48 protein-coding genes and 2 pseudogenes (2 of these 50 cut by a window edge) are annotated in these 57,671 nt (G+C 57.3%); 20 read left to right on the forward strand and 30 right to left on the reverse strand.

Annotated elements, in window-relative coordinates; genetic code table 11:
* The 5 genes from HKD40_RS00270 to HKD40_RS00290 form a co-directional block, all read right to left on the reverse strand.
* Nucleotides 1–595, reverse strand: partial view of an AAA family ATPase gene (locus HKD40_RS00270; protein WP_169193725.1) — the 5' portion only. 464 nt of this gene lie to the left of the window's left edge; the window shows 595 of its 1,059 coding nt (coding positions 1–595); the start codon lies at nt 593–595; its stop codon lies beyond the left edge, outside the window.
* 1,686 nt (nt 596–2,281) lie between these two features.
* Complete coding sequence (locus tag HKD40_RS00275) at nt 2,282–2,962, reverse strand: DUF1236 domain-containing protein (protein ID WP_169193726.1); 681 nt, start codon at nt 2,960–2,962, stop codon at nt 2,282–2,284.
* 261 nt (nt 2,963–3,223) lie between these two features.
* The gene (locus HKD40_RS00280; protein ID WP_169193727.1) at nt 3,224–3,925 is read right to left on the reverse strand and encodes a VIT family protein; all 702 of its coding nucleotides are present in this window, start codon (nt 3,923–3,925) and stop codon (nt 3,224–3,226) included.
* 9 nt (nt 3,926–3,934) lie between these two features.
* The gene (locus HKD40_RS00285) at nt 3,935–5,809 is read right to left on the reverse strand and encodes a heavy metal translocating P-type ATPase (protein WP_169193728.1); all 1,875 of its coding nucleotides are present in this window, start codon (nt 5,807–5,809) and stop codon (nt 3,935–3,937) included.
* A gap of 181 nt (nt 5,810–5,990) precedes the next feature.
* Nucleotides 5,991–6,743 (reverse strand): glucose 1-dehydrogenase, encoded by a 753-nt coding sequence (locus HKD40_RS00290; protein WP_169193729.1) that lies wholly within the window; start codon nt 6,741–6,743, stop codon nt 5,991–5,993.
* Nucleotides 6,744–8,070: 1,327 nt separating this feature from the next.
* On the opposite strand from HKD40_RS00290, the gene HKD40_RS00295 reads away from it, so the two are divergent.
* From HKD40_RS00295 to proX, 3 genes are all read left to right on the forward strand, one after another.
* Nucleotides 8,071–9,327 (forward strand): glycine betaine/L-proline ABC transporter ATP-binding protein, encoded by a 1,257-nt coding sequence (locus tag HKD40_RS00295; protein WP_169193730.1) that lies wholly within the window; start codon nt 8,071–8,073, stop codon nt 9,325–9,327.
* Nucleotides 9,324–10,253, forward strand: coding sequence for a proline/glycine betaine ABC transporter permease (locus HKD40_RS00300; RefSeq protein ID WP_169193731.1), 930 nt, complete (start codon nt 9,324–9,326; stop codon nt 10,251–10,253). Before HKD40_RS00295 ends, HKD40_RS00300 begins: the two co-directional genes overlap by 4 nt.
* Nucleotides 10,254–10,346: 93 nt before the next feature.
* Complete coding sequence (gene proX, locus HKD40_RS00305) at nt 10,347–11,375, forward strand: glycine betaine/L-proline ABC transporter substrate-binding protein ProX (RefSeq protein WP_169193732.1); 1,029 nt, start codon at nt 10,347–10,349, stop codon at nt 11,373–11,375.
* Between the two features lie 1,067 nt (nt 11,376–12,442).
* On the opposite strand, the gene HKD40_RS00310 is transcribed toward proX, so the two are convergent.
* Nucleotides 12,443–14,080 carry a penicillin-binding protein 2 gene (locus HKD40_RS00310; protein ID WP_248305845.1) on the reverse strand — a complete coding sequence of 546 codons (1,638 nt, stop codon included), beginning with the start codon at nt 14,078–14,080 and terminating at the stop codon, nt 12,443–12,445.
* Nucleotides 14,081–14,287: 207 nt separating this feature from the next.
* Between HKD40_RS00310 and HKD40_RS00315 the strand changes: the two genes are divergently transcribed.
* A complete protein-coding gene (locus tag HKD40_RS00315; protein WP_248305846.1) occupies nt 14,288–14,725 on the forward strand; it encodes a MarR family transcriptional regulator in 438 nt (145 codons plus the stop codon).
* 31 nt (nt 14,726–14,756) lie between these two features.
* Here the strand turns inward: HKD40_RS00315 and HKD40_RS00320 are convergent, their stop codons facing one another.
* A complete protein-coding gene (locus tag HKD40_RS00320) occupies nt 14,757–15,719 on the reverse strand; it encodes a sensor histidine kinase (protein ID WP_169193734.1) in 963 nt (320 codons plus the stop codon).
* Nucleotides 15,720–16,012: 293 nt separating this feature from the next.
* Nucleotides 16,013–19,360, reverse strand: a complete 3,348-nt coding sequence (locus tag HKD40_RS00325; RefSeq protein WP_169194163.1) for a response regulator — start codon at nt 19,358–19,360, stop codon at nt 16,013–16,015.
* Between the two features lie 548 nt (nt 19,361–19,908).
* Between HKD40_RS00325 and HKD40_RS00330 the strand changes: the two genes are divergently transcribed.
* Entirely contained in the window at nt 19,909–20,271 is a 363-nt protein-coding gene (locus HKD40_RS00330) for a response regulator (protein WP_169193735.1), read from the forward strand.
* A 624-nt stretch (nt 20,272–20,895) separates the two neighbouring features.
* Here the strand turns inward: HKD40_RS00330 and ugpC are convergent.
* From ugpC to HKD40_RS00360, 7 genes and pseudogenes are all read right to left on the reverse strand, one after another.
* Nucleotides 20,896–21,972: a sn-glycerol-3-phosphate ABC transporter ATP-binding protein UgpC gene (ugpC, locus tag HKD40_RS00335; RefSeq protein ID WP_169193736.1), complete on the reverse strand. Its 1,077-nt coding sequence runs from the start codon at nt 21,970–21,972 to the stop codon at nt 20,896–20,898.
* 12 nt (nt 21,973–21,984) lie between these two features.
* Nucleotides 21,985–22,809, reverse strand: a complete 825-nt coding sequence (locus HKD40_RS00340; RefSeq protein WP_169193737.1) for a carbohydrate ABC transporter permease — start codon at nt 22,807–22,809, stop codon at nt 21,985–21,987.
* A complete protein-coding gene (locus HKD40_RS00345) occupies nt 22,806–23,729 on the reverse strand; it encodes a sugar ABC transporter permease (RefSeq protein ID WP_169193738.1) in 924 nt (307 codons plus the stop codon). Before HKD40_RS00345 ends, HKD40_RS00340 begins: the two co-directional genes overlap by 4 nt.
* Nucleotides 23,730–23,782: 53 nt before the next feature.
* Entirely contained in the window at nt 23,783–25,087 is a 1,305-nt protein-coding gene (locus HKD40_RS00350) for an ABC transporter substrate-binding protein (protein ID WP_210256981.1), read from the reverse strand.
* Nucleotides 25,088–25,193: 106 nt separating this feature from the next.
* A complete protein-coding gene (locus HKD40_RS00355) occupies nt 25,194–26,147 on the reverse strand; it encodes a serine hydrolase domain-containing protein (protein ID WP_248305847.1) in 954 nt (317 codons plus the stop codon).
* Nucleotides 26,045–26,353, reverse strand: a pseudogene (locus tag HKD40_RS18015) (serine hydrolase domain-containing protein); the annotation flags it as partial. The gene HKD40_RS00355 and the pseudogene HKD40_RS18015, both read right to left, overlap by 103 nt.
* A 2-nt stretch (nt 26,354–26,355) precedes the next feature.
* Nucleotides 26,356–27,309: a glycosyl hydrolase family 32 gene (locus HKD40_RS00360; RefSeq protein WP_169193740.1), complete on the reverse strand. Its 954-nt coding sequence runs from the start codon at nt 27,307–27,309 to the stop codon at nt 26,356–26,358.
* 116 nt (nt 27,310–27,425) lie between these two features.
* Here HKD40_RS00360 and HKD40_RS00365 point away from each other — a divergent pair, with 116 nt between their 5' ends.
* Nucleotides 27,426–28,433, forward strand: a complete 1,008-nt coding sequence (locus tag HKD40_RS00365) for a LacI family DNA-binding transcriptional regulator (RefSeq protein WP_169193741.1) — start codon at nt 27,426–27,428, stop codon at nt 28,431–28,433.
* A 540-nt stretch (nt 28,434–28,973) separates the two neighbouring features.
* Here the strand turns inward: HKD40_RS00365 and HKD40_RS00370 are convergent.
* The 7 genes from HKD40_RS00370 to HKD40_RS00400 form a co-directional block, all read right to left on the reverse strand.
* Complete coding sequence (locus HKD40_RS00370; RefSeq protein WP_169193742.1) at nt 28,974–29,513, reverse strand: hypothetical protein; 540 nt, start codon at nt 29,511–29,513, stop codon at nt 28,974–28,976.
* 73 nt (nt 29,514–29,586) lie between these two features.
* Entirely contained in the window at nt 29,587–30,012 is a 426-nt protein-coding gene (locus HKD40_RS00375) for a hypothetical protein (protein ID WP_169193743.1), read from the reverse strand.
* A 797-nt stretch (nt 30,013–30,809) separates the two neighbouring features.
* Nucleotides 30,810–33,242, reverse strand: coding sequence for an AAA family ATPase (locus tag HKD40_RS00380; RefSeq protein WP_169193744.1), 2,433 nt, complete (start codon nt 33,240–33,242; stop codon nt 30,810–30,812).
* Entirely contained in the window at nt 33,239–33,856 is a 618-nt protein-coding gene (locus HKD40_RS00385) for a hypothetical protein (protein WP_169193745.1), read from the reverse strand. The genes HKD40_RS00380 and HKD40_RS00385 overlap by 4 nt, the downstream gene beginning before the upstream one ends.
* On the reverse strand, nt 33,853–34,485 hold the full coding sequence (locus HKD40_RS00390) for a hypothetical protein (RefSeq protein WP_169193746.1): 633 nt from the start codon (nt 34,483–34,485) through the stop codon (nt 33,853–33,855). Before HKD40_RS00390 ends, HKD40_RS00385 begins: the two co-directional genes overlap by 4 nt.
* 203 nt (nt 34,486–34,688) lie before the next feature.
* A complete protein-coding gene (locus tag HKD40_RS00395; protein WP_169193747.1) occupies nt 34,689–35,600 on the reverse strand; it encodes a hypothetical protein in 912 nt (303 codons plus the stop codon).
* A gap of 97 nt (nt 35,601–35,697) precedes the next feature.
* Complete coding sequence (locus tag HKD40_RS00400) at nt 35,698–36,108, reverse strand: hypothetical protein (RefSeq protein ID WP_169193748.1); 411 nt, start codon at nt 36,106–36,108, stop codon at nt 35,698–35,700.
* Nucleotides 36,109–37,156: 1,048 nt separating this feature from the next.
* Between HKD40_RS00400 and HKD40_RS00405 the strand changes: the two are divergent.
* A pseudogene (locus tag HKD40_RS00405) lies at nt 37,157–37,296 on the forward strand (integrase core domain-containing protein); the annotation flags it as partial.
* Nucleotides 37,297–37,416: 120 nt separating this feature from the next.
* On the opposite strand, the gene HKD40_RS00410 reads toward HKD40_RS00405, so the two are convergent.
* The 3 genes from HKD40_RS00410 to HKD40_RS00420 form a co-directional block, all read right to left on the reverse strand.
* Nucleotides 37,417–37,755, reverse strand: a complete 339-nt coding sequence (locus tag HKD40_RS00410; protein ID WP_169193749.1) for an immunity 8 family protein — start codon at nt 37,753–37,755, stop codon at nt 37,417–37,419.
* Nucleotides 37,756–37,763: 8 nt separating this feature from the next.
* Nucleotides 37,764–38,057, reverse strand: a complete 294-nt coding sequence (locus HKD40_RS00415; protein ID WP_169193750.1) for a hypothetical protein — start codon at nt 38,055–38,057, stop codon at nt 37,764–37,766.
* Nucleotides 38,058–38,531: 474 nt separating this feature from the next.
* Nucleotides 38,532–39,428 (reverse strand): LysR substrate-binding domain-containing protein, encoded by an 897-nt coding sequence (locus tag HKD40_RS00420; protein WP_169193751.1) that lies wholly within the window; start codon nt 39,426–39,428, stop codon nt 38,532–38,534.
* A gap of 122 nt (nt 39,429–39,550) precedes the next feature.
* Here HKD40_RS00420 and HKD40_RS00425 point away from each other — a divergent pair, with 122 nt between their 5' ends.
* From HKD40_RS00425 to HKD40_RS00450, 6 genes are all read left to right on the forward strand, one after another.
* Nucleotides 39,551–40,438 carry a hypothetical protein gene (locus tag HKD40_RS00425; protein WP_169193752.1) on the forward strand — a complete coding sequence of 296 codons (888 nt, stop codon included), beginning with the start codon at nt 39,551–39,553 and terminating at the stop codon, nt 40,436–40,438.
* Nucleotides 40,439–40,487: 49 nt separating this feature from the next.
* Nucleotides 40,488–41,450 carry a tripartite tricarboxylate transporter substrate binding protein gene (locus HKD40_RS00430; RefSeq protein WP_169193753.1) on the forward strand — a complete coding sequence of 321 codons (963 nt, stop codon included), beginning with the start codon at nt 40,488–40,490 and terminating at the stop codon, nt 41,448–41,450.
* 64 nt (nt 41,451–41,514) lie between these two features.
* The gene (locus HKD40_RS00435) at nt 41,515–41,979 is read left to right on the forward strand and encodes a tripartite tricarboxylate transporter TctB family protein (RefSeq protein WP_169193754.1); all 465 of its coding nucleotides are present in this window, start codon (nt 41,515–41,517) and stop codon (nt 41,977–41,979) included.
* 12 nt (nt 41,980–41,991) lie between these two features.
* Nucleotides 41,992–43,494 carry a tripartite tricarboxylate transporter permease gene (locus HKD40_RS00440; RefSeq protein WP_169193755.1) on the forward strand — a complete coding sequence of 501 codons (1,503 nt, stop codon included), beginning with the start codon at nt 41,992–41,994 and terminating at the stop codon, nt 43,492–43,494.
* 71 nt (nt 43,495–43,565) lie between these two features.
* The gene (locus HKD40_RS00445) at nt 43,566–44,297 is read left to right on the forward strand and encodes a PIG-L deacetylase family protein (RefSeq protein WP_169193756.1); all 732 of its coding nucleotides are present in this window, start codon (nt 43,566–43,568) and stop codon (nt 44,295–44,297) included.
* Nucleotides 44,297–44,968 (forward strand): 4-carboxy-4-hydroxy-2-oxoadipate aldolase/oxaloacetate decarboxylase, encoded by a 672-nt coding sequence (locus HKD40_RS00450; RefSeq protein WP_169193757.1) that lies wholly within the window; start codon nt 44,297–44,299, stop codon nt 44,966–44,968. The genes HKD40_RS00445 and HKD40_RS00450 overlap by 1 nt, the downstream gene beginning before the upstream one ends.
* Nucleotides 44,969–45,063: 95 nt before the next feature.
* Here the strand turns inward: HKD40_RS00450 and HKD40_RS00455 are convergent, their stop codons facing one another.
* The 3 genes from HKD40_RS00455 to HKD40_RS00465 are packed head-to-tail and all read right to left on the reverse strand — an operon-like array spanning nt 45,064 to nt 47,872.
* Nucleotides 45,064–45,942, reverse strand: coding sequence for a sucrase ferredoxin (locus HKD40_RS00455; protein WP_169193758.1), 879 nt, complete (start codon nt 45,940–45,942; stop codon nt 45,064–45,066).
* A 23-nt stretch (nt 45,943–45,965) separates the two neighbouring features.
* Nucleotides 45,966–46,889, reverse strand: coding sequence for an iron-siderophore ABC transporter substrate-binding protein (locus tag HKD40_RS00460; RefSeq protein ID WP_169193759.1), 924 nt, complete (start codon nt 46,887–46,889; stop codon nt 45,966–45,968).
* A gap of 59 nt (nt 46,890–46,948) precedes the next feature.
* A complete protein-coding gene (locus tag HKD40_RS00465) occupies nt 46,949–47,872 on the reverse strand; it encodes an iron-siderophore ABC transporter substrate-binding protein (RefSeq protein WP_169193760.1) in 924 nt (307 codons plus the stop codon).
* 126 nt (nt 47,873–47,998) lie between these two features.
* On the opposite strand from HKD40_RS00465, the gene HKD40_RS00470 reads away from it, so the two are divergent.
* From HKD40_RS00470 to HKD40_RS00485, 4 genes are all read left to right on the forward strand, one after another.
* Nucleotides 47,999–48,970 (forward strand): iron ABC transporter permease, encoded by a 972-nt coding sequence (locus HKD40_RS00470; protein ID WP_210256983.1) that lies wholly within the window; start codon nt 47,999–48,001, stop codon nt 48,968–48,970.
* A complete protein-coding gene (locus HKD40_RS00475; protein ID WP_169193761.1) occupies nt 48,967–50,001 on the forward strand; it encodes an iron ABC transporter permease in 1,035 nt (344 codons plus the stop codon). The genes HKD40_RS00470 and HKD40_RS00475 overlap by 4 nt, the downstream gene beginning before the upstream one ends.
* The gene (locus tag HKD40_RS00480) at nt 49,991–50,800 is read left to right on the forward strand and encodes an ABC transporter ATP-binding protein (protein ID WP_169193762.1); all 810 of its coding nucleotides are present in this window, start codon (nt 49,991–49,993) and stop codon (nt 50,798–50,800) included. Before HKD40_RS00475 ends, HKD40_RS00480 begins: the two co-directional genes overlap by 11 nt.
* A 113-nt stretch (nt 50,801–50,913) precedes the next feature.
* A complete protein-coding gene (locus tag HKD40_RS00485) occupies nt 50,914–51,201 on the forward strand; it encodes a GIY-YIG nuclease family protein (RefSeq protein WP_169193763.1) in 288 nt (95 codons plus the stop codon).
* Between the two features lie 159 nt (nt 51,202–51,360).
* Here the strand turns inward: HKD40_RS00485 and HKD40_RS18135 are convergent, their stop codons facing one another.
* Nucleotides 51,361–52,215, reverse strand: coding sequence for a DUF2971 domain-containing protein (locus HKD40_RS18135; protein WP_169193764.1), 855 nt, complete (start codon nt 52,213–52,215; stop codon nt 51,361–51,363).
* 77 nt (nt 52,216–52,292) lie between these two features.
* On the reverse strand, nt 52,293–55,979 hold the full coding sequence (locus HKD40_RS00495) for a vitamin B12-dependent ribonucleotide reductase (RefSeq protein ID WP_169193765.1): 3,687 nt from the start codon (nt 55,977–55,979) through the stop codon (nt 52,293–52,295).
* 478 nt (nt 55,980–56,457) lie between these two features.
* On the opposite strand from HKD40_RS00495, the gene HKD40_RS00500 reads away from it, so the two are divergent.
* The 3 genes from HKD40_RS00500 to HKD40_RS00510 form a co-directional block, all read left to right on the forward strand.
* Nucleotides 56,458–56,844, forward strand: coding sequence for an NADH:ubiquinone oxidoreductase subunit NDUFA12 (locus HKD40_RS00500; RefSeq protein WP_169194166.1), 387 nt, complete (start codon nt 56,458–56,460; stop codon nt 56,842–56,844).
* A 44-nt stretch (nt 56,845–56,888) separates the two neighbouring features.
* Entirely contained in the window at nt 56,889–57,272 is a 384-nt protein-coding gene (locus tag HKD40_RS00505; protein ID WP_248305862.1) for a DUF2155 domain-containing protein, read from the forward strand.
* 62 nt (nt 57,273–57,334) lie between these two features.
* Nucleotides 57,335–57,671, forward strand: partial view of a GyrI-like domain-containing protein gene (locus HKD40_RS00510; RefSeq protein ID WP_169193766.1) — the 5' portion only. 161 nt of this gene lie beyond the right edge of the window; 337 of the gene's 498 nt are visible here — the first part of the coding sequence; its start codon is at nt 57,335–57,337; the stop codon falls past the right edge of the window.

Consider the following 57,671-nt stretch of genomic DNA (forward strand, 5'->3'; position numbering starts at 1 on the left):
GGGCATGGCTCCAGACGCTGTCTGCACTGACGATCGGCGTGCCGGTGGTCATGGCGGTGGCGTCGAGATAAAGCGCCGGCAGCCCACTGGCCGCAGCCAGGCGCATCGCCATCGTAGTCTTGCCACACCCAGGTGGTGCTTCGATCAGGATCGGCTTGAACTGGAAGTGGGGTGCGCCCCGGCGCACCATGGACTGCGCACTCTGCCGGATCGCTTCGAGCGGCCGGGCAAAATTTGGAGCCGCCTCGAAGACGGTTGCGACCAGCTCGTCGATGGCGTGAGCCTTTGCCGGGCCTTTGAGAGCCAGAGGGTCACTCAGCGCGCGGGCGATCTCGTTGGCGCGAAAATCGGGCCCGCGATCGCTGCGCTTTCCGCTATATGCGGACGGGTCCGGTTCAGGACTGAGACGGACAAAAGCCGTATCCGATCCCCAAAGCATGCGAGGACGCCCCACTGCTGTGCGGTTGAGCGTGTCGAGCTCTGCGTCATTGAGCAGGCGTTCCACGGGATTGGGGCCATCGCCAAGATCGGCAGGATCGTCAAACTCAAGAGGTGGCGTTGCCGGTGGCAGCGCATTTTTTGCAGATTTGGACATTTTCGACAGACTCCAGCGCAAGCCGGTCCGAGGGTGCGGACGGCAAGCAGGCAGAGTTTTGGGACGGACCACGCAGCCGGGTTCATGCGAGCGCAGGGCTCGCGAGGGTCAGCAGCATGATCGACGGAAGCGGGGGCTAGCGCTTAGCGCGCGCCGAGTTGCTGCGAGGAGCAAGCCAGCTGTTACCGTCATCGAAAATATCAGGGAGGGAGTTGCAGCGAATCCAATCGCCGCGATAGATGAGCATAGCCATTCGGCCACTCCTGTTTGCGCAGGTAAGGTCGTCTGGTCAGGCCGCTGGAGTTGTTGACGCAACTCTGGCGGCTGCCTTGATGACAACCGGGAATCCGGGCGGAGTCCTGAAAGCAGGATGCATCAAGCGATCCCGGCCGTCATCGCAAACCGTTAAGAATGGTTAACGGCACCTGGGCGATAAAACGGAAAAAGCGTCGAAGGATTTCGAATCGACCGATGACGAAGCCCTAAAAGTCCTTACGGCGCTTGGCGATTCTACACGCTTCGATATTTTTCGAAAGGTTCAGCAGGCGGTCGGATTATCGTCTTCTGACCTGAAAAAGCGAAAAATCGGCATCGACTATGTCGCATCACTTCAAGCTGCTAGTCGATGCAGGGGTGCTCGAAACCACGCGTGACGGCAAGCACGTGCGATACCATGTTCACAGGGGGACCATGACCAATTTTGCGAAGTGGGCGTCAGAGCAGGCCGAGTTGGCAGCTTTGAACGACCTCGGGAGATACATTGTGCGCAACCCGGTTTAGCAAGTAGCAGGCCGGCTCGGAGGGACACCGATATCTTGGCTGTTCGGGATTTTGTACCTTCAAATTCCCGGCCTTGAAGTGGGGAGAGGAGACGCATCAATCGGTAGAAGAGGTCTATTGCGGTGAGGGACATTTTCAGTTGTCGGTGATGCCTCATTCGGAGAGCGACATTCCGGTGAGGGGCATATGCCTACTCCAGGCGCGTACCGGATATGTCTATTCGCCGTTGTGCCAGCCATCTGGGCGAAGCATCAAGCTAACCGACAGAACAGAGTGGGAGCGGCATGAGGTCGAAATGTATGCCGTCCTTCGTCAGGCCATGGACGAGGAGGTCAAGAACTTAAGCCGGGCGTTTCCGGGCCAGTTTATAGTTGCTTGAAAGGCGGACACCGGTTGCGACCTGCGTTTGGTTTCAGGTCGCTGCGCGGAAAGGTTCCGCCAAAGTCCCCGCTCGGTATGGTGGAGTCAGGGATGCAAGTGACGGCGACATCCACAATGCTGCTGTAGCGTGCGGCGTCGACGAAGTCATAGAGCGGCTGCCTAGTTGGTATCGCCGTCCAAAAGCGGCCAGTCCGCAACCCACCCCACTAGAGACATTTGGTGATATTTAAAGAACTGCAGCTTCTAGAAGAGCTGTAGAACGTGCTGAGCGGCCGAAATCAGGCGCTTACCTGACAAACAGGGGGGATCAGTTAATGACCGCATTCGCGACGCTCAAGATGTGGATGTGGCCACTAAAACAGACACATCAAGCAAGTGCGCTATTTTGACTAAACGCCACGTTTTCGGCGGCTGAGGATGTCGGCAACGGCCAGTAATGAAATAACTGAGCTGCGCCCTTTTCTTGTAGCTCGGGCTAGCTGGGCTAAAAGCGATTGGCCGGCCCGAAGGCCGACCTAGACCGGTTTAGCGCACCACGTAAACGATGCGGCGGGAGCCTGGGTCGACCAGCGCTGCCTGACCATTGATATAAACATACTGGTAGTTGTAGTCGGGAATTGCCTGAAGCGTCACCGTGTCCGGAAGGCCGGCACCAACCACCACTTCGCCGTCGAGATAGACCGGATCGAGCGGATTGGATGTGACGTAGGTGCGGGCCACTTCCGGCGGATCAATAACAGTACCGGCGGTCGCGCCGCCTGTGGCACCAATCACTCCGCCAATCGCGGCGCCGACGGGACCCCCGATCAGAGCGCCGGCCACGGCGCCGCCGACGGTTCCGGCAACTGCGCCGCCTGCTGCAGCGTCGCTGGCTTCGTAGGTGACCGTCGCCACGCCGACATCCGGATAGCGATCAGTGAGCACAATGGCCTGACCGGAAAGGTCGGCGCTCAAATAATCCGAATAGGACCAGCCCACAACCCCGTCATAATTAACGCGGCACCATTTGCTCCCCTGCAGGCACCCCTCAACCATAGTTGAACCGCCGGCCACAATGAAGCCGACCGAAGGGAAATGGGGTCCCGGGCCCGAGCGGATGTTGAGTTCGGTGGTCGCAGTGGCCGTGGTGCTCTGAGCTAGGGCGGTACCGGAGAAGCCGGCGGAAGCCACCGCGGCAAAGGCGATAAGAACAATCTGTTTTTTCATGGAAAGTCTCCTTGGACTGGCCACTCAATGAGTGCCACGGCGGAACGATCCGAATATAGACTAAGGTTATGCTTCAGCGGTGTAGGCTCTGAGACAACACTTCCCGCCCTATGTTGGGCCTATTGATATGGCGACTCTTATTACGAAGTTTGGAGGACACCCTTGAGAGTGTCCCAAAATATTCATGCCGCATGAGCTTGTATCTCGCACAACAGAACGCTGTTTCGACAGAGACGGTTGATTGCGCTTCCATCCAGCCCGTTAGGCAGCGCTAACCCCGAAAATTAACCCCACGCCGGCGGTAACGGCCATAGCCAATGCGCCCCAGAATGTGACGCGTATGGCAGGCTTCACGATCCCGGCGCCGCCTGCCGATGCGCCCATTGCACCGAGGGTCATCAGGGCTACGATGGTGCTGGCCGCCACTGTGAGCGGGATTTGGGTGGCGGGGGAAAGCCAAACCACGATGAGCGGAATGACTGCGCCGACTGCGAAGGTGAGCGCCGAGACAAGCGCGGCCTGCACTGGGTGGGCAGTGACTGTTTCGGAAATACCCAGTTCGTCGCGGGCATGTGCCGCAAGCGCATCACGCTCGGTCAGCTGAACAGCCACTTTGCGGGCGAGCTCCTCGTCGAGACCGCGACTGACATAGATCTGCGTCAGCTCGTCGAGTTCGTGGTTGGGCATGGATGCCAATTCAGTCCTCTCGCGGGCGAGGTCGGCCTGTTCGGCATCGGTTTGGGAACTGACCGACACATATTCTCCTGCCGCCATGGACATGGCGCCTGCAGCCAGACCGGCAAGGCCGGCAATGAGGATTTCCGGACGACCGGACCCGGCGGCTGCCACGCCGACGACCAAGCTGGCGGTGGAGACGAGTCCATCATTGGCGCCCAGAACGGCAGCGCGGAGCCAGCCGATACGGTGCACCATGTGGACCTCGGAATGCGAAAGGCGGCTCATCAGGTGCTCCTAGGATGTGGCGGCTGTGTTGGTAGCAGAAGGCATGAGAGGCTTAATGCGCAAAGCGCGTAAGGCATTGAGTATGACTGCCACGTCTATCGCCTCTTGCAACAGAGCACCTTGTACCGGCGTAAGGTAGCCGAATGCTGCGGCCACCATGCCGAGGACCGAGAGGCTGATGCCCGCCGCGACGCTCTGAAGAGCTATCCGCCGGGCACCCTGCGCAATCTCGATGCCGGGGAGCAGACGGTCAAGATGATCAACAAGGAGGACCACATCGGCCGCTTCGGAAGAAGCAGCTGCGCCGCGCGCACCCATGGCGACACCGACATCGGAGGCAGCCAGCGCGGGCGCATCGTTGACGCCATCGCCCACCATCATCACTGGTGGATGCCTTTCCCGTTCGACTTGGACCAGCCGCACTTTCATGTTCGGTGTCAGATCGGCGTGGACGGCGTCTAGGTCGAGTCCAGCGGTAATTTGCTGGGCCACTGCATGCCGGTCTCCGGTGGCGAGCATAATCCGGTTGATACCGAGACTCCGTAACCCTGCAAGTAGATGTGGAGTGCCGGAGCGCAAGGCGTCTGCCATTACAAGGCGACCGGCTAGCTTGCCATCGATTGCCACCGAAACGAGGGCCGCGCCGACGCCGAGGATGCTCTCTTCAGGGGCAACGGCGCCGATCCGCGCTGCGACGAAGCTCACCCCGCCTGCCACTACCGTGCGACCGCCTACGGTGCCGGAAAGCCCCTCTCCGGGGACTTCAACGACTTGGTCTGGAACCGTCAACTCAACCCCGCGTTCGCGGGCCGAAGTCACGATGGCTCTGGCCATAGGATGCTTGGAGGCCTGCTCGAGTGAGGCTGCTAGGAACAAGAGTTCCCCCTGAGTAAAGTCTCCATGAGTTTCGAGCGAAACTATCTGCGGACGGCCATCGGTGAGGGTCCCGGTCTTATCGAGCACCAATGTCCGAATGCTGGCAAGGGCCTCTAGCGGCCGTGCGCCCTTGATCAACACGCCAAACTGCGCGGCGCGCGACAGCCCGGCGACCAGAGCAACTGGGACAGCTAAAATAAGAGGGCAGGGGGTGGCGACGACAAGCACGGCCACTGCACGGATGGGGTCGCCAGTGAACCACCACGCAGATGTGGCCAGAACAACTGTGATCAAAAGGAAAAGCAGCGAGTAGCGGTCTGCAAGTCGCGCCATAGGCGCCTTTGAAGTATGTGCGGCCTCTACCAGCCGCACTATGCCGGCATAGGTACTGTCCGAAGCGCGCCGCGAGACAAGAAGATTAAAAGCCTCGCCGGCATTGGTCGATCCGCTCATCACATCCTGGCCGCGGCTGAGCCGCACCGGCATGGATTCACCGGTCAGGGCCGACTGGTCCAGCACGGCGCCATCACTTGCAATGGCGCCGTCGGCGGGTGCAACGTCGCCCTGGCGGATCAGTAGGAGGTCCCCCGGCTCGATAGCATCGAGCGGCACATCTTCAAGTCTGCCATTCGCGTGCCTTGTAGCAGTGCGTGGCACGCGCGAGAGCAATTGGCTCATCTCGCGACGGGCACGGCCTTCAGCAAAACTTTCGAGGAAGGTCCCGCCCGAATACATCAGCGCTACCACGGCAGCCGCCAGCGTCTCGCCAAAGAACAGGGCGGCGGACATAGAGAGGGCGGCGACGATATCGAGACCCACCTCACCCTTGAGAAGGCTGCGGGAGATCTCCACCAAAAGGGCGGCAAGCACGGGAACGACGCCCGCGGTCCAGACTATCCTCGCGAGTTCGTTATTGCCAGCCAGCATCAGAACCACGCCCGCAGCAAGCCCGACCAATGCCACTGTCAGAAGCGCTACATTCAATCGGCTTTGCAGTGATAATTGCATTGGACGTCTTGTCCCCGGCCTGACTTCCGCGGAGTGACGGCAGCCTTTGGAATTTTATCTAACCCTGAACCGGCTTACGAAATCAATATCGCTGAAGGTCGACGCTGGCGTTGCCGGGATTCTGTCGTCTTTGGAGGGGGCAGCCCGAAACACATAGCATGCGGGCTGCAGGTATTGATGGCTAGACAGTGGTGTAGCCGCCGTCGACCAAGTAGTAGCCGCCGGTCATGAAGGAGGCGTCATCCGAGAGCAGGAAGCGGACGAGCTTGGCGACCTCGTCGGGCCTGCCCAACCGACCGAGCGGATGGCGGGCGATCAGCGCGCTGCGGAACTCGTCCGGCAGGTTGGCGAGCAGCGGCGTGTTGATATAGGCGGGGCCAACGCTGTTGATGCGCAGGCCCTGCGGACCATACTCAGCAGCTGCGTTCTTGGTTAGCCCCACGACGCCATGCTTGGCGGCGGTATAGGCAGAGTTGTTGATAGCCGCGACCGCGCCATGGATCGACGCCATGTTGACGATGGCGCTTTCGGTCGCGCCGGCCTGCAGCATGGCCGGAATCTGATAGCGCATGCCGTAGAGGACGCCATTGAGGTTGATGTCGATAACGCGCTGCCAGTCGGTAATGTCGATTTCCCCCGAGGGTGCGGCCTTACCGCCAATGCCGGCATTGTTCACGGCATAGTTCAGCTTGCCGTAGGTTTTGACGGCGAAGGCGACAGCAGCTTCGTTCTGTTCAGGTGAAGCACTATCCATGATAAAGGACGCGGCCTCGTTTCCGCTGGCTTTGATCTCGCCTACAACGCGTTCCGCCGAACCCTTATTGATGTCGGTGACGACAATCCGCGCGCCGAGCGAGGCGAGTTCCTTTGCTATCGCTTCGCCGATGCCCGAACCAGCCCCGGTAACCAAGGCAACTTTACGCTCAAAAGACATATCCCGCTCCTTGATGGCGTGCCATGTCACCGAATATGGGCAAGGAAAGGGGGGCTAGCAAGGCCAGCTAGGTAAACGCTTTCAGCGGTATATCGAACGACAAAAGGTTTAATTCCTGCGTCGACAATCTTGGACGGGCGTCGATCAGGTCAGAATTACGCACATCGGTGATCTCGCGATTAAGGACATGATTAATAGAAAATCGGCACGTACGACCTGGAAGGTTTGGGGCACCGCGATACGACTTTTCTTTCTATTGGGTGTATCCTGTTGGTTTGCGTGGTCGAGTGTCCAGCGGTCTAGGGGGAAGTGGCCAAAGGCGAACTGGCCATCATTGCTGCCCCGCTACAGGTGAACGAAGGGCTGCCTAGATCCCATCAAAATTTCGACGCCGAACAGCTGCCTCGCTAAATGGCCATAGATGATCGAACGACCGAATTGGGGCCTGCTTCAGTTAGTCGTGGCCTTCGACCAGGCAGAGCCTCAGGTGTCCGCTTTTGGGATGGTAACGCGTGCGTCTCGACGGCGGAAACGAGGGCGCATAGCTGTCGCCCAACCTAATGACAGCTTTCAGCAAGTCTTTGACTGAAGGTCCGAAATGGTGGCTTGAGTTGTCAACGCCATTGACGACATCAGAACTGGGTCAACACATCATCGATGCCGCGATGTGATGCCAATTTGCGCGCGCCATGAGGACGGCTGTTCCATCGGGCTATCGGCCCTGAGAGCTGATTTTCTCGAGCATCGTAGACCCAGAACGAACTCTTTGTGGCTACGAATGCCCTTCGCCACGACCGTAGCTACGGTTTCGATGTGAGGCGTTTGCTTGGCAGGATGGTCGCCAGCGCCCCGAGGGTTGCTTCGAGGCGAATATTGAGCGGTTCCACCCCGTGCTTTCTGCTTCGTAATGGGATCTTCGACTTCGGGGGCGTGCGCACCTGATTATGAGGTGGCTGCTGCCATGTCCGGCGGTGGTCTGGTTCAAATTCACTCCGGCGACGAACTTTTTTTGACCAGAACTGCCTGTCTTTGGTGATGGGAGGGGGGGCGTGAAGTCTCAGTATAACTAGCGGTTTCCTTGTATTTTGTCAGAAGTTTTGGCGTGGTTGTGGTTTCTTGGAACGGTGTCAAGGATAAATTTTGGCAGTTTTATGGTTGATGTGACAACTGTGCTGGCCTACCATGTGCACAAACAAGCGACAGAGTTTAGAACTTCTCTCTGAAAGGACCATCCTTTCGGGGTGAATATATTTTGTATTTGAGAAGTTCGTAAGAATATTGGGGTAGTGCTTATCTGTATTCTTGCTGTGTTAGAATACGAGGTCTTATGAATATCAAGTTGAGGGTCGAAAAGGTCTTCAAAATCTTCGGTAGCCGACCGAATGAAGCGCTCAATCTTTTGAAGCGTGGTGAAAGCAAAGAAGCCATCTTTCAGGCGACGGGGCAGACGATTGGCGTTCAGGACGCCAGCTTCGACGTCCTAGAGGGCCAGATCTTCGTGATCATGGGGCTCTCAGGTTCGGGTAAGTCGACGATGGTGCGGATGCTCAATGGGCTAATCCGGCCAACGAGCGGCAAGATACTCATTGACGGTGATGATGTTGCATCGTGTTCAGCCGCTAAGCTGCGCGACATCAGACGCAACAAGATTACCATGGTGTTCCAGCACTTCGCGCTGTTTCCGCACCGCACAATTCTTGAAAACGCAGCGTTTGGCCTGAAGGTGAAGGGTGTGCCTCAGAGTGAACGGCAGGCGCAGGCGATGGCGGCGCTGGAGCAAGTTGGGTTAGCGTCGTGGGCCAACAGCAAGCCGGCTGATTTGTCTGGCGGCATGCAGCAGCGCGTCGGGCTGGCACGCGGACTTGCGACCAACCCCGAAATATTGCTCATGGACGAACCGTTCGGCGCACTCGATCCGCTGATCCGCCGAGAAATGCAGGACGAGTTGTTGGCGCTGCAGAGCGCGCTGAAAAAGACAATCATCTTCATTACCCACGATCTCAACGAAGCGCTGCTGCTGGGCGACAAAATTGCGATCATGAAAGATGGTCGGGTCGTTCAGATCGGTACGGCGCAGGACATCGTCTCCAACCCAGCTGATGACTACGTCGCTGCGTTTGTTGCCGATATTGATCGCGGCAGGGTATTCACCGCCGAGACGGTGGCGAGCGTCCCCTCGGTTATGCAGCTCGACACAGATACGGCGGGAGACGCTGTTAGGCGTATGGAAGATGAGAACCTCAATGCGGTTTACGTTATGGACGGGGAGGACCTTGCCGGGCTCGTTACCTATCAGCTGGCGGCAGTCGCAGACCGAGACAGTGGCGATGACGACGTAAAACTCGCCGATGTGATGGTCACGGACTACCCAACGACAGATCGCGACACGCAGCTCTCGGCGCTCTATGGCGCGGCCAGTGCTGGCCTGCCGATTGCAATTACCGACGACGACAATCGCTTGCTTGGCGTAGTCGAGCCTGAGGCCGTGTTCGCACAGATCTCTGCTGATCAGGTTGAGGCAGAAACGCCCGAAGCGGCCCAGGCCGAAGCGCAGATGGGCACCCAAGAAGGAGGCGCTCGATGAGCCCATCCGATTTTATGATTATACCGTTCGATGAATGGGTGAACGGCTTTGTTCGCGGCTGGCTGGTTCCAAATTTCCGTCCGTTTTTCCGCGCCCTACAGGTGCCGATCTCACAAGTGCTGAATGCACTCGACGCCTTTTTGGCCTTTGTGCCGATGCTCGCGACGACGCTGGTTTTTGCCGTTCTGGCGCTCAAATTCGCAGGGCGTGGCATGGCTATATTCACGGTGCTGGGATTCGTCTTTATCGACATGATCGGGCTGTGGGGGCAGACTATGACGACGCTCGCGATGATTATCACATCGGTGCTGTTCTGCGCTCTAATCGGTATTCCGCTGGGTATTCTGGCCGCGCGCAACGATATGACGTGGAAGGTCTTACGACCTTCGCTGGATGTCATGCAAACCATCCCGAGTTTCGTCTATCTGGTGCCCATCGTTATGCTGTTTGGGGTGGGCATGGCGCCTGGGATTATCGCCACCGTGATCTTCGCGCTGCCGCCAATCGTGCGTTTGACCAATCTGGGCATCCGCAACGTGCGCGGCGACCTGATCGAAGCCTCTGATGCGTTTGGGGCAACTTCGCTGCAGACATTGGTCGAAGTGCAGTTGCCTCTGGCAATGCGCACCATCATGGCCGGTCTCAACCAGACGCTGATGCTCGCCTTGTCGATGGTCGTCATCGCTGCACTGATCGGTGCGGGCGGGCTTGGCCTGGTGGTGAACACCGGCCTGGGACGTCTTGATGTTGGGCAGGCGACAGCGGGTGGCGTTGGTATTGTCATTCTCGCCATCGTGCTCGACCGGATCACTCAAGGGTTCGGCGCGCAGAGCAATGTGCCAGCCATCTCTCTTCGCCAAACTCTGTTTTCTATGTTCCGGCCACGCGCAATAGCGCCGACGCCCACGGACAGAAAAGCGGCCTAAGACCAACGGCCGCCCCCTGGGGACCATAACCCCTTTCGCCTCCGCTCGATCGGCGGATCCACGAAAAGCAAAACAAAGGAGACAAAAACAGTGATGTTCCGTCTCAAGACAATTCCTTCCCTAGCCATGCTCATGCTTGTAACCACCAGCCTCAGCGCTCCCGCGCTGTCTCAAGAGCAGCAGCCGGGGAAAGACACAGAAGTCATTATGGCTCAGCCGACCTGGGACACGGGCTGGTTCTATACCGAGATCTACCGCCAACTTCTGAGCGAGCTTGGATATTCTGTCAGCTCTGTTTTGACCCTCGATAACCCCGCGTTCTACCAGTCCGTTGGCTATGGCGACGTTACGCTTTGGGTCGACGGGTGGTTCCCCATCCACAACCCATACAAGGACGCAATTGAGGGTACAGCCGAGATCATCGGGTCGGTCGTTAGCGGAGGCGCTATCGAAGGCTATCTTGTCGACAAGGCTAGTGCCGAATCCCTGAGCATCACCTCACTTGACGATTTCAAGCGCGACGATGTGAAAGCTGCATTTGACCGTGACGGGGATGGCAAGGCTGATCTGGTCGCGTGTCCACCCGGTTGGGGATGCGAGCTGGTTATTGAGCACCACATGAATTCTTATGAGCTCAATGACCACGTCAATCTGATCAAGGCAGGCTATCCTGCGGCAATGGCCGACGCTGTTGCTTCGTATGAATCCGGCAGCCCAATCCTGTTCTACACTTGGACCCCGAACTGGACCGTCAACGAGCTCGTTCCTGGTGAAGACGTTGTGTGGATCAACGTTCCGGAAGTGAACCTTCCTGACAATTTGGCTGAGCTCACCGACGCGGCGATCCGCGACGGCGTTGAGGGATGTGTCAGTGATCCCTGCGTGCTTGGCTTCCCGGCCAACAGCATTGATGCTGTCGTCAATAAGGCGTTCCTTGATGACAACCCAGCGGTACGCTCTCTGCTCGAAAACGGCGAGATTCCTATCGCTGACGTCTATGCACAAAATGCGGCGATGAACGCTGGTGACGACGACGTCGTAGGGCAGGCGGCCGCGTGGATTTCTGAAAACCGCGAATTGGTCGATACTTGGCTGACTGCCGCGCGCGCAGCTGCACAATAAGCGATCCGCCGGAGCCGGGCTTTAAGTTCGGCTCCGGCGTACTAGCTTGAGGTTTGTGGGCACCCGGCCCCTAGGGAATGACGGCACACCGCACGGCATAGTATGCGGGCCAGCGAACATCATGACGCCGTTCAACTTGAGATTGATGAATGCTGCTGGAAATAGCGCGGTGAACTCTGCTGTCTCGGGACATGGCGGATGCCTCATTCTCAATACGGCACGCATTAACCAGATACCCAGCAGACTTTGGTCAGTTTTTGGGGAAGTGCAGATCGAGAGAGTTAAGTCATTTTCCGCATGCAGGGGAAAGTTGCTCCGTGGGTGACATCGGAGGCGGAAAATATTGCTCTAGACTGTCACATGGGTCAAATGTTTGTGAGATGTTCTTCGTTGATCGTGGTTTTACCACGGGTCTGCTGAGTGCTGGAAGGAAAGCCTTGGCGACGACGGAACTGCCTTATCCGCCCTGTATTTTCGCAATCACATTGGAAGGGTCCTGCCGGGGCTGAAGTGCTGCAGGTACTCTACAGAGCTTGCGCAGTTAATACTGGATTGGAGGGCGTTGACGTCATTGCACGCAATCCGCTCGACAACCAGGCGCTCACGCGCAGTCTCGCAGTGAAGGTCTTGAGACGGTCATTCCACCGAGGGGAGAAAGCCATGGTGATGGCGTGTTGCAGGCGCAGTGGTGCGTTCTTGTCGGGTGTCGACCGCAGGTCGCACGGATATCCGCGAGATGTAGCGGTACTGCCGTGAAGTCGCTAAAAATACTCTGGCTTACTCAGCAATTTGGAAGGCAGAGTCGAATTCGATATTCAGGACCTGCCTACTTGGTTCAGGGGTAAGAAAGACTACCGCCTTAACGCATTGACGGAAAAGAATATTGTGATACCGGCGTATTCCAAGATGGCCGCGCCGGTGCAACGGTCGTTATGGGACGAACAAGGTGTTCCGTCCGGATTGAGGGGACACTAAGGCGCGACATCTGCCACGACTAATACTTAGTCCTGTGAAGAGCCTTCGCGCCTTCTAAATGTCCAAACAATGTTGGAAAGCAGATAAGCCGCTTATCGCTCTAAGAGGGCCGCGGGCACATTTGTCCACTCGGATGGGACTATGCCTAACATGGGAGCAATCCTTTGAAGGACTCGGCCAGTGACATCGCCGGCATTGTAGGCGGCTGTGCGACCACTTCCGGGCTGCTCGCGCTTTGGTTCGTCGATCATGATGAGCATGGCATATCGAGGCGCATCAAGGGGAAAGGCAGATGAGAAAAACGTGGTAACTTTCTCGCTTGAATATCGGCCAGCTACTACTTTTTCGGCGGTGCCTGTTTTACCGCCCAAGCGATACCCTTCGGCAAGATTGTTTGCCCGACGCGCTGAGCCATCAAGTGCATTCAGGCGCAGCAAGTAGCGCATTTGAAGGCTCGTATGAGCTTTGATGACGCGCTTCATCTCGCTCGTGTTATCGCCCGCATTAGCGATCAATGTTGGCGTTGGCAGGTGGCCCCCGTTCACTAAAGCTGCTGTTGCCGTGAGCATTTGAAGTGGCGTGACGCTCAAGCCGTGACCGAAGGAGACGGTTGCCGCTGTAACGGCCGAAAATGCCTTAGGCACGACCGGGGCGGTGACTTCTGGCAGTTCGATGACAGGGGGGACATCCATGCCGATGCGGGTCAGGAACTCCCGAAAATTCTCCGCTCCTAGGCGCTCTGCAATCCGTACCGTGCCGATGTTGGATGAATGCACTAACACTTCCGGCACCGTCAGGTGGCGGTATTTTCCATAGTAGTCGGAAATGGAATGTCGGCCGAACCGCACGGGGGTTCGAGCATCAACTTGGTCGTGCAAGGTAACGGCACCGGCATCGAGAGCCGCAGCGATCGTGAGGGGCTTGAAAATGGAGGCGGGTTCGAATTTGGCCGCAGTGATCCGGTTAAATCGCCCTGATTCAAGCATTTGCGAGGGATGGTTAGGGTCGAAGTCGGGGAGTGACACGAGGGCGATTATCTCACCGCTTTGGACATCTATGAGTGCCCCCGCACCGGCGATCGCTTGATACCGGATCAGGGCGTCCGCGAGCTGATTGTGCAGAATGTTCTGAACCCGCATGTCTAGCGATAACGATACGGGCTCTAGGGTCGCCGCACGAGCCAGCCCAAGCTCTTGCAGGAGGACGACGTCTCGAGATCGGTCGATATAGTGCTCGATGCCCGCAATGCCGATGTTGTCTATGTTCGCCGCGCCCATCACGTGAGCCGCTTGTCGGTACGCGGGGTAAAAGCGTTTGGTCTCGGTGACAAAATCGAGGCCAGGTATTCCAAGACGCATTAAGTCGGTCTGGATTTTTGGCGTAAGTTCACGGGCGATCCATGCAAACCCGCTATCGCCGCTCAATCGTTTTCGCAACCACGCTAACTCGAGCTGGGGGAGCACTGTGTGGACCGCTTGTGCGGCTTCTTCGACATCCACAATACGGCGCGGTTCTGCAAACAAGGAGGGGACGAGAATATCAATGGCCATGATGATGCCATTGCGATCGTAGACGACCGGCCGCGACGCCAGAGCGGCGTTCAGTGCGCTGCCCCGCGCCTGACTATTCACCTCAGCCGCGCCCAGTGACCACAGCCGGAGCGCGATCACGAGAAAACCGAGGACTATTGCCAAGACGAGCAGTTGGATACGCCAGCGTGTAACAGCCAAAGTTTGTGCTCGTTGACCGACGATAGAAACGGGGTCAGCCGTTTCATGGGCCGGGATTTGGGCAGGTTTTACTCTTGGCGGCAATTGCATGGGAGGTCCAATGCGATCAAGATGATAAAGGCGAACGTCTCGGCCATAGAGGCTACGCTCTTGCGCTATTAGTAAGCGTACTGATTATCAGTATGCGTGTCAATTTTGGAGAGGTTTTTGTCGGTCACGAGTTACCCGGGGCAGCTGGCCCGTCGCTTCAACCAAATCTCCACCGCGTTGATCGACGCGGAATTTCGGCGTGTGGGATTGGATATGACGCCGGTTCAATATTCCGCGCTGGGTGCCATTGGTGATCAGCCAACAATTGACCAAGCGACATTGGCCGTACTTATCTCTTACGACCGAACGACAATTGGCGGCGTCGTTGATCGCTTGGTCGATAAGGGCTTCGTGTCACGACAAACCAACGCGCAGGACCGGCGGGCCAAAGTGTTGACTTTGACCGAGCAGGGCGAGGCTGCTTTGTCGGTTGCGCATCGCGCAGTAGCCAACGCGCAGGACCAGCTCGTACGCGGGCTCGACGCTCAGGAGCGCGACGAACTCAAACGCCTACTAGAGAAAGCCGTGCTCGCCGCCACTGAGCAGCGTAAGTAGCCGCATAGAAGCGAGTTCAGTCCGCACCTTTTTAACTGGTGCTGGGACGGGCAGGGGCGCTTAGAGAGAAAATCACCCCGTCTGGTGCAAATTCCAAATGAGACGTGCCATCGAAATTGGCTCCGACGATCTCGATCAGCCGCGATCCGAACCCTTGGGAGGACGGGGGCACGACGAGCGGGCCGCCGATTTCACGCCAAAAAATATCGATGCGGTTGTCGTCGAAACTCCAGTTTAAGTTGACCTGTCCGACCTCGTTGGATAGGGCCCCGTACTTGATGGAGTTGGTCGCAAGCTCGTGTAGGGCAAGCGATAGGGCCAGGGCGCGCCTGGCGCTGAGAGCAAAGGCTTCACCCGAGATTTTAATGCGTCGATCATGCGTCTGGTGCGGTGATATGGACGAGAGAACCACCGGCAAGATGTCAGCGCCGTTGAGGATTTCGTCGCCCAGAAGATCCTGCGCGCGCGCAAAGGCGAGCAGACGGCCGTCAATTGCCTTTTCCGCTTCTTGCGTGGATATCGATCGGCGCAGTGTCTGAGAGATCATAGATTGCACAATCGAGACGAAATTCTTCATCCTGTGTGCGAGTTCGCGATTAATCGTTTGCTGGCTCTCACGCTCAGCGCGCTTGTCTGTGATGTCTGTAAAGAGGATCGCGACTTCGAAATCCACTGGATTTCCAACGCGATGGGCTTCAACTTCAAACCATCTGTTTCCTAAGGGCGCGGCCTGTAGCTCGAAACGAGCAGGTGTACCGGTCAAGGCGACACGGCCATAGGTGTCGAACCATGCCCGCTCCAGATCTGGAGCAAAGTCAGAGACCCAACGACCGACGGTGCCGTAGAGCCCCGTGTGGCGCTCGTAAGCTGAGTTACCGTCTAGGATGAAATAGTCGACAGCGCGCAGATTGTCGTCGAACTTCATCTTGGCGATGCAGATCCCCACATCGACATTGTCGATTAGCGTGCGATAGCGGTTTTCGAGCCTGCTCATCCGCGAAGACAGATCAGCGAAATCTCGGGCTCTGCTGTCTTCGTTATGCGCCATCACATTGCGTTACCGTATTAATACCATGAGCTATTTATGACTGACCTCTGGGCCGATCGTCCAGTGCGCACCAAGCTAAAAAACCTCGAAATCTACGCTTGGACGCAATGAGTTACCTTTGTAAGGGGCGCGGTCTGAGCGTGCTCTCTTCTCGCGCCCACGGTCGGTCTTTGCCTCGTTCGCGGGCAGTTTAACTGGGACCAAGTTTGCGCTTCCCGTCTGTGGTATGACACCCCGTCCTAGCGTTCAGATTGAGAAGGAAGCGCAAGCAGGGCTTTGGCGATATCTGTCGCACTGTAAGGCTTGAGAAGAATACTGACATTATCGATTGTGCGGGCTGCGGCCACATCGCCTGACGCGATCAAAACGGGCAGGTTTGGCCGCTGTTCGCGGTAGGCTGTGACGAGGTCAGTGCCATGCATATCGGGCAGGCCCAAATCGGTCATGAGCAAATCGATATCCCTGCCAATCAGGCCGAGAGCCTGTCTTCCGGTTGCGGCGCTCAGCACCACATGGCCCAGACTTTCAAGCATATCAGCAGTGTTCAGCTGGATAAGAGGATCATCTTCCACCAGCAAGATATTGAGCGAGACGCTAGTGACAGAAGTGGGTCGATCCGCCTGCTCGGAATTGAGTGCCTGTGCGGCTGCGTTACGTTGTTGCTGATTGACCAGAACATGGCGAATTTTCCGCGCGAGGTTTTCGCGGGAATACGGCTTTGGGAGAAGTTCAACGCCAGCGTCTAATCTGCCACCGTGTACGATGGCATTCTCGGTGTAACCCGAGGTGAAGAGGACAGCGAGGTGCGGTAGTCGTTCGACCGCCTTACGAGCAAGCTCTGGGCTGCGCAGTGGCCCTGGCATGACCACGTCGGTGAACAAAAGATCGATCGGAACGCCGCTCTCAATAACTGTTAGAGCGCTGGCTGCGTCTCTGGCGCGAAGCGTACGATATCCAAGGTCGGTCAGCAGGACGACCGTCGTTTCTCTGACCTCATCATCATCTTCCACGACGAGGACTGTTTCAGTCCCTCCTTGCACGGGTGCATCCCGCAGGTCGAGCAAGATATCCTCAGTGGCTTGAGTGCGCGGCAGGTAGATTTTAACGGTCGTTCCGTGGCCGAGCTCACTGTAAATTTTGACGTGACCATTGGATTGCTTAACAAGGCCATAGACCATGGAAAGTCCAAGGCCTGTGCCTTTGCCTTCGGGTTTTGTCGAGAAGAAGGGCTCGAAAACTTTCTCCAGCATATCTTCCGGTATGCCGGTTCCGGTATCTGTAACTGCAATCAACACGTATTGCCCGGGCTCAGCGTCGTTTGCGCGGGCATAGGTTTCATCGAGGGCCGCATTGCTCGCCTCAACGGTGAGGCGTCCTCGGCCGTTCATCGCATCGCGAGCGTTAATCGCTAGGTTGAGGACGGCATTTTCGATTTGGTTCGGGTCGATCATGGTATTCCAAAGACCGCCCGAAACGACTGTTTCAAGCTCGATTTCTTCACCCAGCGTCCGCCGTAGCATGTCGTCCATTCCCTTGAGGAACCGACCAACGTTGACCACTCGCGGCTCAAGCGGCTGTCTGCGGCCAAAGGCGAGAAGCTGACTGGCGAGTTTTGAACCGCGGGTGACCCCCGCAAGCGCGTTTTGGACGCGACTTTCGGCGCGACTGTTTCCAGCAACATCTTTGTTCAGGAGCTGTAAATTGCCGCTGATCACCTGCAGGAGGTTGTTGAAATCATGAGCAACGCCGCCGGTCAGTTGGCCCAAGGCCTCCATTTTCTGGGAGCGGCGGAGCTGCTCTTCAAGTATTTTGCGGGAAGTAACGTCGCGACCTGCACCATAGAATTGATCGCCCTCGGGAACGCAGGACCACGAATACCAGAGGTATTTTCCATCGCTGCTGCGCAAACGCCAATCGAGATCCTTGATCGTACGTCCTTCTGAAAGAGCTTTCGTTTGGTCTCGTACACTCATCAAGTCGTCAGGATGGAAAATGTCATAGAACGACATCCGGGTGAGCTCGTCCTGAGTGTAGCCAAGGGCTGCCGACCAAGCGGGATTGACGTTCCGAATGGCGTAATCAAAGCCGCAGACAATGAATAGATCCTCGCTCACCCGCCACGTCATGTCGCGCTCGTGCGTTCGAGCCGTGACGAGATCAGCCAAATTATCGTTGATTTGCCGGAGGCTTTCCTCGGCACGCTTTTGGTCTGTGACGTCGTGGCCTTCGGCAAAGATGCCGGTCACCGCGCCTTTCTCGTCAAAAATTGGCTGATAGACCAGGTTAACAAACCTCTCCTCAGGCAGAGATCTGCTATCACGATAAATGGTGACGGCCATCTCTCGGCCAACGAAAGGCGTAGCCGTGTTGTAGACTTCGTCCAACAACTCGAAATAGCCTTGGCCTTCGACGTCGGGCAGTGCTTCCCGGATGGTCATGCCAACCAAGTCTCGTTGTCCCACCAATTCGCTATAGGCGTGGTTGGCAAACTCGAACGTATGTTCCGGTCCGCTCAAAATGCACATAAAACTCGGTGCGTTCTGAAACAGCGCGCGAAGTCGGTCTCGCTCGCCAGTACGCTTGTCAATTTCCGTCGCGAGGCGAAGATTGGCGCGCTCCAAAACTTCGGCTGCGTCTTGACGCATACGGAGCGCATCGGACAGCGCGCGGCTTCTGCGTCGCTCAGATTCATAGGCGTCAGCGCCGGCGAGGCCCGCTGCCACTTGGCCCGCAATAAGATTGAGGAAACCTGCATAGTCTTCGTCGAAAGGGCGAAGCGGATTCAGCGCGACCAGGATCACCCCAAGGTTGGCCTCCGCACCTTGGCCAACCAGTGGCACCGCAATAACTTCGCGCGCAGCTCGGTCCCATGCGCCAGTGGGCAGGGTGGCGCTTAGCGACTGCACATCCTGCGGCGTCCTGACGTCGAGGGAGACAATCTCACAGAGCGCTGCGGGGAATTCGTCTTCCGCGATCCCAGTCGTAAATGCGAGTTCCGGCGTACCGTCATTAAAGAGATAGGCGAGCGTGAAGGGGAGGTCGTGCGCGTTGGTGCCTATGACTTCATGGGCAGCACTCAGCACAGAACGCGCATCGGTCGCTCCCGCGAGGCGCAGGGAGAGATTGCGGAGCGTTTCCATCCTGCGTTCGGAAATGACCTGGAGTGTATCCTCCGTCACGGCACACAGAAGGCCTTCGGTTTTGCCGCTCTCTCCCAGAATTGGGCTGTAAGAGAAGGTATGATAGGTCTCTTCTGGCTCGCCCGAGCGCTCTAAAATGAGGAGCAGCGCCCGGTCCCAGGTTGCTTGGCCGGTGTCGTAAACTTGACGTATGCGGGGCTCCACGTCGTCCCAAATCTCCGCCCATAATTTTGCCGTGGGTTGCGCTAGGGAATTGGGATGCTTGATACCCAGTGTCGGCCGATAGGCGTCGTTATAAAAAAACGAGACGTCCGGTCCCCAACCGAGCCACATCTCAAAGCGCGACGTTAGCAGGATACCCAATGCCACTCTGAGCGAAATTGGCCATGATGCAGGCGCGCCTAAAGCGGACTGGCTCCAGTCTGTCGCCCGCATGAGCTTGGCCATCTCGCTGTTACCCGGGAAAACACTTTCTAGCGCGTTTGCTGGCGTCGGCACTCAGATACTCCCGGCATATGTCGTCTTCTTATTTGTTCAGTGCGTTAGTCCACCAAGTCTCTATGAATCGTCGGGCGGCACCGAATGCCGCCCTGCAACTAAACAAACACTTAGCTGAACCACCGTTCCGATGCTTCCTCATGAGGCAACGCCACAGCACGCGCTGGGGTGTTCTCCATCGGTGTCAGTTTAATACTCTGATTTCCTCAGAAGCGTTCCTAAAAAAGCTTCATTGACTTGTGTTAATATTCAAGCGGAAGATGTTTGAACGATATCGCCAATATTGACGTGAAATGGCCCGCGATCAGGCTGCATTGGGACAAAGCGCAGTTGCCAGTAGGGCCCAGGGAATGTCTTGCAAGGTGGCCGGACTTAGGCGGACACAAGGTCGTCCCGATTATCTCGTCAGGATAAACCTTGATCGAAGTGGAGAAACTCACGTCCAAGCAACAGCTCTTTTCGTTCCGCGTTAGCGCTCATGAACGGGAGACTGAAGTATGAATGAAAACAATGCATTTGGCGGACGACGTGTGTTGGTCGTTGAGGACGACGTCCTCCTTGTCGCCGACTTAATTGATCAGCTCCAAGCGCTGGGCGCAGACGTAGTCGGACCCGTTTTGAGCGTCGAAGACGCGCTAGCGCACACGAACGACATAGCTGCTGCGGTTCTTGATGTGAGTGTCGGCGGGGAAATGATTTTCCCCGTTGCAGAAGAGCTGGACCGCCATCGGATCCCTTATGTATTCACGACGGGATATAGAGACGCGGATCTGCCAGAGCCCCTCACAGCACCGGTTTTCACCAAGCCGATCCACGTGGCTGGCGTTATCTTTCAGTTGCAAATGGCGCTGGTACGGTAGGAGAAAGTGCGGTCTACAGGCAAACGTCGTGCGCCCGAGTATTTGGCGCTTGGGTCGCTCGCGAAAACTCTCGTTCACCGCTTCATCGACCTCGTCCCAGCCCTCGACCCCGTGGTTGGCCGAGACAGGCGCGGCATTCCTTACTTGAACGGCCGCATCCCTGGGCCCCGGTTTGACGCCCTTAGGCATAGCGGCGGCGGCGTCTTTAACTGCGTCACCTTGTTGTCTGTTACTATGGTTGGCATGCTGCACAGTGCCATCCGAAGTAATGGAGCTTTGGGCCAGAACTGCCCCTACCTTTTAAGCGCTATCCTGAGGCACAAGTGCTGATGCCGGACAGGAGGTCTCGGGTGTGTACTTATGCTTGGTAATATGCGCGGCGACGACATTTGAAGCGCACGCAACGAGTCTAGCGCTTATGAGAGCAGAGCGCCCGTCCTTTGTGCGGCTAACTCCGCCCGACCGTGCCGTTTTTTAGATGATGACACTAACCGATGTCGACGTGCCTCTGAGCGGGTGGCTCCGTCAAGTTGTTGCCGCGACGGCAAACGGTTAATCTTCCCATCGGAGCATAGCGGAAAGCCACCCAAGCATTGTGTGCACTTGGGCGGCTTTCTTGTGTCGTTAATTCACGCGACGCTGGTCTGCGTCGAATAGATGGGCATTGCTTGGATCAAACGCTAGGGTGATCGGCGCGCCAACGGCGTGACCCGATTGGCCCGGGAGCACAGCGGTGATCTCGGTGCCGCCAGAGAGTTTAACGCGCACAACGGTTTCGTTGCCGAGCTGCTCGATGAGCTGAACGATGCCCTTGAGTGGGCCGTTCGGATCGGCAACGAGCGCATGTGGGCGAATGCCTAGCGTGACGGTATCGTTGCTCTTGAGGGTGGTAGAGCCGTCCAAGGCAACCGACACTGGCGTATCGCCTAGTGCAAGCGTAGCGACACCAGCATCGATTGCGGCAATCTTGCCCTCGACCAGGTTCATATTTGGCGCGCCGATGAAGCCCGCGACGAAAAGGTTGGCTGGTTTGTTGTAAAGCTCGAGCGGCGAGCCGACCTGCTGAACCACGCCACCATCCAACACCACAATCTTGTCGGCCAAGGTCATCGCCTCAACCTGATCATGGGTCACATAGATCATGGTTGCGTTGAGGTCTTTGTGCAGACGCGCCAGCTCCATGCGCATGTCGCCGCGCAGGGCCGCGTCTAGATTGGACAAAGGCTCGTCAAAGAGGAACACATCAGGCTTGCGCACAATGGCGCGGCCGATGGCGACGCGCTGGCGCTGACCACCCGAAAGCTGTGCAGGCTTACGCTCGAGCAGATGTTCCATCTGCAGGACCTTTGCCGCTTCCCGGATTTTCGCGTCGCGGACGTCCTTGGGCGTGCCCGCCAGCTTCAAGCCGAAACCGACGTTGTCATAAACGCTCATATGCGGGTAGAGCGCGTAGGACTGGAACACCATGGCAACGCCGCGGTCGCGCGGCTCCACGTCGTTCACCACGCGATCACCAATGACAATAGTGCCATCGGTAATGTCTTCAAGTCCTGCGATCATGCGCAATAGGGTGGACTTGCCGCAGCCCGAAGGGCCGACGAAGACGACAAACTCACCATGCGAAATATCGAGGTCAACGCCCTTGATTACCGGGACATCGCCGTAATTCTTATGGACGGAACGGATGGTCAAGCCAGCCATGAGTGCTCTCCTTTAGCCCTTCACCGCGCCCTGCATCAGGGCAGCAACGAATTGACGTTGGAATATGAGGAAGATGAGGATGGTCGGCGTCAGGATCAGCAGTGCGCCTGCGCAAAGCAGCGGAACGTCCGTGCCCCACTGGCCTTGGAAGGCGCCGAGTGCACCGGCCATGGTGCGCTGCATTGGGTCCTGAACCAAGACCACAGGCAGCAAGAACTGGTTCCAGGTCCAGAGGAACAGCAGAATGGTCAGCGACATGATCGCCGGACGCGCCAACGGCACCTGCACATGCCAGAATTCTTTCCAGCGGGTCGCACCATCAAGCTGTGCGGCTTCCGTCAAATCGTTTGGCACGTTGAGGAAGTGCGCGCGCATCCAATAAACGCCAAAGGGCATATAAAGACCAATGAGCGGCAGAATGATTGCAAAGCGCGTGTTGAGCAGGCCCAAGGCCCGAATTTCGTAGTAGAGTGGGGTGATCACCGCCTCAAACGGCAGGGTGAGCCCGAAAACGAAGATCAGGTAGAGCCACTTGTAACGATTGGTCGTGAGCTTGGCCAAGCCATAGCCAGCCATGGTGGCGAGCAGCACCGAAATCGGAACCACGCCGAGCACAATCAGAACGCTCGAAAGCAGCAGCTGGTCCATTTTGGCGACTTCGAAAGCGCGCACAAAATTGCCCCACTGCGGTTCGGCCGGCCATTGCAGGCCATTGGGATAAGTTCCCTGCGGCGCAAGGGCCGCAGAGAGCATGGACAGGAACGGCAGCAGGGTCACGATCATCAGAAGGATGATCAGCCCGCGTGCCAGCAAACTATTTGGACGCGGCGTTTTCATTTCTTTTCCCGTGCAAACCACTGAACCGGTGCGATGGAGATCAGCACCAAGACCATCAAGACAATGGCGAGTGCAGAGGCCAAGCCGACCTGACGATGGGCAAAGGCGAGGCGATAAATCTCAAGCCCCGGCACCATTGTGGTGATCCCCGGACCGCCTTGGGTGGCGATATAAACGATGTCAAAGCTCGCCAGCGCAGAGATCACGGTGAGCGTGACGCAGACGGCGATTTCCTGACGCAGGCCGGGCAGGGTGATGTAGCGGAACTGGTGCCAAGGGCGTGCGCCGTCAAGGCGTGCCGCTTCGTAAAGGCTCGGGTCGATCTTGGTGATGCCGGTAACCAGAAGCATGGTGCAAAGGCCAAGCAGAACCCATGCGCCAATAATGCCGACAGCCGGCAGCGCCCAGACGAAATCGCCCAGCCAACCGCGGGCCCAGTCCGAAAGACCGATGACGCGCAGGCCTTGATTAACAACGCCGGTGTTGGCGAACATCCAGCTCCAGGCGATACCTGCCGCAACCAGTGGGATCACTTGTGGCAGGAACAAAATAGTGCGCGTTGCGGTGCCGAAAGGACCAGCCATGTGGCCGCGGATAACGGATGCAACCGCAAGGCCGAGGACCACTGGGATCACCGTGAAATAGCCCACGAGTTGGAACGCATTGCCGATGATCTGCAGCAGCTTAGGGTCGGTCAAAACCGTGATGTAGTTGGTCAAGCCGTGCAACCGGGCCTGACCAATCCCGTCCCAACGCAGGAACGAGTAGTAGAAGCTCATGACCAAGGGCACGAGCACAAAGGCGGCATAAAACGCGAATGCGGGAGCGATAAAGAACCACGCCGTTCGACGTGATTTGAGGCTCCCCCGCGAACGGGGAAGCCCAGTATCAGGCCGCGGCGCGGCAGAATTTGAGGTCATGTGTACTATTCACCTTCACTCAGGCTGGTGACGCGCTACGGCTTGAGTTGCGATTAGCGGGACAGTTGGGTTTCGTATTCGCGCTGAACTGCATCAAGCAGACCCTGCGCGTTCTGTTGACCGCCGACCATCTTTTGCAGTTCTGGAGTCCAGCCTGCGGCGAAGATCGCACCGGTCGCGTTGGCGATGAAGTCCATCGCGCCATTGTCCTGCGCTAGCGTTGCGCCAGCAGCAAGCGATGCTTCGGTGACCGAGCCTGGCTCAACGGCTGGAATGGCCAGATCAGCTGGGCCGCCTGGGTTCGAGCCACCAATGGCAACGTTGATTTTGCGTGCTTCTTCATTGGTCGCGACCCAATCGAGGAAGAAGGCGGCGCAATCTGCATTGTTGGAGTTGGCGCCGATACCGAAGGTCAGCGGAGCCGACATCGAAGCGTGGCGACCACCTTCTTCAAGTGGTGGCATGATGAAGAAGCCGAACTTGCCAGCAGCATTGCCGTCAAAATTGCCGGATTCCCAGTCACCGTTGAACATGAAGAGGCCTTCACCACCGGAGAAACGGCTCATCATCTGGAAATATTCGATGGCGTTGGCGTCAGCTGGGAAGTAGCCAGACTTGATCCAGTTCTCGAGGTGCTCAGCGGCCTTGAGGTTGTCAGCCGTATTGATGGTGGCGCCATCCTTCTGGAAGATCCAATCGTTGATTGGTTCTGGTGCGCCATAGGAGCCCATCAGGTTCTGCAGTGGGAAAGCGAGACCGCCGGTGCCCTTGTTGAACTGCATGATCGGCTGAACGCCAGCTTCCTTGGCCTTGGCCATCAGAGCGTCGAGTTCTGCAAGGCTCTTTGGCGCTTCGGTCATGCCGATCTGCGCAGCCAGTTCCTTGTTATAGAACACGCCGGTCATCGAGTAGTTCAGGCCCATTGCGAAGAGCGAGCCGGTACCGCGTGGGCGACCACCTTCTTCGACGCGCAGCTGTACCAGCTGGCCTTCAGGGAATTTGTCCCAGCCAAACTCTTCAAAATAACCATCAAGGTTCTTGAGGAGATTGTTCGCCACAAGGTCGGTCAGCGATGGCAGACGGATCAAATCCGGTGCGTTCGGCTCGGACAGAATGCCGGGCGAGTTTTCCATCATGTTCGCGAACTGGTCTTCCTTGATATCAAAGGTGACGTTCGGGAACTGCTTGCTGAACTCTTCAGCAAGGCGCGATGGAAGCGGGAAACCCGTTTCGAAATACGAGTTTAGAACCACCGGATCGGGGCCGCAGCTTGGCGCAGCGAGAGCTGTGCCAGTGGTGACAGCAACCGAAAGGCTCAGTGCTGCAATGCGTAGGGCGTGCCGGGACTGTTTTCTCACGATAACCTCCTCCAAGGTTGAGGCAGCGGATTTTTCCGCTTGCTAAAAGGATTTAGCGCATGAGCACCCAAGGGTGTCAATATTCTTGGATGCCCACAGTTGAGGGTTAGACGAGTGTGCGCAGTGTCGAGATGATCTCGGTTGCGCGGTTGTCTTCCGGCCCCATCATCCAATTGGTGATGTAACCGAAACCGATTTTGCGGGTGGGATCGGCAAAACCGACCTGACCACCTGCGCCATCGTGGCCAAAGCAGTCGTCGCCGAGATAGCGACGCGCTTCGGAATCGAGTTGGAAGCCGTAGCCCCAGCGGCAGTATGGCGGCTCACCGCCAAACACCGATTGGCCTTGGCTTTGGACTGTCGTCGCAGCAGCGATAGTCTCATCGTCGAGCAGCTTGACGCCATCGGTTGGGGCAACCACGGCCGACCACATTGTGGCCAGAGCCTGAGCCGAGGCAATGCCGCCTGCGCCAGGAATTTCCGCAGCGCGGATATTGGCGGCGTTAAAACCACCGGTTTCGCTCACCAGATCGACGGGCAGGGCACTGCCCAGCGTCATGGCCTTATAAGGCCAGTTCGGACCTTGCTTTTTGGCTTCTTCCGCCCAAAGTTCGAGAAGGGGCTGGCTCACCCGAATATGGGCCGGCTTATCGGCCAATTCATTTGGTAAGCCAATCCAAGCGTCTACGCCCAGCGGCGCCGTGATCAGCTCGCGGAAATAGGTGCCGACCGACTTGCCGGTGATGCGTCGAATGACTTCGCCGCCCAACCAGCCGTGGGTCAAAGCATGGTACTGATAGGTGCCACGCGCGACGGGCCAGAGTGGCTCTTGCGCCGCCAGCAAGCCAGCAACCCGCTGCCAATCGATAATATCAGCTTCACTGAAATCTTGCCGAGGTGCAGAAAGTCCAGCCTGATGCGAAAGGGCTTGTCCAACGGTGATGGTGTCTTTGCCTGCCTCGGCAAACTCAGCCAATAATGGGCGACGGGCAGATCGTAATCGAGCTTGCCCTCTTGAACGAGCCGTGCGGCCAAAATCGACTGCAGGCCCTTGGTGCAAGAGAAGACGATGGTTGGCGTGTCTTGCGTCCATTTCCGACCGCTACGCGCGTCAGCCACACCGCCCCAAAGGTCGACAATGGTTTCGCCCACATGGCGAATATGCAGTGCCGCGCCCATTTCTGGCTTATCGTCAAAGCCGCGTGCAAACACATCGGCAATGGCTTCAAAGCCAGGTTTTACAGTGCCTTGAATTGGGTTTGCCATGATCAAGCTTTCACCGCGAGATAGCCGTCAGCGTCGATCTGCAACGGGATTGGGTCGCTGACGCCACCGATGAATGCGCCTTCGGTCGTCACATTGTTGAACGCCAGGAGGACTGCTTCCCCCTCGCGAGTCAGTGCTACCCGACCAGCGTAGAGCTGTTCACGAACGAGAAGACGGGCTTTGGCGAAATCGACCTGACCGGGCATATCGCCAACGGGCAGGGACCACACGCCACCCTTTTGACCTTCGCGCTGGCCACAAAGCTTTGGCGTGTCGCAGCAGAAGATCAGATGGTTTTGGCCATTGATTGCAACCACTTGGAATACTTCCAAATGGGCAAAACCTGCGCCAGTGGCGCTCAGGGCTGGCTGAACGGTCCAGTTGTTGAGGTCAGGGGAGGTTACATAGGCCATGACGCCACGGTCGGGTTCGGTCCCGGTTTTAGCGCGCCCGGTGACGAGCATATGCCAGGTCGGATCGCCCTCGTTGCGGAACACCCATGGGTCGCGCCACGCCTCTTCCGGCCAGCTCGATGTGCCCAATGTTTCGTAGAGTTCTGGGTCGGCAACACAAATTGGGCCGGGCTGCTTGGTCCAGTTGAACAGATCGGGCGAGGTTGCTAAGCCGACCGTTTCGATATTGGCGTTGCTGTCTTCCGACAGGAAACGCGAGCCGGTGTAATAGAGCCGCCAGAGGCCGGAATCATCGCGAATGACGCAACCGGTCCAGGTCGCGCTGCCATCAAAGCTGCCCGGAGGACCCGCGTCAAAGGCGAGGCCGTGGTCGGTCCAACTGTTCAAATCCTCCGAGGTCGCATGGCCAATTCGCGCGTTACGATGGCGCAGGTCCGGGTTACCCAAAGACTTTGGTGCGTGCAGGTAAAAGAGGTGAAATTGCTCGCCGTCATCGGCCAGCCAAAAGTCCCAAACCCAATGATCTTGACGGTTGAAAGCCATACGTCACCTCTGCTAAATCCATTTAGCAAGTGCAATGAACTTGAATGGTTGTCAAGCTGGCATGGGGTGGTTATCCCAGATGCCCAAGTCGGCCTCGCTAAATCGGAGAAAACTGTTTGCCTAAGAAGCGCGTCACCTTGGCCGATGTAGCCCTGAGAGCCGGCTTGTCGACAACTGCAGCCTCGATGATTCTGACGGGCAAGCAGGACACTCGGCTATCGGCTGATGCTCATGCCAAAGTCCATGAGGCGGCCAATGCTTTGGGCTATCGCCCCAACGTAGCAGCCCGTGCTTTGCGCACTGATAAAACGCGCTCCATCGCTTTGATCTCTGATTATGTAGCGACGACTCGTTTTGCGAGCGGCTTGATCCGAGGTGCCATCGCTGCCGCGGAGGAAGCCAGATATGTGGTGCTTGTGCTGGAAACGGGCGGCGATCCAAACCGCGAAATGAAAGCTGTACAAGCTGCGCTCGACAGACAAGTGGACGGGGTAATTTTCGCCGCCATGCGCGCTCGTGAAGTCACGGTGCCCGATGTCAGCATCAACGTTCCCGTTGTCATGCTCAACAGCAAGAACCAACGATATCCGCTCACCATATTGCCTGACGAATACCAAGGTGGGCGAGACGCGGTGCGGCTGCTGGTAGAAGCGGGTATTACCGAAGGCATTGTACTGATTGGACACAACGCTGAAGCTGAACAGGGAAGATTCCGCTCGGAGATGATTAGTAAGCGGCTCGCAGGCATTCGCGACGCAATGTCTGAGGCAGGCGCTAGTTTCGTTAAAGAGCTCAGCGCGTGGGACTGGGAGCCAGATCAGGGATATGTGCTGACCCAATCTTTGCTCATACACACCAAACCACGGGCACTTTTGTGCCTCAATGACCGTTTAGCGTTTGGCGCTTATCAAGCGTTGGGAGAGCGGGGGTTCTCTGTCCCAAAAGACGTGGCTGTGGTTTCATTCGATAATGACGAGATCGCTTCCTACTTACGCCCAGGTCTCACCACAATTGCCCTCCCACATGAAGAAATGGGGCAGGCTGCCGTAAAACTTGTTTTGGGGCGCAACCCCGTTTCCCTTGTCAAAATACCGATGCCAATAATGAGGCGGGGTTCAGTTTAGCGGCTAAGACACAGCCATTGGTTTTGAACAGATTTGCCAGGTCACGGCGGAGCTCCCTGCCTTTTAGAAACAATCTGGGTCTTTTTTGGGTCAGCAAGCGGCGCAGCATCGCCATTCGAATATACGAGGTAAAACTCGCTCCTCGGGTTCTTGCAGACCATAAATTCCGCGAACGTAGGCGATGCCGATACTCCAAGCGTCGAAAGAACGTGAAGCTGACGGATGTGTCGGCCTGCAGAACTGACCGAAAAATAGAGGAGCCCGTGCAAGTTCTCACTCTGCCAGCCCACAGATAAATAAACCTCGATAGGTGCCACAGGGGAAACAAATGTCGGCAGGGCCAAATATGGCTATTTCTGACCACGTCTTTGCCGCTTGTTCGGTCGAGCGACGCAAACGGCAGCTTTGGGGAAGTCAAACTGCGGATCGGAAGACTGGAGTAGGGCGCTCAGCTGCCTCGTGCGCCCGTGAGCTCTTTGTGTGAGGGGGCAGTCATAGGCGTCGTTGCTAACGGTCTGGTCGTTGTTTTTTCTGATGCAATCAGCGAAAAGGCGAGGGTTCCACTAGAGCGCCGAACGCGTCTTTTTCGAGATTATCAGTTTGGATCTCATTGAACGTCGATACGCCGGGATGCGGCCTGTTTGGCGTGCGAACAGTGCGTGCCGCTTCAACCTCGACGATCGCCATGCCACCCTTACGGCCTTGCTGCCGAGAGCCGTATCGTTTTTGCGTCGCCGTGCTTGCATGGCCGAGTACCATTGCGATGGCATCTTTCGCGTCGTTCCAGAGATGCTTCAGTTGAGAAGCCGAGAAGTGCCTTGCGACATATGCGCAAATAGGCGGCAACCCAGCCTTCTTTGATGCTGCGGCCATATTGGCGTGAAGCGTGCGTGGCTCACGTATAACATGAAGGACACCGCCTTCGCGCGAAGCTAGCCCCCAGAGCTGGCCTGCAAGGGGGGACAGCCCGACGTCGTATGTCAGCTTGCGCCAGGGTTGGCCATTTGTCTCGTTAGTTTTGGCGCCATTGATGACGATGCTCAGGTGCCGATCATCGACGACACTTACGGTAACGCCCATGGCCATCTCCTCTGGGCGACATCCTGACAGAAGCGACACCAACACTGCGGGAAGCGCGGACGTGATCGTATTGTCAGCGAGACGCTGCTGCCAATCTTCGGGGAGTTTCCCGATGTTGCCGCGTTTGGATCGCCCCCTTCCGGGTAAAAGCGTCCTTGGGCGGCTTCTTATCGCGTAGCATGTCGATAGCCATGCGCACGCCGACCACCTCGGTCAGCTCGTCAGCAGATGCCTGCTTCAGCCCTGCGGTCATCTTCCGCTGCGCACTGTGGAACTTCTGAATGATCAGCTTCCACAATCCGTGGACGGCTGCGGATCGCGTCAGCACGAACTGGCCGGGCTTAGTGGACGCGACGTGGTCAACATACTCCATTATGGTCAACCCTGACTGGTCGATCGATTTCCAGATCCTTCGGTAGCGCTCCAGGGTGTTGGCTTTTTTGGGCTTAGCCAGATGATCTTTCGCCTCGCTCAGAATGCGCTTCAGGTCGTATGCCACCGTGCCTCTCCAATGCGTCTCACCCGAAGTTAAGCGGAGTGCATGAAAATCGGAAAAGGCTGGCCTGGGGGTGATTGATGGCCTCGTTAATCAAGATGCTCTTGAGCGCTTTGACTGGCCATGGCCACCCTTCGCTGGCGTTCGCCAGCAGGGCGGCAAGGTCTGGCGACCCATGGCCAGTCAAAGCGACGGATGATCCTACCGGCCCCCCTTCGCCCCATTGAATGGGGCAGGGGGGCAAGCTCTCTTCGGTCGCCAGAAGGATCATCCGTGGCATGAGATCAAAGATGATCCCATGCCTTGCCTGCTGGTCAAAACCGACGCCCCCTCGATCCATGCTGGATCAGGGGCGCAAGCTCGCTTTGCTCGTCGATTTCGACCAACAGGCCCTATTTCCAGAACCGCCGGAGCGCCTCTGGAAATAGGGAAAAGAGCATCTTACCCGACTGGATCAAGGAACTCTCTGTCTACCGGCTGCTGCCGCATCGGACACATTTTGGCTATCTTATCTCAGGGTAAACCGATCGGGCCAAAACCGATCTTATCGCTGGCAAACCGACTTGACCCCGCTTTTGCCAATCCGCACTTCCAAACCCAGGTGCTCATGTTCGGGTGCCCTAAGGGTGTTCGAACGTGAGCCAAACCGACACGATGAGGTGAACGCCTGCCAGTGAGAGATGTGCTCTTTTCGGTCCTTCAGACCGGTGTGGCCGGTCACCGAAAGCGAACCCGATTGCTGAGCGTTGGCGTCGCCTTGCTCTCACCGCTGCGTGATCATGTGATCGGTTTCGGACAAGTTAAGCAACTCGCAGTGCCGTGTCCTCGACGAAACCGTATCGGGTAGAGAAACATTGGCTGTCCCGGTCCTGCGAACGAGTCATCTCCAACGTGATAAGGCTGTCTTCCGGAAATGCTGGACTAAGCTCTAGCCGCAAGTACTCGAACAGCTGTCTGTCGTGGACGGCAATGATGATTTGGCGCCCATGTTCCTTCGACAAGGTTCTTAGCAATGCCGCGAAATGAGCGATATGGATGTCGTCCATGGATTGGACTGGATCGTCCAATATCAACCATGGCAGCTGCACCGGAACCGAAAGGTGCAAGGCAACGAAAAGGGTCAATGCCGCAGTGTTCAGATTGCCGGCGCTCAACATGGCTCCTGGAGTGCCACCAGCGATCTCGTCGCCAAGATCTCTATGGGGGGTGTAGAGCTTCGGTTGCAGGCGTTGTGTCTCACCCTGCGGTATCTTGAATGCCGGGACAAATTCCTCCCCCGGTGCGAGCCGGACAAACAGGTCGCGCCAAAGACGGTTCAGGCGCTCGTTGAATTCGCGTCGAATGATGTTGGAACGCACGGTATCGACGGTGTTCCGTATCTGAACCGCCTGGCTTCGCAAGTTCTGTGCCCGATCAAGGGCACGCCCTTTCCGCTCCCAGTGACTTTTGTGGTCGTTGATGTCCCGCTCTACCTTGGAGGCATGTTCCACTGCAAGCTTGATGGCGCTGATCAAATCCTCGGCAGCCACGCGATTTCTGACTCGCACCTCCAACCTGTTTCGCTCCTGGTCGAACGCCGCATCGAGCCGCTCTGCGAATACCTCTACCGTTTCGTCGGCCAGCCGGTGAATGCCGACCGAAATAGCGAGTTCGTCGAGTGACTGACCAATTGCCAGTCGACGCGTGTTGCTTTGTTGTGCACCGCTTAGGTTTCTTTGAGCCGTAACCTCAGCATCCAGAAACTTCTGGCCGTCTATCAACGCGGTTGCTGTCGCCTCCAGCGCCAAGAGAGCGGAGCTGACCGCGGCGGCCCTGCGACCTATCTCGGCTAAGGCCGCGTCGCTTACCTGGCGAGATTCCAAATCGCGGATCTGCTCGTTGAGACGCTGGACCGACGCTCCGATTTCGCTTCTGGATCTTCCCAACGCCACAAGGCGGTCGGCCGAACCGGACAGGTTGCGAGAGCGGGCGTGAACGTGGTCGGCCAGCCTGCCATTGTCCTCGTCTGCATAGTCTCGTCCACATACCGGACAGATTTCGTCGGTGATGAAGCTGGAAATTTCGGCGAGCAGCGCTCCTAGGCGACCGGAATCCGCGGACAGCCCAGACAATTCCTGATCGACAGACGCCATTCGTCGATTAGCCACCTCCAACTGCTCGATCGCGGTGCTCGCGGCTTTAGCGTCATCGGCAGCGCGCTTCGTACGATCTTGCAGGTGAGACTGCTCCGCCCGCAGAAGACGCAGGCCTTCTGACGCGAACTCACTCAAATCTGCCGGCAAAACTTCCTGCGGAAACAACTGCGCAACTCGCGATTGAAGTTGGGTCACCACATCTGCGTTCGTTTGCCGCCAGGACGCGTATGCTGAAGAGGCGGTTACGAGCAGACCCGACAACCGAGCTTCCAGTTCTCTCCCGCCGTCGTCCTTGGACATATCGCGGCGCAGCGAACCGAGAAGTCGGTATTGGTCTGTGATGGTTTCCAGACGTGACTCGTCTAGCCGACGCTGGTCGTCGTCGAGGAAAGGACCTTGTTCAGGCACGAGGCGATCAATGATCGCCAACCCGAGATCCTCCAACAGAGAAAGCAGGGCCGCGCACTTTTCTCGAATGGTATTGTCAAGTTCGCTTTTCGCTTGCCGTCGATCGCTCAGCATGGCCTCGAGCCTACTGCGCTCGATCTCCACCGGGGACCATCGCTCCACGGCCTTTCGCACGTTTCTGACATCGCTGAACGGTTTCAGCCCCGCTTCGATTGCGTCGAGCCGATCAAGACCTAGCAGTTTGCTGACAAAGCGCGCCAAAGGCGACGATACGTCGGATCCCGAGTCCTGGTAAATCTGCAGCAGCTGCCCTAGCAAGGACTGCGGCAGATACGCCCTTTCTCCAAAAAACTCTGCCGCATCGGCTTCTAGAATCCGAGATGGTTGGATTTTCCCGCCGGCGAAATTCACCCGATACTTCTGAGGGACGTCTCCTGTGGCGATGGTCACCTCGGAAAAGCCAGCGCTGGCCTTCTTGTGAAGGATCTGCAGCTCGTAGTTCGGATCCGCCCGGCGCAGAGCATCCACCTGCCCGGTCAGCGCAAGCTCGATTGCGGACAACAGACTGGTCTTTCCGGCGCCATTCTCACCGTGGACCAGCACTACTTTTGCGTCCAAAGGAGCATATACCTTGCCGCGGATGCTTCTGAAGTTTGAGATATCGATCCCTTGCAGCTCGGAAAACGTCATGGGGTGTCCTCCAACGCGGCGTCGATCACTGTGGCGGTCGAGGCAGTGACAGCCTCGTCCCCAAGTCTTGAACCTTCCACCACCGCCAAGCGCAAGCCGGCGTCGGTGTCGGTGGGCAGTGCATTGACGAGTCGATCCATCGGGCTGAACTCCACCTCGCCTTCGGCGTCGCGCAGAGGAATCTCCAGCGGCAGCAGGAGCCTGATGCGATCGTCGAGCATCCTCTTGGCGATCTCGTCCCGAGGGGTGCCGTCCGGCTCCACGGGTATCGTTTCCACAGTCAATACCCTGCAAATCTCGGACAGTTCGTCGATATCCCCGGTCATTGCCGCCCCAGCGAGTATCACGGTCAGGACAAGGCGGGATTTCGTCACGTCCAGCGCGCGACTTAGGGCTTCCACACGACGTCGAACCTGCGTCGGCTCCTTGTCGCCGAACTCGCCCGTCGTCGTATCGACTATGATAATAAGGTCCGAGCTACGGCCGGCGCTTCCTCGCATAGCCAACGTGAAGTCGAAACTGACCGAAGCCACCCTGAACGGCGTCTGGACTGGCTTGAAATTAGCCTTGACCAGACGTTCCGAAATGGCGCGAACTAAAGGTGACGATGTCATATCGACGCCTCCGTGATAAATTCGCTCTTCAACAGGTCGGCAGTATCGCATCGATCGACCAGGCTTTCGATACTGATGTGATGTTTAGAATTCCGCCCACTTCTCCCAGGAGAGCTGCCGACTCTTCTGGCGCTCGCGTTGGAGGCCATAACCTGGGACCACGTCGTGTCGGCGTGCAGTACAATGGCATTGTCGTTGGCAAACGCCCCCGACTGCTGGAGGGCGAGGGCCTCACCGATACCCTTCACCAGAAAAACCGGACGGGCCGGTGCTCCGTCCCAGGTTCCCGTCGCGGTGAAAGCGCCGTGCTCGATGCCGGCGCCCACCGGTGCCGAAATCGACCAAAGAGCGGTTTCTCGGCCATGCTGGAGCATCGAAAGCGCCATAGCGAGAGTGCCTAGACCGGCGGCCAAGGCGTTGTCGTCGGTGGCGAGTTGGCGCAGTCCGGAAGAACTGACCGCCTGGTATTCGTCTGAACTTTTCGGAAGGGCGCCTGTTCGGAATACAGCCAAGACACGTGACCAAATCGAAATCGCGGCATAGACGAATTCCGTCCTGCTTTGATCCACGGGATCCCACGTGGCGAGATCGGCCACCGTATTGCGTATATTCGTCAGCAATTCACACATGTCCCCCCACCACGCGGATTTGGCCTTAGACGCCAAAGTGGATTCCAAGAGGAGTGTAAGCTTCTTCTGGAGGACGTGGAGAACTAGGGCGATTAATACCTGTTCCGGCCATGCCCTGAGGTGCGCGGACCCTACGATCGCGTTTGTGCTAGTATTGTATGTTTCCCCATAGACGAGCTTGAGAACATCCTTCTGCCCGATGGTCAGAGCATCCTGGCAGAATACGTGGCCTTGGGCATTCGGGTCGGGCGGCCAAGGCCAGGGATTGGTATGCTTCGCTTCGGAAACACGCCCTGCAGGTTCATGTCCTGGATCGACAAGCCCATCACCATGGACTTGTGATTGGCCGCCAGCGCGTTCACCGCAGCTCGCATAGCTGCGAATAAAGGCTTGTCCGCCCACTCCAGCACCTGTGTATGGCTCCCCGTCAGGTAGTCGCGGAACACTCCGGGCTCGGCAGTAGCGTGAACGATACAGCCGTGGAACTTCAAAAGCCGCGCCGCTCCCGCGGCGGTCCGAAGATGGTTGGGATCTACCACGGCTTGGAGAACGCCACCGCCTCCCCCGGCCAGCCGATCCACCGCAGCTTCAATGAAGCCGTCCCAGTTCCCGGATGCCATTTCCTTTATCGCCCCTTCCATCACCAGCACGGCAATACATAGGTGCTCGGCAGCTGGCCTGGGCGGATTTGCGAAAGCCGCCCTGATGTCTATGGCCTCCCACAGAATGAAATCGGATGTCTTGCCCTCAACCCGAACATCCAACAACCGAGAGTATTTGCCCCAGAGCTTCTCTTTGATGGCTTGGTGTTGCGTCCACTCGGAGAACGGCTTCTCAAAATCCTCCTCCAGTGTGGCGACGTCCAGCTCCGATATCTCTAATGCTTCGCGAAAGGTGGGCATGTAGGTTGCCTCGGTATCGGGGTGCAGGGCGCGAACCCGCAAGTGCTCTATGGCCAGATCAATAAGACCACCGAGACTCGGCGCTTTGCGCGAGATGCCGGATCCAATCCAGAGCGCGAATTCCCCATTGGCGATTGCCGTCGCAACGCGCGAAAAGTCGCCGTCAAATTTGTCGAGAACTTCATGGACAGTGATTTCGCTGGCGGTCGGCACTTTCCCTCACAATTTCTAGAATTCGTCGGAGTGATTTCGGATTAAACGAACTAATTATGCTACTGTCAGTTTCGGCCTAGGCTTTCATGACTAGTGGCTATTTTCTTTTGATTTTTGCACGCAACAATTGCTGCCAGTCTAGATGGGGTCCAAGGCGCTCGAGTATCTCATCGTCGATGAAACGGTCGCGCCGCAGCTCCGCCCGGCAGTCCTGGACGTATTCCCGAATAGCAGCAAAGATTTCTTCATTCGTCGCTGGCTGGCCCCAGATGGTGACTTCGGGCGCGAGCTTCCAAGTGCGATAGGTAAAGACTTTTCGGCGGCTGATCGGGTTGCGCTTCTTTTCAGCGGAAAAGTACTCGCCGCGCACCTGATTGCCCAGGAAATGAAGTCGGATGTAGCCGATGATCTCATTGAAAATCCAGGGCCCATAGGTCTGGTACTGGTGATCCTGGACGCGAAGCTTCGTCTGTTCGCTTGGCTCATAGCCGGCGACGGTCTGACGCATTCTATCGAGCTGGGCATTTAGGTCGGCTATGTTGTTGGCATGGTACCGGTCTGGAGAAATTCGATAGACCGGCAGGTCAAAAAAATACCTCTCCACCTTTTCTTATGTCTGCCTCGACCGGGCTGAGCTTTAATCACTTACCAGATGTCTTTTTGGCAGCGTACAAACAGCATGCAAAAGATGCCAGACTACATTCCTCTACACCCCATTGCCTTATGATGGTGGATCGTAACATTCTTCTTAGAGTTACAGTTTTCACGAAACTCGATTCGGCCCAGCTAGCCACTGGTGAAGCAACTTTTTGCCTACGCTAAGTGCTCGAATCGTCTTTGTTTGTGAAATTTCGCGGAACGATGAAGTCTTAACCTGGACACGATGGGGAATTTCATGGGCATCTTTACTCCTCACGGGGTGCCCGCGACGTCGCCACTGACCTTGGTCGCCATCGGTCAGGGTACGGCTGGCTTCGAAAGTTTCTGTGTCGGATAACGCGTTTCTAAGGCCCGTTTTTCGTTTAGGCTTGAGAAGGTAAAACCTACGCGACCGTAATCACTTAAGTCGTGCGCTGAATTCCCAACGGTCAATATCGACAGGTCCTTACCAGAAGCTGTCATTCCGCGCTCGGCCCCGAGCCAGACATAGCTTGCAAATGCGATAGGTTACAGACGGGGCAAGGCCTTAGCACGATAGATAGCCATTGGGCCGGCACAAATGATATTCGTGGCGTTCCCACTGTCGGGCATACAGCAGCCCTATTCACGTTGCGCGAAGTGGGAACATTCGTTGGCGGCATTGGGCCGATTGCTGGCCTGTCACGCCGGAGGCCGCGGGTTCGAGCCCCGTCTCTCGCGCCATTTTCTTTCATTAAAATCATTGAAGTGAATTGCGCACTGCCTTTCAGCGGAGCGTTGAGTTTCAACTTTTGAACTCGCCGTGCTGGCCAGTCTGATCCTGCTCAGTCTTTCCGTCGTCAGGTGTTTTAGCTCAGATTGGCGCTTCGCTTGGTGGAGAGCGCAACTCGTCGTTCGGTTGATGTTATGCCGCAAGCCTAGGTGACACGTGCCTCAACGAGCACCTGTTTGCAAACCTGCGCCAAGCCCGCGAGTTGATTGCTGCTTGGCGTGACGATTACAAACTCAACCGCCCCCATACGAGCCTCGACGCTTCACACCGCGGGAGTATCACTAACGGTCAACAGACGGCCAAAGCCTGAACAGCGCTAACCAATAAACGCGGACACTTATGGGAGCGGGTCAGCCTGTAAAGGTAATTTGGGGCGGGCTACATGAACCTGACAAAGGATCTAGGTTAGGATCGGTAATCCTCATACTCCCACCTAAAGTGCCTAGACAACTTTTCAGCAATTTCGCTCCAAGTCCCCCCGGTGATATTCGCCACTGTGTCGACCACGAGGTTTTGCACGGCCTTCTCATCATACGCAGATACAAAAACTACGTGCCTGGCAAACGCCGCTGAGTTCAGTCTATTCTTGTAGAACCACTTTGGGGTGCACACCTCAAAGCTAAAGATATCGGCTCCATCCTCACCATCAGGCCCAATCATAGCTTCGGCCGCGACGCAGAAATCCTCAACGTCATCTGGCCAATATGCCCAATTCTCATGGTCAATAAGGTCGATGGATTTCACGGTTGCAATCATGGTGTCACATTAACATGTCCGTTCGCGCCCCACGCACCTGACGGCAGCAGTCCACGCGCATTATTGCCTTGAGCCAACTTCAGCGCCCGAGCAATCATATCGACGCTTACATAAGGGACGAAACCAACCCCGTCGCCAGCCTTCATGCTGGCTAGATAAGCTTCTAAGCGCTCCGTCTCTCTCAGAACCGAAAGTGCCCCAAGGTGCCAGATCGGGAGCACACCCGGCACGCTGGTGGGGAACTTGGAGTAGTCGATAAGGCTTGCCCTAAGTCTTGCTAACCGGCCCATTACAGTGCCGCTGCGCTACGCGCCTCCACCTCAGCTTCGCCCAGCGCTTTCGCTCGTAGCTTGGGAGGACGCAACGCATGTACCAAGGGAGCTCCAAGCTTTCTCGGCGGGTCGTCGGCGGTTTCTGCGCACGCAGCGGAAAAGACCTTAGTTTTTACGCTGAGCGTACAATCCACCGGTTGTTTATCGGTCATTGTCCTAATTCCGAAGATCATTTGTCTGCTTGCGTCTCCCAAGTCTCGTGGGCGTAAAGTCACCGGCTTCGTTCCTGCTAACCCTCCACCCCATTTGTGCCATCCATCCCTGTGTGATGGCGGCCTTCGGAAATTCGCAGATGGCCATCTGACGGCTGAAATGGGCCTGGTTGGGGGGCTCCTCCGTGGGAAAGACCTGGGTTCAATATGAGCGGAGAGGCGAGAGGGCAGGGCGTCGGTCTGGGCGATACATGCTCCCCCCGAGCGTTGGACTTACAGTTCAACCGGATGAATAGGCTTGCTGAATGCAGTGGGAGAGGTCGGCGATCTCGGGGCGGGATTGAATGCGCATTGGGGCGAGAATGCCGAAGGCAAACTCGATGGCCGGGCGTAACGGTTTGATCTCATAGCCCAGTGGGCGAAGCTTTTCGGCAGTGAACGGGTCAATGATGCCGACACCGAGGCCTGCGGTGACAAACATGACAAGCGAAGCCGCAGTGGCCGTTTCGACTGCAATATTGTACCGCAGACCGGCACTGCTGAATGCTTGCTCGACCTTATACCGCGTCAAATTGTGCCGCTGCAGGGCGACCAGAGGTTCATTCTCGAGCATGGATAGCTCGATATACTCTTGGTCTCGCAGCTTATGACCCTTGGGCAGAATGCAGACACCGTCAGCCACCGGCAGAGTGGTGATTAACTCATTGGGGTACTCAACGGGCAGCATGGTGACCGCCAGATCAAACTCCTGATCGTTCAACCAACGACGGTTGTCGCGCCGCGCAACAACGTCCGTGGAGACAGTGATCCACGGATGCGATTGCCGAAATAAAACAAGTGCTTCCGGCAAGATAGAGTGCGCCATAGCCGAATTGGCGAACAACCGGATCGGGCGCTGTGGCACGCTTTCAATATCGCGCAGAATGGCATCGAGGTGATCGACGCGGGCCAGTGTTTCCTGCGAGGCATCGAACAGCCATTCTGCTTTTGGGGTGGGGATCAGACGACCACCCGTGCGCAAAAAGAGTGTTGTTCCGAGCTGGGCTTCCAACTCCGAAAGCGTTTTGCTGACAGCGGGTTGGCTGACATTGAGCGTTTTGCCGGCTTCGATCGTGCTGCCTGTGAGCATGAGGGCGCGGAAAACCTCCATATGCCGAAGCTTAAAGCGCCAGGCCATGACTCTATTCCTTTTGGTTATAGCTTTATGGATTCATCGCATTTGACCTAATTGGTTGCAAGGCGGGATATTTACCGAAAGCGACGTGTTCGGATTGTACCGGACCAAGTAGGGGGTATTCTGTGCAAGCTTTGCGGTTCAAATCTGCCATTGGCGATATGGTTCAAGTCCGTCCAATTCGTGAGAGATTGGCGCAGTCTGACCGGTTCGCTCTCGACCAAGTGGCTGTCGAGCCGTTCCACGTCGCCTTCCGGCGCATGGTGCGTGACCTCGAGTTTGACATCTCCGAAATGCCGATAGCGACTCTGGGGCAGGCGATGCATGCTGGCGTGCCGATCGTCGGTCTACCGCTACCGGCCTCGTGCCGCATGCACCACACGTCCATTCTGACCAGCGTCGACTCTGACATTCGCGGGCCAGACGATCTTAGGGGAAAGCGCGTATTGGCGCGCTCTTGGCCGCAAACGACGGGCATCTGGGTTCGCGGGATTTTGGCACACGAATATGGCCTCGATCTGCGCGACGTGAACTGGATTATTCAAGAAGGTCCGCACGTTCCGCAGTTCAAGGATCCGGACTTCGTGACGCTCGAAGAAAGCGAAGAGAGCCTGCTGAGCTTGCTTAAGCAAGGCAAGGTCGACGCGATCACCGGCTTACATGGGGTTCCAGAGGGTACGCGCCCGGTCATCGCCGACGCCAAACTTGCTGGTGCCGAGTGGCATGCGCGCACCGGTATCTTCCCGGTGAACCATGTTCTTTGCGTGCGTCGCGAAGTGTTAGATCAACATCCTTGGGTCGTCGAAGATTTGACCGAACTATTTGATAAATCTAAGGGAATCGCACAGGAAAGAGGCGATTTGGATAGTTCGAAACATGGCCTGCCAGCCGGGCTCGAACTCTACAAGGCTGGCTTGGAGGAAAACCGGAAGTCAATGCAGATGCTGGTCGATTTCTCCATCGAGCAACAAATTCTGCCGCCATCCATCACTCTCGATGGCCTTTTTGTCTAACGAACAGGTGGCCAACGCGCCACCACAACCAACCCGTGGGAGGGACACTATGAATTTGATTAAGACGTTACTGGCGAGCACTATTCTCGTTGCAGCGACCAGCGCTGGTGCACAGGCGCAGAGCTATCCGGACAAGCCGGTTACTCTGGTTGTTCCATTCGCGCCGGGTGGCGCGGTTGATTTGGTTGGCCGTTTCCTTGCCGATAAATTGGGTGCTGCTTGGGGGCAGACCGTCGTTGTCGAAAACATTCCAGGTGCAGGCACACTGTTGGCGACCGGTCAGGTCGCCAATGCCAATCCAGACGGCTACACCCTGCTGGTCAATTCGGCGACGGTGACCATGAGCGCGGCGATTCAAGAAACGCCATTGGTCAATCCGTCTGATGATTTGACTCACATCGGCCGCATTGGCGCGACCCCGCTGTTGCTGGCTGTTAGCCCGTCGCTCGGCGTTTCGAACTATGAAGAGTTCGCTGCCCTGGCGAAGTCGCAGGAGCTCAACTACGCCACCGTTGGCGTGGGTTCGCTCAACCAATTCGCGACGGAAATTCTGCGTAGCGCTGCGGAACTTCAGATGGTGCCAGTGCACTATAGCGGCGGTTCGCCTGCAATGACCGACGTTATCGGTGGCCATGCCGATCTGTTCTACGGCTCCATCACGCAGGTTATTCCCCATGTTCGTGAAGGCCTGATGACCGGTATTCTGGTGTCCAGTGCAGAACGCTCTGAAACCTTGCCAGATCTGCCAAGCGTTGGCGAACTGGGTATGAACGACGCCATTATCGAAAACTGGTGGGGTCTGTTTGGCCCAGCTGGTATGGACGCGGCTCTGGTTGAAAAGATCAACGCTGACCTGAACACTGTGCTGCAGACGCCTGAAATGGCGGAGTTTTTGCAGCGCGATGGCGGTCGCCCAATTTGGGGTACGCCAGCAGAATTCACCGCACAGGTGCAGGGTGAATATGCAACTTGGCGCAAGGTCGCCGAAGAGCAGGGCATCCGTCCCGAATAACGCCTAAGGCACCGAGCCGCCGCCTGAGGTGGCGGCTCAACTTCGCCAAAATTTTGGAGGTCATATGACCATCAGAAGCCAAAAGGACCTCGTCGCAGGTGGCCTGTTTGTCGCCATTGGCTTGTTCTTTGCCATAGCCTCACTTGAGTATCGCCTTGGTACACCGGGCCGTATGGGGCCAGGGTTCTTCCCACTCATGCTGGGGGCGTTGCTGACTGTTTTGGGGATCGGTGTGGTCATCACATCGTTGCGCGGTGAGCCTGAAGAAGACGGCAGGCTTGAGACGCTTAACCTGCGTGGATTGGCCATTGTGGTCGTGGCCACGGTGTCCTTTGCGCTGCTGATCCAGTCGTTTGGTTTGCTACTCACACTGGCGATCTGCGCCGGTCTGACCAGTCTTGCCAGTCCCGGCACCAAGCTCAAGACGATCCTGATCAACATGGGTGTTCAGCTCGTCATCGGCTTCGGCATTTTCCATCTGCTGCTGAAACTGCAGATCCCACTTTTGCCAGTATTTCTGGGCCAGTAGAGGCGCTGCACCATGGATTTTGTTGCTAATCTGACTTTGGGGCTGCAGACGGCCCTTACATTCGAAAATCTCATTTATGCAGCCGTTGGGTGTTTCCTGGGCACATTGATTGGTGTTTTGCCGGGTCTTGGCCCTCTCACCACTATTTCGATGCTCCTGCCGTTTACCTTTGGTCTGAGCCCGATCGGCGCACTGATCATGCTCGCCGGAATTTACTACGGCGCTGCTTATGGTGGTTCCACGACGGCTATTCTGGTGAACATGCCGGGTGAGGCCTCGTCCGTGGTCACGACAATCGACGGCCACAAGATGGCGCGTCAGGGCCGCGCTGGTTCGGCACTTGCTGCAGCAGCCATCGGTTCTTTTGTTGCAGGTAGCTTTGGTGTGCTCGTGCTGGCGGTCTTCTCTGGGCCGATTGCCCAGATCGCGTTTAGCTTCGGGCCTGCAGAATACTTCGCCTTGATGTTCCTCGGCTTGATTGCTGCGGTTTCGCTGACATCCGGCCCCTTGCTCAAATCTCTGGCTATGATCGTTATCGGTCTGCTCGTCGGCCTCGTTGGTATGGACGTGAACTCCGGTGTTGTCCGGTTTGCCTTCGGCAATATGGCGCTATGGGAAGGCGTCAGCTTTATCGTGATCTCGATTGGTATTTTCGCCTTTGCCGAGATCGTCAGCACCCTTGAGCGGCACAAGGCTGCCGATGCTCAGATCGCGCCAATCAAATCGATCATGCCCACCAAGGAAGACATCAAGCGTATGACGCCGTCGATCCTGCGCGGCTCTGCGCTAGGGTCTCTGCTCGGCGTACTGCCAGGTGCCGGCGTGTCACTCGCCTCCTTCTTTGCCTATAGCTTGGAAAAGAAGACGTCGAAGTACAAGCATGAGTTTGGCCATGGCGCGATCGAAGGCGTCGCCGGTCCGGAATCTGCGAACAATGCGGCCGCGCAAACCTCGTTCATTCCGACACTAACGCTTGGCATTCCCGGCTCTGCGACAATGGCGCTGATGCTGGGGGCAATGGTCATCCACAATATCCAGCCTGGTCCAAGTGTTGTGACCAAAAACCCAGACCTGTTCTGGGGGCTGATTGTGTCGATGTGGATTGGCAATCTGTTTTTGGTGATCCTGAACCTGCCTCTGATCGGCATGTGGGTGCGCCTGCTGCGTATTCCTTACACCATGCTGTTCCCGGCGATCCTGATGTTCTGCTGCATCGGCGTCTACGCCAGCTCCTATTCGCTGTTTGACGTGTTCATGGTCGCGGGGTTTGGGGCTGTTGGTTACATCCTCGCCAAACTCAATTGCGAGCCTGCGCCACTCCTGCTTGGCTTTGTGCTTGGGCCGATGGTGGAAGAGTATTTCCGCCGCGCATTGGTGCTCTCGAAGGGCGATTTCTCGGTCTTCATCTCGCGCCCAATTTCTGCGGTTCTGCTGACGCTGGCTATCGCCATGCTCGTGTTCGCGGCACTGCCAAAACTGCGAAAGACCCGCAAAACCGTTTTTGCGGACGAATGATCTGGCAGCCTCTCGCCCACTCGCAGGCGAGCGGCTCAATTCTCTGAAATTGTAATTTTAGGATCTATGAGATGGCTAAGAAAACAGCGCTCATCGTGAGTGCGCATTCGGCTGACTTTGTCTGGCGTTGTGGCGGGGCAATCGCTGCCCACGCAGCAAAAGGTTACGACGTGACGGTGGTCTGTCTTTCCTATGGCGAACGCGGTGAAAGCGCCAAGCTTTGGAAGCAGGCGGATATGACCTTGGAGAAGGTCAAGACTGAACGTCGTCGTGAAGCTGAGAATGCCGCTAAGGCATTGGATGTTCATGACATACAGTTCTTTGACTTGGGCGATTACCCTATCGAAATGGACCGTGCTTCCAAAGACCGTCTGGTCGATGTAATGCGCGCTGTACAGCCGAGCTTTATCATGACCCACTCCAAATACGATCCGTACAACACGGACCATATGTATGTGTCGCAGTGGACCCTTGAATGCCGCGCTATTGCGCAGGCGTGGGGCCATAATCCAGGCCAGAAGATTTTGGGCGCGCCACAGGTCTATTTGTTCGAGCCGCACCAGACTGAGCAGATGGATTGGAAGCCAGATACCTTCCTCGACATCACCGATGTTTGGGACAAGAAGTGGGCCGCTATCCAGTGCATGGAAGGTCAGGAACACCTTTGGCACTACTACCGCAATGTCGCTGAGAACCGCGCCAACCATTTCACCCGCAACTCGGGCGGTCAGTCCGGTGGACGTCCGGCGAAATATGCCGAAGGCTTCCAGTCGATTTATCCACGTACCGTGGACGAACTCTAATGGGTGTTGTTGTTCAAAACATCGAACGGGCAGACCAATCGGTCATTGATCGTCTCGCCGCCTGTGGCGTGGCCACTGTGCATGAAGCTCAGGGCCGCAAGGGCATGCTCGCGAGTTACATGCGCCCGATCTACAAAGGTGCCCGTTTGGCCGCCAGTGCGGTGACGATCTCCTCACCGCCCGGCGATAATTGGATGTTGCACGTTGCCCTCGAGCAAATCCGCGCCGGGGATATACTGGTGCTGGCGCCAACGAGCCCGTGTGACAACGGTTATTTCGGCGATTTGCTGGCAACGTCAGCGCAATCTCGTGGCTGCAAAGGCCTAATCATTGATGCTGGCGTGCGTGATATCGCCGACCTCACCGAGATGAAGTTCCCAGTGTGGTCTAAGGCTGTTTCGGGGCAGGGCACGGTCAAAGAAACGCTTGGCTCGGTCAATGTCCCGATTGTCTGCGCCGGAGCGGCGATCAATGCGGGTGACGTGATCATCGCCGATGATGACGGGGTTTGCGTCGTGCGTCGGGAAGATGCAGCTGCTGTGGCCGACCAGGCTGAGGCACGCGTTGCTGCCGAAGAGGCGAAGCGCCAACGTCTTGCTGCTGGCGAGTTGGGCCTCGACATCTACAAGATGCGTGAACGCTTGGCCGAAAAGGGCCTCAAGTACATCTGAGGCTGCGGTTACTGCTAGAAGCAGATCATGAGAGGCCGGGTATCCGGCCTCTCACCGTGGCCGAAGTGTGCGCCGAGCAAAGCACTCGTCTCGTTTTACGGTCGATGGACGAGATTGACCGCGGTCACGATGAGGCGCTCAACGGTTTTTCCTTCGTCGCTCTCTAAGGAGCGGCAGGTGCCGTGCATGTGGAACGACTTGGTTTCTAAGCCAATCGCGAGAACAGCGTTGCCGACCATGGCATGAGCGCTTGCCGTGCTGCCAGTTCCCTCGATTGGGTCCAGCAACCGCACATCGTCTTGTGTGAAGCCATTTGCTTCGGCCCATTCCCACGCTGCAATTTCAGCGGCTTGTTCAGCTTCGCTGAGTTCGGGGCGCCCCTTAAAGGCGGGCAGGTAATGTCGGCCTTGGGCGAGGGTTTCTAAAAAACTTGGAATTTGATCTGGCGTGAGGCGGCCATAGCGGGCGCGCTGTGGCATGACAATGACCGAAGGGGCAAAGTGACAGCCGCCAAAGTGGGTGGTCTGCATCACATCAATGCCAAACGCCCCGGCTTGTTCTCGAAGGGCTTTGTAGATGGGGAAGCCGTAGCGCGCGCAACACGCATTCACCTTGGCATCAGTGCAGCACAAAATGACCGGACGCGGCAAAGCGGGACCGGTCAGTGGCGTGCCGTCGGCCCAAGCGCGAATGAGCGCTGCGGCCTCGGTCTGATTTGCGGGTAGGGCGGTGCGGCTGTCGGGGAATGACACCAGTTCCAAGTCTGGGCCGCCGTCGCTCTCAAGCAGCCCGACATAGCGGTTCGGGCCATAGGACTCGTGGATGGCGCGTTGCAGAACCTCATCCAAACCAGCCGACTGGTATCGTGGCCGACGCCATTTCCCTTTCGGCCAGCGGATAAACATGTGGCGCAGTGCCATTGCCCCGGTGCCAGCGAGAGGCTGGGCAATGGCGTAATCAGTGCAAAAGTCCATGGTTGAGGTTCTGCAGCCAGGCTTTAGTTGGCCTTCGCTGGATCAACGCCGTAGATGGCGGCGATTTCGTCCAGCAACATGTTGGCGCAGAAAATGCCGCCACCCGTGTTCCACACCAGTTCGCTCACGCGCTGGGCTTTGCCCGACTTGACGGCCTCAAGGTTCTGCCACAACGGGTCATTGGTCCACTCGGACAAATTCGCCTTGGCGTCTTCTGGGTCGGCATCATCGGAGAAGTAGAAGATGCGGTCACCGGCCATGTCTGGGATACGTTCCTTCTGGATTTCTTCTGCAAACTCATCCTTGTTCTGAGCTGCAGGACGTTGGAAGCCCATCTGGCCGAGAATGCCACCGGCGAAGGTGTCCTTGTAGTAAAGGCGGACACGACCGGGAGCGAAGCGCACCAGCGAGATCTCTTCAGCGAGCCCGTCACCAATCGAATTGGCGATCGTGGTAGCGCGGGCGTCGAAATCGGCCAGCGCCTGCTTGCCTTCCTCTGCCTTGCCGACGGCTTCGCTATAAAGGGTCATATTGTCCTTCCAGCTGCCGCTCAGATCCTCGGCGAAAACCGTGGGGGCAATGGCGGATAGCTGGTCGTAAATCTTCTCCTGACGCACCTTGTTGCCAATGATCAAGTCTGGCTCAAGGCTGGCGATGACCTCCAGATTGACAGCATTTTCAGTGCCAAGGGCGACCGTGTCCTTGAGCGCTTCGCTCAAATGGGCATACCACGGATCGCCGTCCCAGCTCTGGACCGCGCCAACAGGGATCACGCCGATAAAGACCAGCGCCTCAGTGCCTTCATTGGTCAGAATGACCACGCGCTGTGGCGCGTCTGGAACTGTTGTAACGCCCATGGCGTGTGTCACTTCGCGGGCCACGCTCGATCCGGCGAAGCCAAAGAGCGCCGAGCTCAGCACAGCGGCTGTTAGGAGGGATTTGATCATGGTAATGTGGTTTCTCTTGCGGATAAGGAGCGGGCCCACACTCGGGCCCGCGTTGAGGCTTATTTGCGGGTCGCTGGAAGCCCATAAATGGCTTCAATATCGTCGAGCATGACATTGGCTGCGAGGATGCCGCCGGCCGTATTCCATGTCGCGTCCGATACGCCCTGGGCTTTGCCAGCGGCGACTACGGGCAGCGCGGCCCACAGAGGGTCGGCCATCCATTCAGCGGCGGCCGTGTCTGCAGCGCCATCGCCAGTCTCGTAGATGAAGTAGAACAGACGGTCGCCTTGGAACTCAGGGATACGTTCCTTGGTCACTTCGTCGGCAAATTCGTCTCGGTCCTGGTTCGCTGGACGGGCAAAGCCGATCTGGCTCAGAACATTGCCGGCAAACGTGTCATTCAGGTAGATTCTTGTGCGTCCAGCCATGAAGCGAACGAGCGAAATCTCTTCTGCTTTGGCATCGCCTAGGGCAGCGCTCGTGGCCGCAATACGCGCGTCATAGGCGGCAAACGCAGCTTCAGCTTCGGCGGACTTGCCGACAGCCTCTGCATAGAGCTCCATGTTGATCTTCCAGTCGCCGCGCAGGCGCTCGGAAATCACCGTTGGAGCGATTGCCGACAGCTGTTCGTAGATCTGCTCATGGCGGATTTTGGTGCCGATGATCAGGTCTGGCTCAAGGGCAGCCAGAAGCTCGAGGTTAATCGCCGACTCTTCTCCCAGAACGGTCACATCGGCCATTTGATCGGCAATATGGTCATACCATGGATCGCCAAGCCAGGAGCGGACTGCGCCGACTGGGGTAATGCCAACGGCGAGCAGTGCCTCCGTCCCTTCATTGGTCAGCACCACCACGCGCTGCGGCGCGTCTAGGACATCCGTCGTGCCCATGGAATGGGTGACTTCACGGGCACCGGCCGATGACGCGAAGGCCGCAACACAAGCCACCGAGGCGGCGATTACAACAATCTTCAGATTGCGCATTTTGCACCTAACTTGACATTGATAGTCATGAATGCGCATAGCTCACACCAGAGTTTAACATGACTGTCAACTTCAAGTTTGAGGGCTAAGCTGAGTACGTCATCCGCACATCGCCAGTTCGGACCAATGCCCTCGATATATGCGGGTCTGATCATTACCCTCATCGCCGCAGTGCTCATCAGCATCTGCGTCGGTTATCGCGTCTATGGCCTTGACCAAGTCTGGCAGGCCATTGTCGCCTATGACGGATTGGAAACTGCCGTCGTCATTGCCAATTTGCGCCTGCCGCGCGCCTTGATCGCGCCACTGGTTGGGGCAGGGCTGGGCATCGCTGGCGTCCTCGTCCAGACGCTGTCTCGAAATCGCATTGCCTCGCCCGACACCTTGGGGCTGAACGCCGGGGCGTCTTTGGGCGTCGTCATTGCAAGTTTCTGGTTCGGTGTTGGGTCGCTGACCGGGCTTTCAATCGCGGCCGCCACGGGCGCGCTGGCAACAAGCGTGCTGGTATTTGCGATTGCTTCTAGCGCGGGCGGTCTGTCGCCCATTCGGATTGTGCTGATCGGGGTGACCTTTGCGGGCCTCGGGCACTCGCTGGTCGAAGTGGTCCTCAGCACCAATGAAGCGCAGCTCTCCCAACTTCTGTTCTGGCTTTCTGGCGCGTTTGTTGATCGCCCAATAGCCTTGGTGCAGACCGGTGCTCCCATCATTGCGCTAGGCGCGGTTCTTGCCATTGTGTTGGCGCGCCCGCTCGATGCTTTGCAGGCTGACGACTCGACGGCCACGGGCCTCGGGGTCCCCTTGTTCGCCGTGCGCGGCTTGAGCTTTTTGGCGGTGTCGCTGTTGACGGGCGCGTCAGTATCGATGGCTGGCCCGGTGGGCTTTATCGGCCTTGTCGTTCCGCACATTGCGCGTTGGCTGGTCGGCCTGAGCCATCGTCGTCTCATTCCGGCAGCAGCGCTGATTGGTGCCATCTACGCCACCACAGCTGACGTGGTCGCCCGCTTTGTCGTCTACCCCACGGAAGCGCCGGTGGGGGCGATCACTGCTGTTGTTGGCGGAATTGCGCTGCTGATTTTGTTGAAGCGGAGAGCCGCATGACCCCTTCGTCTTCGGCTGTGACCCAGTATCGAAACGCGATGAGCCTTGTGGCCATCATCGCCGTCTTCGTCCTGCTTTCCCTCAGCGCTGTTGCCTTTGGTTCAACCTGGATCGCCTTTGATAAGATCATCGGCGTTATTCTCGGCCTTGGCGAGAAGACGCAAAACATCATCGTCCTGCAATTGCGCCTCCCGCGCGTGGTCATGGCCATTTTGGCTGGTGGCGGCATGGCGGTCGCCGGGTTTCTTCTGCAAAAGGTCACGCGCAATAGCCTTGCTTCACCCGGCGTGCTGGGCGTCATCGATGGCTCGGCCCTGGGCGTTGTGCTGTTTCTGGCGCTGCTCTCTAACGAGTCCAATGCGTTGGTTACCTCCATTGCCTATCAGCCTGTTGCCGCCGCAATCGGCGCGTTTTTGGCGATCACGCTCGTCTTCACCCTATCGGGACGCCAGGCCTCATCGGCGATCCGACTTCTGCTGTTCGGCATTGCCGTTGCGGCGGTTGCTAAGGCCCTCACCGTCATTTTCATGCTGATCGGGCCGATCTATCGCGCCACGCAGGCCCAGCGATGGCTGGCTGGGGCGGTCAACGAGGTGAACTGGGGGGAAATTCAGATCACCGCGATTGCGCTTCTGCCCATCATGATTTTGGTGCTGCTGGCCGCGCGGCGTCTGCCACCTGCTGATCTCGATGAAGTTTCGGCGCGGTCCGTCGGGCTCAACCTGCCGGTCTTTCGCATCGTGATTTTCGCGCTCGCCGCGAGCCTGACCGCTCTCTCGGTCTCCTTTGTTGGCGCTGTCGGCTTCATCGGCCTTATGGCGCCGCATCTGGCGCGCTTGCTGGTTGGGCGCAATGTCTATGCCGGTATTGTCGCCAGCTTCCTGCTCGGCGCTATTTTCCTCGTCGGTGCCGACATGATCGTGCGGGTTCTGTTCTCGCCGATTGAGGTGCCCGCGGGCACTGTGACCGCCATTATTGGCGCTCCCTATTTTCTATTCCTGCTGATGGGCAAGCAACGCAATGACGGATAAATCCTGCTCCCGCATCGATGTGCGCGATCTCAGCCTTTCCTATGGCAAGGTCAATGTGCTGCAGTCTTTGTCGCTGCCCATCGAGCGCGGTAAAATTACCGTTCTGGCCGGGCCTAATGGGTGTGGCAAGTCCACTCTGCTCCGCGCTATTCGCCGCCTGCATAAGCCCACCTCTGGTGGTATTTTCCTCGAAGAGCTCGACATTTCTCGGCTGGGCGAGAAGGCGCTGGCGCGACAGATCGGCCTTTTGGCCCAAAGCCCTTCCGCGCCGGAAGACATGACGGTTGAGGAACTGGTTCGGCTGGGCCGCTATCCGCACCAATCCATGCTGCAACCGTGGAGCCGGGATGATGCGTCAGCATTGGAAAGCGCCATGGCAGGGACGGGCGTCACAGCCTTGCGCGATCGTCGCATCGGGTCGCTCTCCGGCGGTCAGTTGCAGCGCGTCTGGATTGCGATGGTCTTGGCACAGCAGACCGACGTGGTGTGTCTCGATGAGCCGGTCAACCACTTGGACATGGCCCATCAGCTCGATTGCCTCGATCTCGTGCGGGAACTCAAGGAGGGGTTCGGGCGCACTGTTGTGCTGGTGCTGCATGACCTCAATCTGGCGGCGCGCTACGCCGATCATCTGGTGTTTTTGCGCGACGGTGCCATTGCGGCCAGCGGATCGCCGGAAGATCTGATGACCGAAGACACTATTGCGCGCGTGTTCGACGTGCGTGCCCGTGTCATCATCGATCCTGTGCACCAGCGTCCCTTGTGCATTCCGCTGAGCACCGTCAGGGCCGCAGAATAGCGCCTTCATGCGCTAGGTCCTGCGTGGTGCGCCCGCTTTTGTAGAGGGACCTAGTGCGGATTTAGGGAATTCTGACAAGTTGATCCCACCTGCAGTGGCGTGATGATCTCGCCATGTCAGGCTTTGTCTACATACTTGCCGATACGCGCCGTGGCCGCACCCATATCGGCGTGACCAGTGATCTCCAGCGCCTTGTGTATGAGCATCGCGAAGGGCTCGTGCCGGGATATGCCAAGAAAAACACTATCAAGCGCTTGGTGTATTTGGGGGAGCATGGAGAGATCACCGATGCGATCCAGCGGGAGACATCGCTCAAGCGATGGTATCGCGCGTGGAAGGAAGCGCTGATTGCGCAAGCAAATCCTGAGTGGCGCGATCTCTGGGATGAGATCGGGGACTAGGCCTGGTCATGCCTTTTTTCAGACCATCCTCGCACGTCATCCTCGGCTCGATCCGAGGAGACTGTACTTTGGGAAGGCCCGGCAAGTGTAGAGCCCTCGGGTCAAGCCCGAGGGTGACGGCTGGTGGGGTGGAGGTAAATCGGCCCAATAGCGTTTAAATTAGACGTCAACCAGTAACTTCTTTTGCAGTTTATCTACGATGAGGCGCTTTACGCTCCAGCCGTTCGCTGCGCAGGCTGAATCTGCTATGGTCACTACGGTTGGATCAGTCTGTTCGCAAGTGATAATGGCCAAAATTGCGTCTCTTGGTACTTCAAACAGGTGGTACCCGTTGTTCACGATGTCCACCTCTGTAAGCGGCCTCATGGCTCGCCATTCTTGTTCATATTTCCATTCGTCTGATTTTGTTGCGAGGAAGTCCGTGTTCTCTAATTCAAGCCAGTTGTTTACGGTCCGGGTTCCGTAGGTAATTGGCCGCAGGCCCATGAGGCCCTTCCGTTTAAAGAACGGATGGCTGCTGTCGAACTCTACGACATAACCGCGATAATTGTGAGCGTAGTGTGCCCACATTGGTGCGGACGTTGGCGTAGCAGAAAGACAGAAGACGCCATATTCCGCGTCGAGCGTTTGCTCCATTATTGCGCTGTTTACAGGAAAGTTAGCCGCATAAGTTGTGACGGCCTGAAATAGATGTTCTCGTAAGTCAGTAAGAAATTGGCTGTTCGAGGAAGCTGTTTTTGCCATTTCGGCGGCTGTTTCAGCACTTTCCCCGTGACGTATCGCTGCTTGGTAGATTTCAGTCTCCAAATCGACTTCGTCCACCTGCTGTCGAAGACTGAATGGGCCACTCTCTGGAAAGACTGATTTTGCGATGCTGACCCCCTCAAATGGATCGTTCAGCTGACTGATTTTCGAATAACATACCAGTCTGTTCTGCAGAAACTCGGCGCGATTTGGCGGGTAGTATTTGTAGAGATTTGTAGAGATTTCCGCTGGTGCGAGACGTGGCGACACGAGTTCACCTTCTGTGATTTCTTTCGAGAACGTGGATCGATTCATCTAAGAAACGGGATGGGCTGCCTACTCCTTTCTCAACTACACCCCGTAGTCGTCCCGCAAGTATCGCACTTTAGGCACGTCCCATTCCGCACCATCGTAAAGTTGTGGCATTCAGTGCATTGGTCGCCGGTGTAGCCCTTCATTTGGGCTTCGGCGCGGAGGAGCCCGGTGTCCTTTGAGGGCGGCGGGGCTGGGAGGGGGGAGAGTTCGGCGGCGTTGAGCGCTGTTGGGCTCGGCTCAATTTTGAGGGCTGTGCCGGAGCGGAGCGCCGTCACCGTGCTGGTGTTGGTGCCCAAGGGTGACAGTGGAGAAAGTTCGGCTGTCGGGACGAGCATGAGTGACGTGTTCGCCGTGCGGCCGCGGGTCATGCCGCGCGAGACAAATTGTGCCGCAGGAACGGGTGTTGGGGCCGTGCGGGCGTCGTGGTCTTCGGCGACGCCTTTGCCCAGCGCCGTGGGCGTGTCGGGGTTAACATGCGCGAGGTCGTCGCGGTCGAGGTAAGACACGGCCAGCTCGCGGAAGACGTAGTCGAGAATGGATGTGGCGTTCTTGATGCGGTCATTGCCTTGGACCATGCCGGCGGGCTCGAAGCGGGTGAAGGTGAAGGCCTCCACATATTCATCGAGCGGCACGCCATATTGCAGGCCCAGAGAAATGGCGATGGCAAAATTGTTCATCATGGCGCGGAAGGCGGCGCCTTCCTTGTGCATGTCGATAAAGATTTCGCCCAAGCGACCATCGTCATATTCGCCCGTGCGGACATAGACTTTGTGGCCGCCGACCACGGCCTTTTGGGTGTAGCCCTTGCGGCGGTCAGGCATTTTCTCGCGTTCGCGCAGGCGCTCGACAATTTTCTCGACAATGACTTCGGTGCGAGCAGCGGCGGGCATGGCGGCAAAGGTTTCCACCACGTCGTCTTCGTCATCATTGTCATTGGCGAGAAGCGAGGCATTGAGCGGCTGGCTCAGCTTGGAGCCGTCGCGATAGAGCGCGTTGGCTTTGAGACCCAAGCGCCAGGACTGCATATAGGCGTTTTTCGTGTCGTCGACCGTCGCGTCATTGGGCATGTTGATAGTCTTGGAAATCGCCCCGGTAATGAAGGGCTGAGCGGCGGCCATCATGAATATGTGGCTATCGACCGAAAGATAGCGCTTGCCGATCTTTCCGCAGGGGGTGGCGCAATCAAAGACGGGCAGGTGTTCGGCCTTGAGGTGCGGCGCGCCTTCGAGCGTCATAGCTCCGCAGACATGGGTGTTTGCGGATTCAATCTCGGCCTTGGAGAAGCCAAGGAAGGACAGAAGCTCAAAACTTGAATCGGCCAGCTGGGCGTCGGTAACCCCAAGGGTTTTGAGAAAATCGACCCCAAGCGTCCATCGGTTGAAGACGAACTTGATGTCGAATGCCGACTTGAGCGCGCCGTTGAGGGCCTCAATCTTGTCCTCAGTAAAACCCTTAGCGTTTAGGCTGGCCGGATTGATGGCCGGGGCTTGGTTGAGATTGCCGTGGCCTACGGCATAGCCTTCCATCTCCGCGATTTGGCTTTCGGAATAGCCTAGCGTCCTCAGGGCCGGGGGCACGGCGCGGTTGATGATTTTAAAATAGCCGCCACCCGCGAGTTTTTTGAATTTTACCAGCGCAAAATCGGGCTCAATGCCGGTGGTGTCGCAATCCATGACGAGGCCAATGGTGCCCGTGGGTGCGATCACGGAGACCTGCGCATTGCGGAAACCGTGCTCACTGCCCAAGGCGAGCGCGTCGTCCCAGGCTTGCTTGGCACGCGCGGCGAGCGTGGCGTCAGAGAGGTTGGCGTGGTCGAGGGCGACTGGCGCGATAGAAAGGCCTTCGTAGCCGGAGGTTTGACCGTGAGCGGCGCGGCGGTGATTGCGGATGACGCGCAGCATATGCGCGGCATTGCGGGGATAATCGGCGAAGGGGCCGAGCTCCTTGGCCATTTCGGCGGAGGTAGCGTAGCTGACCCCGGTCATGACGGCGGTGATGGCCCCGGTGATGGCGCGGCCGATGGCGCTGTCATAGGGAATGCCGGAGGTCATGAGATAGCCCCCGATATTGGCGTAGCCAATGCCGAGCGTGCGGTATTCGAAAGAGCGGGTGGCAATGGCGCGCGAGGGGAACTGCGCCATCATCACCGAGATTTCGAGCACAATGGTCCAGAGGCGGACGGTGTGTTCGAACGCCTCGGTGTCGAAACTCCCGTCGACCTGACGATAGGGCAGCAGATTAACCGAGCAGAGATTGCAGGCCGTGTCGTCGAGGAACATGTATTCCGAGCACGGATTGGAAGCTGTGATGGGGCCTGCGGCGGGGGACGTGTGCCACTCATTGATGGTCGTGTGGAATTGCAGCCCCGGATCAGCCGAAGCCCAGGCGGCGTGGCCGATCTGATCCCAGAGATCGCGCGCCTTTAGCGTCTTGAAGGTGCTGCCATCGCGGCGGCCGGTGAGGGCAAAATCCGCGTCGGCTTCGACCGCGTGCAAAAACGCGTCGGTGACACGAATAGAATTGTTCGAGTTTTGACCGGAAACCGTCAGATAGGCCTCGCTGTCCCAATCGGTGTCGTAGACCGGGAAGTCGATGTCGGTAAAACCTTGGCGGGCGAATTGGATGACGCGGAAAATGTAGTTTTCCGGGACGAGCGCCTTTTTGGCGGCGCGGACTTCACGCTTGAGGGCTGGGTTTTTGCTGACGTCAAAGCACTCGTCGCCCACCCCGCCTTCGCAATTGATGGCAGCCTTCATGACGGCCTTCAAATGCTTGGAAACGGTTTTGGAGCCGGTCACCAGAGCGGCGACCTTTTGCTCTTCTTTGACCTTCCAGTTGATGAATTCTTCGATGTCGGGGTGGTCGATATCGACAACCACCATTTTGGCGGCGCGTCGTGTTGTGCCGCCCGATTTGATCGCCCCCGCGGCGCGGTCGCCGATTTTGAGAAAGCTCATCAGCCCGGAGGACTTGCCGCCCCCCGAGAGTTTTTCGCCTGAGCCGCGCAGGGCGGAGAAATTGGTGCCGGTGCCGGAGCCGTATTTGAAAAGGCGCGCTTCGCGGACCCAAAGGTCCATGATGCCGTTCTCGTTGACGAGATCATCGTCCACTGACTGGATGAAGCAAGCGTGCGGCTGCGGGTGCTCATAGGCCGAGGTGGAGGCCGTCAGTTCATGGGTGAAGGGGTCGACGTAATAGTGGCCCTGACCGGGGCCGTCGATACCATAGGCCCAGTGCAGGCCCGTGTTGAACCATTGCGGAGAGTTCGGCGCAACGCGCTGGGTGGCGAGCATGTAGCACAGCTCGTCATAAAAAGCGCGGGCGTCGTCTTCGGTGTCGAAATAGCCGCCTTTAAAACCCCAATAGGTCCATGTCCCTGCAAGGCGATCAAAGACCTGACGGCTGTCGCGCTCGGAGCCATAGCGCAGGTCGGCGGGCATAAGGGCGAGGGCGGCTTCGTCCGGAACCGAACGCCAGAGCCATGAGGGGACCGCGTGCTCTTCGACACGTTTGAGCGCTGCAGGGACACCCGCTTTGCGAAAATATTTTTGGGCGATGATGTCGGTGGCGACCTGAGACCAGCTCGCTGGGATGGCGATGTCTTCGAGCTTGAAAACGGTCGAGCCATTGGGATTCCGAATTTCGCTAGTGGCGGAGCGGAAGTCGATGGTCGCGTAGCGATCAGAGGTGGCGGTCGTAAAACGGCGGGTGATACGCATTTCGGTCTCTGGGCTCTGGTGTTGGACGGCTCACACAGGAGTATTGAACGGTATGAAAAGCCCGAATGGAGTGAGAGTCGAGACGCTATTTTGCGAGTGCGATCACACCATCCATAGTGGTGAATTTTGATCAAACGTCAAAATCTAGTATTTTATATGGCTATAGGAAGCGCGCTTCACAAGCCTTCGCACTCCTTAATTGCGGGCGCGCGGATGCTCCGTAAAGGCTGAGGTTTTGCCCATAATGCGCGACGCCAGTTGCGGAATTCAGATTGGGCTTTCGGCCTTGAATCAGGCGCGGGGGTGTCAAGCGCAAGAATTTGGTCAATGGCCTTGCGGTAATAGGCCGGGGATAGAAAAAGCCCTTTGGTGGGTCCGATTGTCGCAAGAAAGAATTGGATCAGGGGGCAGGCCATGCTAAACCGCCCAGAGTATTGACGACCAATTCTTCTGGAATCGACAAGTGGCCAAGTCCGGTATCAAGCAATTCCTGAGTGAAATCTTTGCGTGGTGGGGTGGCAACACCTGGGGGACACGCCTTTGGATCAAGCGCTTTGGCGATTATGTGGGCTCCGATGAGTTCGGCAATCGCTATTATCAGGATCGCAAAGCGAACCGTCGCTATGTTACCTATGCGGGTGGCTTTGCTGACGCCTCGGCGATTCCGCCCGGTTGGCATGGTTGGATGCATCACCGCACGGATACTGTGCCGAGTGGAGCAAATTACCAGCCTCGCGCTTGGGAAAAGCCGCACGAGAAGAATCTCACTGGCACTGCCGCAGCCTACCGTCCTGAAGGTAGCTTGCTGAAGTCCGGTGAACGTCCGCAGGTTACCGGCGACTACCAAGCGTGGTCGCCCGAATAAGGATTTTGGGCTTGCCCTTTCTCCGTCGTCTCATTTCTCGGTCGCTGCTGGCAGCGACCGTTTTTGCTTTCTCGGCCCCCGCATTCGCGCAGCCGATTGCCAACCCCATCGCGACCTTTGCTGGGCTCGATAAAATTACGGGGCGCATCACCCGTTTTGACGTCTATATTGATGAGACGGTGTTGTTCGGCGCCCTCGAGATGACGCCGCGTGCCTGCTACAATCGGTCGAGCAAAGACACGGTGCAGCGCACCTCGGCCTTTTTGGAAGTCGATCAGCGCAGTCTCGACGGGAGTGCCGAGCGGATTTTTACCGGCTGGATGTTTGCCGATAGTCCGGCCCTAAATGCCGTAGATCACGCCGTTTATGACGTCTGGCTGATTGAGTGCAAAACCTCGACCGACGTTCCGCCACCAGCCAATAGATAGTCTGGATTTCGCCGCGCATTTGGAGGCATACTGACCCGATCAGCGTTTGATCGGGGAGTGAGATGCTGACTGAACCCAAAATTGTCGCGCGCGAAGCACAGACCTTCGCCTTTATGCGCGTGGTGGTGCCTCAGCCTGAGATTGGCCGTGTCGCGCCGCCGCTCGTCGATCAGCTTATTGCTTGGATTGAAGAGATGGGTGGGACCGTCGCCGGCCGATCCTTCTTCAATTACCCGCGCTGCTATTCAGATGGCGGCATGGAAGTGATCGTTGGCGTACCGACGACCACCATGATGACGCCATCAGGGGAGGTGAGCACGGCAATCTTGCCCGCCGGGCGCTACGCCTCCCTGCACGCCAATGTCGACTATCACAAGTTGCATGATGCCAATCGGGTCT

The organism is Devosia sp. MC1541 (assembly GCF_012847305.1).
Classification (GTDB): Bacteria; Pseudomonadota; Alphaproteobacteria; order Rhizobiales; family Devosiaceae; genus Devosia.

Coding starts and splice junctions, on each gene's coding strand:
- HKD40_RS00280 (WP_169193727.1), bottom strand. CDS start 3,925: ATGAGCCGCCTTTCGCATTCCGAGGTCCACATGGTGCACCGTATCGGC.
- HKD40_RS00455 (WP_169193758.1), bottom strand. CDS start 45,942: ATGGACTTTTGCACTGATTACGCCATTGCCCAGCCTCTCGCTGGCACC.
- HKD40_RS00475 (WP_169193761.1), top strand. CDS start 48,967: ATGACCCCTTCGTCTTCGGCTGTGACCCAGTATCGAAACGCGATGAGC.
- HKD40_RS00290 (WP_169193729.1), bottom strand. CDS start 6,743: ATGTCTTTTGAGCGTAAAGTTGCCTTGGTTACCGGGGCTGGTTCGGGC.
- HKD40_RS00360 (WP_169193740.1), bottom strand. CDS start 27,309: ATGGCTTTCAACCGTCAAGATCATTGGGTTTGGGACTTTTGGCTGGCC.
- proX (WP_169193732.1), top strand. CDS start 10,347: ATGTTCCGTCTCAAGACAATTCCTTCCCTAGCCATGCTCATGCTTGTA.
- HKD40_RS00345 (WP_169193738.1), bottom strand. CDS start 23,729: ATGACCTCAAATTCTGCCGCGCCGCGGCCTGATACTGGGCTTCCCCGT.
- HKD40_RS00470 (WP_210256983.1), top strand. CDS start 47,999: ATGCCCTCGATATATGCGGGTCTGATCATTACCCTCATCGCCGCAGTG.
- HKD40_RS00295 (WP_169193730.1), top strand. CDS start 8,071: ATGAATATCAAGTTGAGGGTCGAAAAGGTCTTCAAAATCTTCGGTAGC.
- HKD40_RS00450 (WP_169193757.1), top strand. CDS start 44,297: ATGGGTGTTGTTGTTCAAAACATCGAACGGGCAGACCAATCGGTCATT.
- ugpC (WP_169193736.1), bottom strand. CDS start 21,972: ATGGCTGGCTTGACCATCCGTTCCGTCCATAAGAATTACGGCGATGTC.
- HKD40_RS00285 (WP_169193728.1), bottom strand. CDS start 5,809: ATGCAATTATCACTGCAAAGCCGATTGAATGTAGCGCTTCTGACAGTG.
- HKD40_RS00340 (WP_169193737.1), bottom strand. CDS start 22,809: ATGAAAACGCCGCGTCCAAATAGTTTGCTGGCACGCGGGCTGATCATC.
- HKD40_RS00415 (WP_169193750.1), bottom strand. CDS start 38,057: ATGGGCCGGTTAGCAAGACTTAGGGCAAGCCTTATCGACTACTCCAAG.
- HKD40_RS00400 (WP_169193748.1), bottom strand. CDS start 36,108: ATGCGTCAGACCGTCGCCGGCTATGAGCCAAGCGAACAGACGAAGCTT.
- HKD40_RS00300 (WP_169193731.1), top strand. CDS start 9,324: ATGAGCCCATCCGATTTTATGATTATACCGTTCGATGAATGGGTGAAC.
- HKD40_RS00495 (WP_169193765.1), bottom strand. CDS start 55,979: ATGCGTATCACCCGCCGTTTTACGACCGCCACCTCTGATCGCTACGCG.
- HKD40_RS00390 (WP_169193746.1), bottom strand. CDS start 34,485: ATGTGTGAATTGCTGACGAATATACGCAATACGGTGGCCGATCTCGCC.
- HKD40_RS00460 (WP_169193759.1), bottom strand. CDS start 46,889: ATGATCAAATCCCTCCTAACAGCCGCTGTGCTGAGCTCGGCGCTCTTT.
- HKD40_RS00385 (WP_169193745.1), bottom strand. CDS start 33,856: ATGACATCGTCACCTTTAGTTCGCGCCATTTCGGAACGTCTGGTCAAG.
- HKD40_RS00435 (WP_169193754.1), top strand. CDS start 41,515: ATGACCATCAGAAGCCAAAAGGACCTCGTCGCAGGTGGCCTGTTTGTC.
- HKD40_RS00420 (WP_169193751.1), bottom strand. CDS start 39,428: ATGGCCTGGCGCTTTAAGCTTCGGCATATGGAGGTTTTCCGCGCCCTC.
- HKD40_RS00445 (WP_169193756.1), top strand. CDS start 43,566: ATGGCTAAGAAAACAGCGCTCATCGTGAGTGCGCATTCGGCTGACTTT.
- HKD40_RS00330 (WP_169193735.1), top strand. CDS start 19,909: ATGAATGAAAACAATGCATTTGGCGGACGACGTGTGTTGGTCGTTGAG.
- HKD40_RS00480 (WP_169193762.1), top strand. CDS start 49,991: ATGACGGATAAATCCTGCTCCCGCATCGATGTGCGCGATCTCAGCCTT.
- HKD40_RS00320 (WP_169193734.1), bottom strand. CDS start 15,719: ATGAGCAGGCTCGAAAACCGCTATCGCACGCTAATCGACAATGTCGAT.
- HKD40_RS00485 (WP_169193763.1), top strand. CDS start 50,914: ATGTCAGGCTTTGTCTACATACTTGCCGATACGCGCCGTGGCCGCACC.
- HKD40_RS00275 (WP_169193726.1), bottom strand. CDS start 2,962: ATGAAAAAACAGATTGTTCTTATCGCCTTTGCCGCGGTGGCTTCCGCC.
- HKD40_RS00325 (WP_169194163.1), bottom strand. CDS start 19,360: ATGGCCAAGCTCATGCGGGCGACAGACTGGAGCCAGTCCGCTTTAGGC.
- HKD40_RS00440 (WP_169193755.1), top strand. CDS start 41,992: ATGGATTTTGTTGCTAATCTGACTTTGGGGCTGCAGACGGCCCTTACA.
- HKD40_RS00465 (WP_169193760.1), bottom strand. CDS start 47,872: ATGCGCAATCTGAAGATTGTTGTAATCGCCGCCTCGGTGGCTTGTGTT.
- HKD40_RS00430 (WP_169193753.1), top strand. CDS start 40,488: ATGAATTTGATTAAGACGTTACTGGCGAGCACTATTCTCGTTGCAGCG.
- HKD40_RS00370 (WP_169193742.1), bottom strand. CDS start 29,513: ATGGGCGTTACCGTAAGTGTCGTCGATGATCGGCACCTGAGCATCGTC.
- HKD40_RS00380 (WP_169193744.1), bottom strand. CDS start 33,242: ATGACGTTTTCCGAGCTGCAAGGGATCGATATCTCAAACTTCAGAAGC.